This is a genomic window from Hamadaea sp., from assembly GCF_013362815.1.
Classification (GTDB): Bacteria; Actinomycetota; Actinomycetes; order Mycobacteriales; family Micromonosporaceae; genus Hamadaea.
The window spans coordinates 1-56,224 of sequence record NZ_JABFVK010000011.1 but is presented as its reverse complement, the minus strand read 5'-3'; the positions used below and the strand labels follow the sequence as shown (position 1 = coordinate 56,224).

At 70.2% G+C, this 56,224-nt stretch carries 57 protein-coding genes; 36 read left to right on the top strand and 21 right to left on the bottom strand.

The genetic code is table 11. The annotated features are described in order from the left end of the window. The first annotated feature begins 532 nt into the window (after positions 1-532). The 6 genes from ald to HOV77_RS04865 all read left to right on the top strand — a co-directional run bounded on the left by ald (position 533) and on the right by HOV77_RS04865 (position 6,256). Positions 533-1,648, top strand: coding sequence for an alanine dehydrogenase (gene ald, locus HOV77_RS04890; protein ID WP_290858009.1), 1,116 nt, complete (start codon positions 533-535; stop codon positions 1,646-1,648). A gap of 181 nt (positions 1,649-1,829) precedes the next feature. After that, positions 1,830-2,756 carry an AAA family ATPase gene (locus HOV77_RS04885; RefSeq protein ID WP_290858006.1) on the top strand — a complete coding sequence of 309 codons (927 nt, stop codon included), beginning with the start codon at positions 1,830-1,832 and terminating at the stop codon, positions 2,754-2,756. Positions 2,757-2,784: 28 nt separating this feature from the next. Then, entirely contained in the window at positions 2,785-3,771 is a 987-nt protein-coding gene (locus tag HOV77_RS04880) for a segregation/condensation protein A (RefSeq protein WP_290858004.1), read from the top strand. A 220-nt stretch (positions 3,772-3,991) separates the two neighbouring features. Then, the gene (gene scpB / locus HOV77_RS04875; RefSeq protein ID WP_363259665.1) at positions 3,992-4,987 is read left to right on the top strand and encodes an SMC-Scp complex subunit ScpB; all 996 of its coding nucleotides are present in this window, start codon (positions 3,992-3,994) and stop codon (positions 4,985-4,987) included. After that, positions 4,974-5,711 carry a pseudouridine synthase gene (locus HOV77_RS04870; protein WP_290857989.1) on the top strand — a complete coding sequence of 246 codons (738 nt, stop codon included), beginning with the start codon at positions 4,974-4,976 and terminating at the stop codon, positions 5,709-5,711. The genes scpB and HOV77_RS04870 overlap by 14 nt, the downstream gene beginning before the upstream one ends. Then, positions 5,708-6,256, top strand: coding sequence for an NUDIX domain-containing protein (locus tag HOV77_RS04865; RefSeq protein WP_290857983.1), 549 nt, complete (start codon positions 5,708-5,710; stop codon positions 6,254-6,256). Before HOV77_RS04870 ends, HOV77_RS04865 begins: the two co-directional genes overlap by 4 nt. Here the strand turns inward: HOV77_RS04865 and HOV77_RS04860 are convergent. Continuing rightward, positions 6,244-6,882: a pyridoxamine 5'-phosphate oxidase family protein gene (locus HOV77_RS04860; protein WP_290857981.1), complete on the bottom strand. Its 639-nt coding sequence runs from the start codon at positions 6,880-6,882 to the stop codon at positions 6,244-6,246. The two genes, HOV77_RS04865 and HOV77_RS04860, sit on opposite strands and share 13 nt — an antisense overlap. A gap of 72 nt (positions 6,883-6,954) precedes the next feature. On the opposite strand from HOV77_RS04860, the gene HOV77_RS04855 reads away from it, so the two are divergent. The 7 genes from HOV77_RS04855 (at position 6,955) to der (ending at position 14,523) form a co-directional block, all read left to right on the top strand. Then, the gene (locus HOV77_RS04855) at positions 6,955-7,884 is read left to right on the top strand and encodes a GNAT family N-acetyltransferase (protein WP_290857978.1); all 930 of its coding nucleotides are present in this window, start codon (positions 6,955-6,957) and stop codon (positions 7,882-7,884) included. 118 nt (positions 7,885-8,002) lie between these two features. Next, the gene (locus HOV77_RS04850; protein ID WP_290857976.1) at positions 8,003-8,632 is read left to right on the top strand and encodes a GNAT family N-acetyltransferase; all 630 of its coding nucleotides are present in this window, start codon (positions 8,003-8,005) and stop codon (positions 8,630-8,632) included. Then, positions 8,622-9,362 (top strand): GNAT family N-acetyltransferase, encoded by a 741-nt coding sequence (locus HOV77_RS04845; protein ID WP_290857974.1) that lies wholly within the window; start codon positions 8,622-8,624, stop codon positions 9,360-9,362. Before HOV77_RS04850 ends, HOV77_RS04845 begins: the two co-directional genes overlap by 11 nt. A 34-nt stretch (positions 9,363-9,396) precedes the next feature. Further along, positions 9,397-10,905: a hypothetical protein gene (locus HOV77_RS04840; RefSeq protein WP_290857972.1), complete on the top strand. Its 1,509-nt coding sequence runs from the start codon at positions 9,397-9,399 to the stop codon at positions 10,903-10,905. Between the two features lie 55 nt (positions 10,906-10,960). Then, positions 10,961-12,172 (top strand): MFS transporter, encoded by a 1,212-nt coding sequence (locus tag HOV77_RS04835; protein ID WP_290857970.1) that lies wholly within the window; start codon positions 10,961-10,963, stop codon positions 12,170-12,172. Between the two features lie 301 nt (positions 12,173-12,473). Next, positions 12,474-13,127 (top strand): (d)CMP kinase, encoded by a 654-nt coding sequence (gene cmk / locus HOV77_RS04830; protein WP_290857964.1) that lies wholly within the window; start codon positions 12,474-12,476, stop codon positions 13,125-13,127. Positions 13,128-13,140: 13 nt separating this feature from the next. Next, the gene (gene der / locus HOV77_RS04825) at positions 13,141-14,523 is read left to right on the top strand and encodes a ribosome biogenesis GTPase Der (protein WP_290857951.1); all 1,383 of its coding nucleotides are present in this window, start codon (positions 13,141-13,143) and stop codon (positions 14,521-14,523) included. Between the two features lie 136 nt (positions 14,524-14,659). Here the strand turns inward: der and HOV77_RS04820 are convergent, their stop codons facing one another. Beyond that, positions 14,660-15,400: an MBL fold metallo-hydrolase gene (locus HOV77_RS04820; RefSeq protein WP_290857940.1), complete on the bottom strand. Its 741-nt coding sequence runs from the start codon at positions 15,398-15,400 to the stop codon at positions 14,660-14,662. An 87-nt stretch (positions 15,401-15,487) separates the two neighbouring features. Here HOV77_RS04820 and HOV77_RS04815 point away from each other — a divergent pair, with 87 nt between their 5' ends. The 3 genes from HOV77_RS04815 to HOV77_RS04805 are packed head-to-tail and all read left to right on the top strand — an operon-like array spanning position 15,488 to position 18,389. Next, positions 15,488-16,984, top strand: a complete 1,497-nt coding sequence (locus HOV77_RS04815; RefSeq protein WP_290857934.1) for an NAD(P)/FAD-dependent oxidoreductase — start codon at positions 15,488-15,490, stop codon at positions 16,982-16,984. Beyond that, the gene (locus tag HOV77_RS04810; RefSeq protein ID WP_290857931.1) at positions 16,981-17,772 is read left to right on the top strand and encodes a fatty acid desaturase; all 792 of its coding nucleotides are present in this window, start codon (positions 16,981-16,983) and stop codon (positions 17,770-17,772) included. Before HOV77_RS04815 ends, HOV77_RS04810 begins: the two co-directional genes overlap by 4 nt. Continuing rightward, the gene (locus HOV77_RS04805; RefSeq protein WP_290857922.1) at positions 17,769-18,389 is read left to right on the top strand and encodes a TetR/AcrR family transcriptional regulator; all 621 of its coding nucleotides are present in this window, start codon (positions 17,769-17,771) and stop codon (positions 18,387-18,389) included. Before HOV77_RS04810 ends, HOV77_RS04805 begins: the two co-directional genes overlap by 4 nt. 698 nt (positions 18,390-19,087) lie before the next feature. On the opposite strand, the gene HOV77_RS04800 is transcribed toward HOV77_RS04805, so the two are convergent. Further along, positions 19,088-19,582 carry a DUF6232 family protein gene (locus tag HOV77_RS04800; RefSeq protein ID WP_290857921.1) on the bottom strand — a complete coding sequence of 165 codons (495 nt, stop codon included), beginning with the start codon at positions 19,580-19,582 and terminating at the stop codon, positions 19,088-19,090. A 66-nt stretch (positions 19,583-19,648) separates the two neighbouring features. Between HOV77_RS04800 and HOV77_RS04795 the strand changes: the two genes are divergently transcribed. The 4 genes from HOV77_RS04795 (at position 19,649) to HOV77_RS04780 (ending at position 23,639) form a co-directional block, all read left to right on the top strand. Continuing rightward, positions 19,649-20,716, top strand: a complete 1,068-nt coding sequence (locus HOV77_RS04795) for a hypothetical protein (RefSeq protein WP_290857920.1) — start codon at positions 19,649-19,651, stop codon at positions 20,714-20,716. Between the two features lie 98 nt (positions 20,717-20,814). Next, a complete protein-coding gene (locus tag HOV77_RS04790; RefSeq protein WP_290857919.1) occupies positions 20,815-22,227 on the top strand; it encodes a glycoside hydrolase family 6 protein in 1,413 nt (470 codons plus the stop codon). Positions 22,228-22,308: 81 nt separating this feature from the next. Then, on the top strand, positions 22,309-23,220 hold the full coding sequence (locus HOV77_RS04785) for a hypothetical protein (RefSeq protein ID WP_290857918.1): 912 nt from the start codon (positions 22,309-22,311) through the stop codon (positions 23,218-23,220). 56 nt (positions 23,221-23,276) lie between these two features. Further along, entirely contained in the window at positions 23,277-23,639 is a 363-nt protein-coding gene (locus HOV77_RS04780) for a zf-TFIIB domain-containing protein (protein ID WP_290857917.1), read from the top strand. Positions 23,640-23,700: 61 nt separating this feature from the next. Here the strand turns inward: HOV77_RS04780 and HOV77_RS04775 are convergent, their stop codons facing one another. From HOV77_RS04775 to ligD, 4 genes are all read right to left on the bottom strand, one after another. Beyond that, a complete protein-coding gene (locus HOV77_RS04775; RefSeq protein ID WP_290857916.1) occupies positions 23,701-24,702 on the bottom strand; it encodes an alpha/beta hydrolase in 1,002 nt (333 codons plus the stop codon). A gap of 74 nt (positions 24,703-24,776) precedes the next feature. Next, positions 24,777-25,418, bottom strand: coding sequence for a response regulator transcription factor (locus HOV77_RS04770; protein WP_290858056.1), 642 nt, complete (start codon positions 25,416-25,418; stop codon positions 24,777-24,779). An 11-nt stretch (positions 25,419-25,429) separates the two neighbouring features. After that, positions 25,430-26,644 (bottom strand): histidine kinase, encoded by a 1,215-nt coding sequence (locus tag HOV77_RS04765; RefSeq protein ID WP_290857915.1) that lies wholly within the window; start codon positions 26,642-26,644, stop codon positions 25,430-25,432. A 176-nt stretch (positions 26,645-26,820) separates the two neighbouring features. Beyond that, a complete protein-coding gene (gene ligD / locus HOV77_RS04760) occupies positions 26,821-28,044 on the bottom strand; it encodes a non-homologous end-joining DNA ligase (RefSeq protein ID WP_290857914.1) in 1,224 nt (407 codons plus the stop codon). Between the two features lie 44 nt (positions 28,045-28,088). Here ligD and HOV77_RS04755 point away from each other — a divergent pair, with 44 nt between their 5' ends. After that, entirely contained in the window at positions 28,089-29,741 is a 1,653-nt protein-coding gene (locus HOV77_RS04755; RefSeq protein WP_290857913.1) for a heparinase II/III family protein, read from the top strand. Positions 29,742-29,941: 200 nt separating this feature from the next. Here the strand turns inward: HOV77_RS04755 and HOV77_RS04750 are convergent, their stop codons facing one another. The 3 genes from HOV77_RS04750 to HOV77_RS04740 all read right to left on the bottom strand — a co-directional run bounded on the left by HOV77_RS04750 (position 29,942) and on the right by HOV77_RS04740 (position 33,081). Next, a complete protein-coding gene (locus tag HOV77_RS04750; protein WP_290857912.1) occupies positions 29,942-30,889 on the bottom strand; it encodes an RNA polymerase subunit sigma-70 in 948 nt (315 codons plus the stop codon). Between the two features lie 11 nt (positions 30,890-30,900). Further along, positions 30,901-31,314, bottom strand: a complete 414-nt coding sequence (locus HOV77_RS04745) for an SgcJ/EcaC family oxidoreductase (RefSeq protein WP_290857911.1) — start codon at positions 31,312-31,314, stop codon at positions 30,901-30,903. A gap of 114 nt (positions 31,315-31,428) precedes the next feature. Next, positions 31,429-33,081: a DHA2 family efflux MFS transporter permease subunit gene (locus tag HOV77_RS04740; protein WP_290857910.1), complete on the bottom strand. Its 1,653-nt coding sequence runs from the start codon at positions 33,079-33,081 to the stop codon at positions 31,429-31,431. Positions 33,082-33,227: 146 nt separating this feature from the next. Between HOV77_RS04740 and HOV77_RS04735 the strand changes: the two genes are divergently transcribed. The 4 genes from HOV77_RS04735 to HOV77_RS04720 all read left to right on the top strand — a co-directional run bounded on the left by HOV77_RS04735 (position 33,228) and on the right by HOV77_RS04720 (position 36,784). After that, the gene (locus tag HOV77_RS04735) at positions 33,228-33,881 is read left to right on the top strand and encodes a PadR family transcriptional regulator (protein ID WP_290857909.1); all 654 of its coding nucleotides are present in this window, start codon (positions 33,228-33,230) and stop codon (positions 33,879-33,881) included. Positions 33,882-34,024: 143 nt separating this feature from the next. Next, positions 34,025-35,029, top strand: a complete 1,005-nt coding sequence (locus HOV77_RS04730) for an ATP-binding cassette domain-containing protein (protein WP_290857908.1) — start codon at positions 34,025-34,027, stop codon at positions 35,027-35,029. Then, positions 35,026-35,799, top strand: a complete 774-nt coding sequence (locus HOV77_RS04725; RefSeq protein WP_290857907.1) for an ABC transporter permease — start codon at positions 35,026-35,028, stop codon at positions 35,797-35,799. The genes HOV77_RS04730 and HOV77_RS04725 overlap by 4 nt, the downstream gene beginning before the upstream one ends. Positions 35,800-35,842: 43 nt before the next feature. Beyond that, entirely contained in the window at positions 35,843-36,784 is a 942-nt protein-coding gene (locus HOV77_RS04720; RefSeq protein WP_290857906.1) for a siderophore-interacting protein, read from the top strand. Between the two features lies 1 nt (position 36,785). Here HOV77_RS04720 and HOV77_RS04715 read toward each other — a convergent pair whose 3' ends face one another. Together HOV77_RS04715 and HOV77_RS04710 are read right to left on the bottom strand one after the other, a co-directional pair. Next, positions 36,786-37,541 (bottom strand): aminotransferase class IV, encoded by a 756-nt coding sequence (locus tag HOV77_RS04715; protein WP_290857905.1) that lies wholly within the window; start codon positions 37,539-37,541, stop codon positions 36,786-36,788. Between the two features lie 5 nt (positions 37,542-37,546). Continuing rightward, positions 37,547-38,161, bottom strand: a complete 615-nt coding sequence (locus HOV77_RS04710) for a helix-turn-helix domain-containing protein (RefSeq protein ID WP_290857904.1) — start codon at positions 38,159-38,161, stop codon at positions 37,547-37,549. 85 nt (positions 38,162-38,246) lie between these two features. Here HOV77_RS04710 and HOV77_RS04705 point away from each other — a divergent pair, with 85 nt between their 5' ends. Next, positions 38,247-39,134: an SDR family oxidoreductase gene (locus tag HOV77_RS04705; protein ID WP_290857903.1), complete on the top strand. Its 888-nt coding sequence runs from the start codon at positions 38,247-38,249 to the stop codon at positions 39,132-39,134. 112 nt (positions 39,135-39,246) lie between these two features. On the opposite strand, the gene HOV77_RS04700 is transcribed toward HOV77_RS04705, so the two are convergent. Next, positions 39,247-39,726: an anthrone oxygenase family protein gene (locus HOV77_RS04700; protein WP_290857902.1), complete on the bottom strand. Its 480-nt coding sequence runs from the start codon at positions 39,724-39,726 to the stop codon at positions 39,247-39,249. Positions 39,727-39,787: 61 nt separating this feature from the next. Between HOV77_RS04700 and HOV77_RS04695 the strand changes: the two genes are divergently transcribed. From HOV77_RS04695 to HOV77_RS04680, 4 genes are all read left to right on the top strand, one after another. Next, on the top strand, positions 39,788-40,768 hold the full coding sequence (locus HOV77_RS04695) for a LysR family transcriptional regulator (RefSeq protein ID WP_290857901.1): 981 nt from the start codon (positions 39,788-39,790) through the stop codon (positions 40,766-40,768). Positions 40,769-40,965: 197 nt separating this feature from the next. Then, positions 40,966-41,766, top strand: a complete 801-nt coding sequence (locus HOV77_RS04690; protein WP_290857900.1) for an alpha/beta hydrolase — start codon at positions 40,966-40,968, stop codon at positions 41,764-41,766. A 118-nt stretch (positions 41,767-41,884) separates the two neighbouring features. Then, positions 41,885-42,163, top strand: coding sequence for an adhesin (locus HOV77_RS04685; RefSeq protein WP_290857899.1), 279 nt, complete (start codon positions 41,885-41,887; stop codon positions 42,161-42,163). A 128-nt stretch (positions 42,164-42,291) separates the two neighbouring features. Continuing rightward, positions 42,292-42,876, top strand: a complete 585-nt coding sequence (locus HOV77_RS04680; protein WP_290857898.1) for a TIGR03086 family metal-binding protein — start codon at positions 42,292-42,294, stop codon at positions 42,874-42,876. Here HOV77_RS04680 and HOV77_RS04675 read toward each other — a convergent pair. Continuing rightward, the gene (locus HOV77_RS04675) at positions 42,856-43,371 is read right to left on the bottom strand and encodes an AAA family ATPase (protein WP_290857897.1); all 516 of its coding nucleotides are present in this window, start codon (positions 43,369-43,371) and stop codon (positions 42,856-42,858) included. The genes HOV77_RS04680 and HOV77_RS04675 overlap by 21 nt on opposite strands. A 59-nt stretch (positions 43,372-43,430) precedes the next feature. On the opposite strand from HOV77_RS04675, the gene HOV77_RS04670 reads away from it, so the two are divergent. Further along, complete coding sequence (locus tag HOV77_RS04670; protein WP_290857896.1) at positions 43,431-44,258, top strand: alpha/beta hydrolase; 828 nt, start codon at positions 43,431-43,433, stop codon at positions 44,256-44,258. Here HOV77_RS04670 and HOV77_RS04665 read toward each other — a convergent pair. Continuing rightward, on the bottom strand, positions 44,248-44,769 hold the full coding sequence (locus HOV77_RS04665; protein ID WP_290857895.1) for a hypothetical protein: 522 nt from the start codon (positions 44,767-44,769) through the stop codon (positions 44,248-44,250). The two genes, HOV77_RS04670 and HOV77_RS04665, sit on opposite strands and share 11 nt — an antisense overlap. 69 nt (positions 44,770-44,838) lie before the next feature. Here HOV77_RS04665 and HOV77_RS04660 point away from each other — a divergent pair, with 69 nt between their 5' ends. The 3 genes from HOV77_RS04660 (at position 44,839) to HOV77_RS04650 (ending at position 47,689) form a co-directional block, all read left to right on the top strand. Beyond that, positions 44,839-45,555, top strand: a complete 717-nt coding sequence (locus HOV77_RS04660; protein WP_290857894.1) for a MerR family transcriptional regulator — start codon at positions 44,839-44,841, stop codon at positions 45,553-45,555. A 71-nt stretch (positions 45,556-45,626) separates the two neighbouring features. After that, the gene (locus HOV77_RS04655; protein WP_290857893.1) at positions 45,627-46,583 is read left to right on the top strand and encodes a glycosyltransferase; all 957 of its coding nucleotides are present in this window, start codon (positions 45,627-45,629) and stop codon (positions 46,581-46,583) included. After that, a complete protein-coding gene (locus tag HOV77_RS04650; RefSeq protein WP_363259643.1) occupies positions 46,580-47,689 on the top strand; it encodes a glycosyltransferase in 1,110 nt (369 codons plus the stop codon). Before HOV77_RS04655 ends, HOV77_RS04650 begins: the two co-directional genes overlap by 4 nt. 102 nt (positions 47,690-47,791) lie before the next feature. On the opposite strand, the gene HOV77_RS04645 is transcribed toward HOV77_RS04650, so the two are convergent. The 4 genes from HOV77_RS04645 to HOV77_RS04630 all read right to left on the bottom strand — a co-directional run bounded on the left by HOV77_RS04645 (position 47,792) and on the right by HOV77_RS04630 (position 51,253). Then, positions 47,792-49,150, bottom strand: coding sequence for a hypothetical protein (locus HOV77_RS04645; protein ID WP_290857892.1), 1,359 nt, complete (start codon positions 49,148-49,150; stop codon positions 47,792-47,794). Further along, positions 49,147-49,974: a hypothetical protein gene (locus tag HOV77_RS04640; RefSeq protein WP_290858051.1), complete on the bottom strand. Its 828-nt coding sequence runs from the start codon at positions 49,972-49,974 to the stop codon at positions 49,147-49,149. The genes HOV77_RS04645 and HOV77_RS04640 overlap by 4 nt, the downstream gene beginning before the upstream one ends. Before the next feature lie 130 nt (positions 49,975-50,104). Next, positions 50,105-50,605: a hypothetical protein gene (locus tag HOV77_RS04635; protein ID WP_290857891.1), complete on the bottom strand. Its 501-nt coding sequence runs from the start codon at positions 50,603-50,605 to the stop codon at positions 50,105-50,107. An 18-nt stretch (positions 50,606-50,623) separates the two neighbouring features. Further along, positions 50,624-51,253, bottom strand: coding sequence for a carbonic anhydrase (locus HOV77_RS04630; RefSeq protein ID WP_290857890.1), 630 nt, complete (start codon positions 51,251-51,253; stop codon positions 50,624-50,626). A 199-nt stretch (positions 51,254-51,452) separates the two neighbouring features. Between HOV77_RS04630 and HOV77_RS04625 the strand changes: the two genes are divergently transcribed. Continuing rightward, complete coding sequence (locus HOV77_RS04625; protein ID WP_290857889.1) at positions 51,453-51,836, top strand: nuclear transport factor 2 family protein; 384 nt, start codon at positions 51,453-51,455, stop codon at positions 51,834-51,836. Here HOV77_RS04625 and HOV77_RS04620 read toward each other — a convergent pair. Next, complete coding sequence (locus tag HOV77_RS04620) at positions 51,833-52,555, bottom strand: class I SAM-dependent methyltransferase (protein ID WP_290857888.1); 723 nt, start codon at positions 52,553-52,555, stop codon at positions 51,833-51,835. The genes HOV77_RS04625 and HOV77_RS04620 overlap by 4 nt on opposite strands. A 116-nt stretch (positions 52,556-52,671) precedes the next feature. On the opposite strand from HOV77_RS04620, the gene HOV77_RS04615 reads away from it, so the two are divergent. Next, entirely contained in the window at positions 52,672-53,499 is an 828-nt protein-coding gene (locus HOV77_RS04615; protein ID WP_290857887.1) for an alpha/beta hydrolase, read from the top strand. Between the two features lie 12 nt (positions 53,500-53,511). Here the strand turns inward: HOV77_RS04615 and fxsT are convergent. Further along, positions 53,512-56,224, bottom strand: a 2,713-nt coding sequence (fxsT, locus tag HOV77_RS04610) for an FxSxx-COOH system tetratricopeptide repeat protein (RefSeq protein WP_290857886.1), incomplete at its 5' end; no start/stop codon positions are given.

The following is a 56,224-nucleotide window of genomic DNA, read 5'->3' as shown; positions in this document are numbered from 1 at the left end:
AACAGGTCCAGCCCAGTGATCAGGTCGTCGGGCCAGTCATCGTCGTTGGCCAGCGCCCGGATCTCGGCAAAGGTGAGTTTTGATCCGATCGCCTGATTCTTCACGAGTTCGCTCCCGACGCGCCGTCTGACGGAATGCATCAGCGTCGCATCGATGCCGGAACCCGACCGGGCGAGTGTCACCTAGGCGACCGCAAGACGGCCCGGTCGGACGACGCGGGCATCCTTCGGCCCGGCGGCACCAACGGATCAGGGTTCCGTGTCGAATCTTGCGCCAAGATTCGACACGGAACCCTGATCCGGCGCGAAGGGAGCTAACCGCAGGGAAAGAGCTGGCGGTTACGCAGAGTGAGATTGCGGACCGCGATTCACGGGTACCTGTGAAGCGTGACGCTACAGCCTGTAAACCCGGCCGCCCTGAGCATGACAGCGCGTCGGGTCTGTCCGCAGGTGAGCGGCCATACACTGGCGGCGAGAGCTGCTGCCAGCCAGTGTTGCGCACAGTGTCGTGCGCCCCGCAGAGAGGTATCACGGTGAAGGTCGGTATCCCCCGCGAAGTCAAGAACCACGAGTACCGGGTGGCGATCACCCCGGCCGGTGTCGTCGAGTTCGTCCGGAACGGCCACGAAGTGGTCATCGAGACCCAGGCGGGCGTCGGATCCTCGATCACCGACGAGGAGTACCGCACGGCCGGGGCGGAGATCTTGTCCACCGCCGACGAGGTGTGGGCCGCCGCGGACATGATCCTCAAGGTCAAAGAGCCGATCGAGTCCGAGTACCACCGCATGCGCGCGGGTCAGGTGCTCTTCACTTACTTGCACCTCGCCGCGTCGAAGGAGTGCACCGACGCGCTCGTCACGCAGAAGGTCACGGGGATCGCGTACGAGACGGTCGAGCTGCCCGGCGGTCAGCTGCCGCTGCTCGCGCCGATGAGCGAGGTGGCCGGTCGCCTGGCCCCGCAGGTGGGCTCGCACTACCTGCTGCGGGCGCAGGGCGGGCGCGGCGTGCTGCCCGGCGGCGTCCCGGGCGTACGCCCCGCCAAGGCGGTCGTCATCGGCGCCGGGGTGTCCGGCATGAACGCCGCCACCATCGCCGACGGGCTCGGCTTCGAGGTGACTCTCCTCGACAAGAACATCAACCGGCTGCGTACGGCGGATCAGCAGTTCCACGGGCGCGTCCGGACGGTCATGTCCAACGCGTACGAGCTGGAGCAGGCCGTGCTCGCCGCCGACCTGGTGGTCGGGGCGGTGCTGGTGCCGGGCGCGAAGGCCCCGACGCTGATCTCCAACGAGCTGGTCAGCCGGATGAAGCCGGGCAGCGTGCTGGTCGACATCTCGATCGACCAGGGCGGCTGCTTCGAGGACTCCCGCCCGACGACGCACGCCGACCCGGTCTACCGGGTGCACGAGTCGATCTTCTACTGCGTGGCGAACATGCCGGGCGCGGTGCCGCACACCAGCACCCACGCGCTGACCAACGTGACCCTCCCGTACGCCATCGAGCTGGCCAACCACGGCTGGCAGGAGGCGCTGCGCCGGGACAAGGCGCTGGCGCTGGGCCTGAACACCTACGACGGCCAGGTCGTCTACGGCCCGGTCGCCGAGGCGCACGGCCTGGCGGTCCTGCCGCTGGCGGACGTCCTCAACTAAGCGCCATCCGCAGTGGAGGCCGCACGATCCGCATCATTCGTTCGGTTCGGGTGGCCTCCACTTGCGTGTCGTTTCAACACGCCGTGGATGTGACCCGCTGCGGCGGCCCGCGGTGGCGTACAGTCAAGCGACGGCGCGTGACTTCTGACGGCGGCAGGCGTCGTAAGGGGAAGGGCGGGATATGGCTGGCGGCGAGCGTTCGGAGGCGTGGTCCTCGACGTTGCGGGGCGAGCAGTCCGCTTTGGACCTCAGCGCTGATCTGGGTCCGGCGGACCCTTCGGCGTACACGGCTCGCAAGGACATCCCCGAGCCGATGCCGACGGATCGGCACGGCCCGGCGCGGATCATCTCCATGGCGAACCAGAAGGGCGGCGTCGGTAAGACGACGACGACCATCAACCTGGGTGCGGCCCTGGCGGAGTACGGGCGCAAGGTGCTGTTGGTCGACTTCGACCCGCAGGGCGCGCTGTCGGTCGGTCTCGGGGTCAACCCGCACAACCTCGACCTGTCGATCTACAACCTGCTCATGCAGGACGACGTGGCGACCGAGGACGTGCTGATCAAGACCGATGTGGCCAACCTGCACCTGCTGCCGGCCAACATCGACCTGTCGGCGGCGGAGATCCAGCTCGTCAGCGAGGTCGCGCGCGAGATGGCGCTGGCCCGGGTGCTGCGCAACGTCCGCAAGGAATACGACTTCATCCTGATCGACTGCCAGCCGTCGCTGGGTCTGCTCGCGATCAACGCGCTGACCGTCAGCCACGGCGTACTGGTCCCGCTGGAGTGCGAGTTCTTCAGCCTGCGCGGGGTCGCGCTGCTGCTGGACACGATCGACAAGGTCCGCGAGCGGCTCAACTTCGATCTCGAGCTCGAAGGCATCCTCGCCACCATGTACGACTCCCGCACGACCCACTGCCGCCAGGTGCTTCAGCGGGTCGTCGAGGCGTTCGGCGACAAGGTGTACCAGACGGTGATCACGAAGACCGTGAAGTTCCCCGAGTCGACGGTGGCGGGAGCGCCGATCACCTCGCTCGACCCGGCCTCTTCCGGGGCTCGCAACTACCGGCAGCTGGCGCGCGAAGTGATCGCGCAGCAGGCCGCGCGCTGATCCGACCACACGCTGCTATTTTTCCAGTATGAACGCGCCCGAGTCAGCAACCGACGCCGCCGTGTCCGCGGCCGAGGCTGAGCCGACGGCGCCCGCCGTGGCGGAGAGCCCGGCCGAGGCCGGGAGCGGACGCTTCAGCGTCAAGCTGGTCAACTTCGAGGGCCCGTTCGACCTGCTGCTCCAGCTGATCGGCAAGCACAAGCTGGACGTCACCGAGGTCGCGCTGCACCAGGTCACGGACGACTTCATCGCACACATCCGGGCGATGGGCGACGCCTGGGACCTCGACGAGGCCAGCGAGTTCCTGGTGATCGCGGCCACTCTCCTGGACCTCAAGGCGGCGCGGTTGCTGCCGGCCGCCGCGGTCGAGGACGAGGAGGACCTGGCCCTGCTGGAGGCGCGGGACCTGCTCTTCGCGCGGTTGCTTCAATACCGGGCGTTCAAGCAGGCCGCGGCTCATCTCTCGGAACTGGCCGAGCTGGGCCAGCGCCGGTGGCCGCGCGCGGTCGCGCTGGAGGAACGCTACGCCGAGGCGCTGCCGGATCTCGTTCTCGGCGTCGGCCTCGACCGCTTCGCCAAACTCGCGGCCAAGGCGTTCAGCCCCAAACCCGCGCCGCCCACCGTCTCCATCGCCCACGTCCACGACGTCAAGGTCAGTGTGCGCGAACACGCGGAGATCCTCCGGGATCGCCTCGAGGCCGCGGGCATCGCCACCTTCCGCGTCCTGGTGAGCGACTGCCAGAGCACGCTCGAGGTCGTCGCGCGCTTCCTCGCGCTCCTCGAGCTCTACCGCGAGAACCTGGTCGGCTTCGAGCAGATCCAGCCGCTCGGGGAACTCACGGTCCGCTGGATCGCCGCCGACGGCGCGCGGGTCGACCTTGATTTCGACGAGTACGCCGGAAGCCCGGCCCCGCCGGAGTCGGTTGCGGACGCACCCGCCGGGGACTCCGAGGCCGATCCGGAGGCCGATTCCGAGGCCGACCCTGACGGGGACTCCGGCGAGCCCACGGCCTGAGCGATCAAGCGCTCGAAGAGCCCACGATAACGACTGATAGGCTGCAAAAGTGACACAAGACGGTTCTTTTTCCCAAGATTCGCTCGCCGATCAGGCCGCGAGCTGGGTGCCGCCGTGGCAACGGCCGGGCGACCGTCTTGACGTGCCCGCCGACGCTGTTGAGCATGACGCCGTCGAGCATACGGACGAACCCGTCGACGACCTCGGGCCCGAGGAGCCCGTGATCGACGTCGACCCCGAACTCGAGCCTGATGTCGAGCCGGATGCCGACTCTGCCGTCGAAGCGGCCGAGCCGGAGGTGGAGCTCCCGATCGAGCACACCGAGCCGGTCGAGCTGCCCGACATCGCGGTCGAACCGGAAGCGCCGGACGAGGAGCCGGGCGACTACACCGCGCCGTCCGGTGCGCTGACCGAGCCGGCGGCAGTTGAAACGACGGCCGACGAGGAAGCCGACCCGGCGGACGCGTACGCCGCTGTGGCAGGCCGGCTCGCCGCCCTGGTGGAGATGCCGAAGTACGACGCCGACCCGATCGCCGAACCGCGGCACACGCTGCCGTCGCCGCAGCTCGGTTCACCGGTCGTGCCGGCGCAGGCGAGTCCGGCGTACGAGGCGGTCGAGGAGACTGGGGAGACTGAGGCAGCCGCCGACGAGACTCAGCTCGCCGCGCTCGACCCGGGTGAGCTGCGCTCGGCGTTGGAGGCCATCCTCATGGTCGTCGACGAGCCGGTGGGCGAGATCATGCTCGCCCAGGTGCTCGAACAGCCGACCGAGGTGGTCGCCGACGCGCTCCTGACGCTCGCGGCGGCGTACACCGCCGAGAATCGGGGCTTCGAACTACGGCGCGCTGCCGGAGGCTGGCGCTTCTACACCCGCGACGCGTACGCCTCCTATGTGGAGCGTTTCGTGCTGGACGGGCAGTCGGTCCGGCTGACCCAGGCCGCGCTGGAGACGCTGGCGGTCGTCGCGTACAAGCAACCCGTGACGCGGTCGCGCATCTCGGCGATCCGGGGTGTCAACTGCGACGGCGTGGTGCGTACGCTCGTCAGCCGGGGACTGATCGAGGAGTGCGGCGCCGAGCCCGACTCGGGCGCGCACCTCTACCGCACGACCTCGCTGTTCCTGGAGAAGCTGGGCCTCGACGGGCTGGACCAGCTGCCTCCGCTCGCCCCCTTCCTGCCCGACAACATCGAGGAGATCGCCGATGCCGAGCGATGACGGACGAGAGCGCCTGCAGAAGGTGCTGGCTTCGGCCGGAGTGGGCTCGCGACGCGCCTCCGAGGAGCTCATCGACCGGGGCCGGGTCGTCGTGGACGGCAAGGTGGCCCGGCTGGGCGACAAGGTCGACCCGGTCACCGCTGAGATCTATGTGGACGGTCAGCGGATCGTCGTCGACAGCCGCCTGGTCTACCTCGCCATGAACAAGCCGCGCGGGGTCGTCTCCACGATGTCCGACGAGGAAGGCCGTGAGGCGATCGCGGACTACATCGGCGACCTGGGCGTACGCGTCTATCACGTGGGGCGGCTGGACTCCGATTCCGAGGGTCTCCTGCTGCTGACCAACGACGGGGCGCTCGCGCACAAGCTGATGCACCCGTCGTACGAGGTCCCCAAGACCTATCTCGCCGAGGTCGCCGGGCCGCTGCCCCGCAGCGTCGGGCGCTCGTTGCGAGCCGGCGTCGAGCTGGAGGACGGGGTGGCCCGGGTGGACTCGTTCCGTCTCGTCGACGCGATCGGCAACACCGCGCTGTGCGAGGTCGTCCTGCACGAGGGGCGCAACCGGATCGTCCGGCGCATGTTCGACGCGCTCGGCTTCCCGGTCTCCCGGCTGGTACGCACGGCGATCGGGCCGATCCGGCTCGGCGACCTGCGGGCGGGGCGGCACCGTCGGCTCAACGCGGGCGAGATCGCGGCGCTGTTCAAGCTGGTCGACGGCAAGTGAGCCTGTACGAGAGCGCGCTCGCGGCGCTCACCGCGATGCGACCGGCCGACGACGGCCAGGCCGATTGGCGTACCACTCTGGAATTGGTCAGACGCGGACCGGAAGCGTTGTGGCGAGAGCGACCCGGCGCGCACGTCACCGCGAGCGCGCTCGTCTACTCGCGTGAGCGGGACGCGTTCCTGCTGAGCCTGCACCGCAAGTTCGGGATCTGGGTGCAGCTCGGCGGGCATCTCGACGACACGGACGAGACGCTGGCCGGCGCCGCGCTGCGCGAGGCGACCGAGGAGGGCGGCATCGCGGACCTGGCGGTGGACCCGGTGCCGGTCGACGTGGACGTGCACGAGGTCCCGAACTGTGCCGGTCGCCGGCTGCTGCACCACGACGTGATGTTTCTGATGTACGCCCCGGCGGGCGCAGTCGAGCAGGTCAGCGACGAATCGCTGGCGCTGGGCTGGTTCTCCGTGGCCGACCTGCCGTCGCCGCGTGGGACCGATGTCGACCGCGTCCTCCGCAACGTCCTGGAGCGGATCGCTCAGGACGCGTAGAGCTGCTTGTTGTAGTTCTCGGGCTTGTAGTACTCCTCCAGCTCGGCCAGGCTCTCCTGGGTCGGCTGGACCTCCTTGACGAGGCAGGCGTGCGAGGGCAGCGCGTCGGGGTTCCACGTCTCGGTCTTCCACAACTGCGAGCGCAGGAACGCCTTGGCGCAGTGGAAGAAGATCGTGTCGATGTCGACGACCACCGCAAGCTGCGGGCGGTGCCCCTTGACGATCAGCTCGTCGAAGAACGGCGCGTCGCTGACGAGCCGGGCGCGCCCGTTGATCCGCAGCGTCTCGGTCCGCCCGGGGATCAGGTAGATCAGCCCGACGTGCGGGTTGGCCAGGATGTTGTGGAAGCCGTCGGCTCGGCGGTTGCCCTTGCGCTCCGGGATCGCGATCGTGTGGTCGTCGATGACGTAGGTGAAGCCGGCCGGGTCGCCCTTGGGGGAGACGTCGCAGTTGCCCTCGGCGTCGGAGGTGGCGACGAGGACGAACGGGGAGTTGGCGAGCCAATCGCGGTCGCGGGGGTGCAGCGCGGCCCGCTCCTTGGCCACGGCCCGGGGCATCGGCGACCCGAGCAGTTCGCGCAGTTCCTCGGGGGACGTGATCTCGATCAGTTCCGCGCTCTGCGTCATGATCACACCCTACTCCGGAGCGCCTGAGCCGATTCCTCGGCCGATCGCACCGGACTTTGGTACACAAAGGGGGTGAGTGATCTCCAACCTCGGCCGTACGCCGATGACGACCTCCCGGTTCTGCAGGACATCGTCGCGGGCTGGATCGCGGTGGCCGGGCGCTGCGCGTACGACCACATCGGCGAGCTGCCCCATCGGATCTATGAGAACCTGCGGGGCCGCCGCCCGATCGGCGAACTGGTTCAGGTGTGGGAGGAACGCGGCGCCGTCATGGGGATCACGATCAACCTCAGGTTCGGCGCCGCCTTCGACGCCTTCGTCGCACCCGCGTTGCGCGGGACGGCCGCGGAGGCGGCGATGCTGCGGCATGCGGCGTACGTGACCGACCACGCGGCCGCCGACGACGAGGAGTTCGTGCTCACCGACTGCTTCGACTGCGACACCGTACGGGCTGGGCTGCTGTCCGAACTCGGCTTCGAGCGGTTCCGGACCTGGGACACCGTCAACTCGCTCTCGCTCTCCTCCGCTGAGGCTGCTCCGGCCGAGGTCGAGGGGTTCGAGATCCGGCCGGCCGTCTACGCAGACGCCAAGGCGCTGGCGGTCGCCCACAACGGAGCGTTCGGCGACGACTGGACCGGCGAGAGCTACCGGGCCGAGGTGATGGACAAGCCCGGCTACGACCCCGCCCACGAGATCGTGGCGGTCACGCCGGACGGGAAGATCGCCGCGTTCTGCGTCTACTGGAACGATCCGCTGAACAAGCTCGGCCACTTCGAACCGGTCGGCACCCATCCGGACTACCAGCGGCGCGGGCTGGGCAAGGCGGTGATGGCGTACGCGTTGCGGGAGATGGCAGCCGACGGCATGTCCAACGTGACCGTCAACCACAACGCCGAGAACTCCGCCGCTGCCGCTTTGTACGCTTCGCTCGGGTTCGCTCCCGTCGGCTCCACTTCCGGCTATCGGCGGCCGCGGGGCGCGTCACGCGAGATCCCGGGATAACGCGGTTATCCGCGCGGTCAAGGCCGCGTCATCCCGGATAACGCGCGAGCGAGACGGCCTCGCGCCAGCGAAGCGCCCGGATAACGCGCCAAACCCGGGGCCCGGCTACCGTGAGCGGATGGATCTCGCTGACGCCATCGCGCAGGTCGAGGCCGGGGACTGGATTCCCGCCGACCGCTGGTACCTGACCGCGCCCCAGCCCGGTCCCCGCGCGGCGGCGGTGGTCGCCTTCCCGGGTGTGTCGATCGTCGCGGCCGACGTCGATCCGTCGTGGGTTGCGGCCGAGCTGCCCGAGGAGGACCTGTCCGCGCCGCTCAACCCGCCTTTCCTGCGCGCGCTGGAGGAGAAGCTCGCCCGCCGCGTCAACAACATCGACATCGTGATGATGTCCGCGCGGCTTCCAGGCCCGCCGCCGCTCACGCTGCGCGAGGTTTCCGATTCAGATCACCCACGGGTACGCCGGGCGCACCGCTACCGTGATGAGGTACGCGTCTGGGAGACCGAGTCGGGGCGGGGTGTCCTGATCGTCGGCCGTGGTCTGGCCGGGCGCTGGGAGGTGGCGGTGGAGGTCGATCCGCAGGCACGCGACCGGGGTCTGGGCCGGACGCTGGCGTTGTCCGCCCGGCATCTGGTGCCCGGGGACCGGCCGGTGTGGGCGCAGATCGCGCCGGGCAACGCCGCCTCGGTCCGGGCGTTCCTGGCCGCCGGGTACGAGCCCGTCGGAGCGGAGGCCCTCCTTGTTCCCTGAGTACGCCGACTCCGCGCTCGCCGAGAACCACTTCGCCTTCATGGGGGCGCAGCGGGGAGTCCTGCACCGGAAGGGCTCCGCGATCGAGCTGGCCGGCCGGGTGGACTTCCTGTCCTGGTGGTCGCCGCTGATCCCGGACGCCGAGGTGCCGGCGGGGATCGCCACGGTTCGGCTGTTCCCCTGGAGTCCCGAATCGTGGCCGCCGCGGCTGGCCGATCTCGGCTTCCGCCCTGCGAGCGAGCTGTCCTACATGGACACTCGAGTGCGGCCCGGCCCGGCGGAGCCGCTGCCGGAAGACGTCACCGTCGAGGTCGTCGAGACCGAGGCCGACGCCGAGGCGTTCGCCGCGACCCAGACGGCCGGTTTCGGCGAGCCGGCGGACACCGAGGAAGACACCGCCTGGTGGCTCGCCTTCCTGACCGAGGAGATCCGCCGCAACTACGCCGATCCCGCGCAGAACTTCTACCTGCTCCGCTCGGGTGGTACGCCGGCCGCGGTCAGCCTCTCGGTCACCACCGACGGAGTCTGCGGGGTCTACGGCGTGGCCACCGCGCCCGAGTTCCGCCGCCGGGGGTACGCGACTCGCCTGCTCGACCGCATCCGGGCGGACGCCGCCAGCCGGGGCGACGAGCGGCTGGCGCTCCAGGTCGAGCCGTACTCGGTCGCCGAGCGGATCTACCTGGCGGCTGGGTTCGAGCCCCGGTTCCGATCGACCCTGTACTCGCGCTGATCAGGGCACCGGCTACCACGCTGAGCTGGGATGTGTGACCATCTGGCGCATGCCGGACTGGACCTACCACCCCCTGCGCCCCCTCGCGGCTGCCGCGCTGGGCGTACGACGATCTCAGCGTGCCGCGCTGCACGGGCTCGCGACGATCGTCAAGCGACCGCGGGGGGCCAAGACCGTCGCGGCGGTCCTCGACCATCCGCCGGTCCCGGCCGATCTGCTCGGGCGGTTCGGCGCGAGCGTACCGGTGGGCGTGGCCAAGGAGGCGATCCGCGCGCTGCCCGTGCTGTGCGCGTCGGTCGTCGAGATCGGTCCGGTCGAGGTCGCCGATCTTCCACTGGTACGCACAGCGCTGACCGGCCGTAGGTGCCGCGTGATCGGGCGGGCGGCCGACGCCGAGGCGGCCGAGCTGCTCGCTCCATTGGTGGATCGTGTCGTCGTCGGCGATCCCCCCGACCTCGTACGCCTCACCGATCCGTCCATCGCCGCAGCGTCGACCGCGCTGGACGACGAGTCGGCGACCGTGCTGGCGACCCCGGCCGTGCTGCTGGCCGCCGGGCCTGGCTGGTTCCTGCGGGTGATCGAGGCCCGGCAGCCCTCCTCGCCCGAACCCGGTCTCCGGGAGGCCGGACTGAATCCACGCCGCTGGCCGGCCTGGGTGTGGGGGCTGATCGTCGGCGTCGCGATGACCGTCGCCGGGCTCGCGGCGGCCGCGATCACGCTCGGGCCCGTGCTGCTCTGGTACGACCGGGACTTCCTCGGCATGGATCTGACCGGCGTCGACGAGGTCAACGCCCGGCTCGGCCACTTCCTGCAACACGACCGGATCACGATGGCCGGTGGGATGGTCGCGATCGGCATCCTCTACACCGGGCTCGCCTGGGGTGGCATCCGGCGTGGCTGGCCGTGGGCGCGGCGGGCGTACCTGATCTCGGGGATCATCGGTTTCCCGACGCTGCTCTACTTCCTCGCCACCGGTTTCGTCGAGCCGCTGCACACCGCGCTCGCGATCGTCCTCTTCCCGATGTTCCTGCTTGCCACTTGGCGTCGCCCGGCGGTCGCCCGCTGGACGATCGCGCCCGAGGGCCCGGAACTGCAGCGACGCCGGGCCCTCGTCGGTCAGCTGCTCATGATCGTCACCGGCCTCGGCCTGTTCGCGGGCGGCGCGACGGTCTCGATCGTCGGGCTGACCGGCGTCTTCGTCGACACCGACCTCGTCTTCCTCGACACCGACCCGGCCGTCCTGGACGCCGCCAATCCGCACCTCGCCCCGTTCATCGCGCACGACCGGGCCGGGTTCGGCGGGCTGCTGATGGCGACGGCGGCGGCGATCGTGCTGCTCAGCCTGTGGGGCTGGCGACGCGGCGAGGCGTGGGTGTGGTGGACCCTCGCCGGAGCCGCCACGGCCGGGTTCGCCCCGGCGCTGATCATCCACAAGGGAATCGGCTACACGACCTTCGAGCACCTCTTCCCGGTCTACCTGGGCGTCGTCTTCAGCGTCCTCGCGCTCGCCTTGTCGAACGCGTATCTGCGGGCGGAACGGTAGGCCGCCGTCTGGTAAGTTCCCCTTGGGAACTCACTGATGGCCTGGGGAGGCTGCCGTGCGCGACGTCGTCCACACCATCCGCCGCCTGCCGGGCTGGCTGCGCGTACTGATGATCGGCCAGTTCGTCAGTGCGGCCGGGGCGCTGGCCTGGCTCTACATGACGCTCTACCTCGTCGTGGACCGTGGCGTGAGCGCGCCGGCCGCCGGGCTCATCACGGCGGCGTACGGGGTCGGGGTGATCGCCGGAAATCTGGGTGGCGGCTGGCTCGGCGACCATTTCGGACTGCGGCGCACGATGCTGTTCGCGGTCGGCGGCTGGGTCGTCTGCTGTGCGCTCGTCCCGATCACTCCGGTCGCCGTGCTGCCGGTGCTCATCGCGGTCGCGGGCGCCATCGGCGGGCTCAACCGCCCGGTCGGCAGTGCCCTCGTCGCCACCGCCATCCCGGCCGACCTGCGCCGGGTCGGCATCGCTCTGTCCCGATCGGTCTCCAATGCGGGCACCATAGTGGGCCCGCCGCTCGGCGCGCTGTTCGCGGCGTACAACTTCGGGCTGCTCTTCGTCTTCGACGCGGCGACCAGCGCGATCCTCTGGGTCGTCATCTTCGCCCGGGTGCCGCGTCCGGCCGCCGCCGTCGCGTCCGCCCGGTCACGTGGCAGCCTGGTCGCGGCGCTACGGGCCCGGCCCGCGATCCTGGCGTTGCTCGCGGCGATCGTCGCCATCGACACCGTCTACCGCCTGCAGTACACCGTGCTGCCCCTATGGCTACGTGACCATCATCAGCCCACCGCCGCCTACGGCCTGCTGATCTCGCTCAACTGCGTGATCATCGTGCTCGCCGAAGCCGCCTTGGCGGCACGCCTCCGCCGCCACCGTGCGGTAGCCGTCATCGGGGTGGGCTTCCTGCTGGTCGGGGCGGGATATCTGCTGCTCGGCACGGGGCTGGGCCTGATCGCCGCAGTCGCCATGATGGTCGTCGTGACGGCGGGGGAGATGCTCTACAAGCCGACTGCGACCGCGTACGCCGCCGACGCGGCCCCCGACGGAATGGCCGGGCGGTACCAGAGCCTCTACGCGGCGGCGTCCATCGCCGGGATGACCTTGAGCCCAGCGCTCGGCACCGCCCTGTACGCCCACTCGCCGGCGCTCGTCTGGCCCCTCGGCGGACTGCTCGCCCTCCTCGTCGGCGCAGGTACGCTCACCGCCGCCCGGCCACGCCCGACGCCCGGCCCGAAGCCGCGCCCGCTCCCCGAAACCGACCTCGCCTGACCCGCGCCGCTATCCGCGCACCCCTCCTGACACCGCCTTCGCATTGATCATGAACCTATGGTTCCCTTCGCCAGCGTTTCGCGCCCCCCAACCTCATGATCAACGGCGATGGCGGCGCGCGGCGAACTCGGGAGGTGGGACGCGGCGAAGCGGCGACGAGCGCTGCTTTCGGCGTATCAGAAATGGGACATGAGGAGATGTCCGGCACGTTCCGGCGGCCTGACGCGGACCTCGCGGCCGGGACCGGGCAGAATGGGACGGTGGAGCGGCAGTGGGCCGCGCGCGGGAGCGGGAGGCAGGCGTGACGCAGACGCTGGTCGTGGCGGTCGACGGACCGTCCGGGTCGGGCAAGTCGACGGTTTCGCGCCGGCTCGCGGCCAAGCTGGACGCCCGCTACCTGGACACCGGGGCGATGTACCGGGCCGCCACCTGGGCCGTGTTGCAGGCGGACGCGCAGCTGAGCGACCCCGACGGCATCTACAAGATCGTGAGCGCCGCGAACCTGGAGATCGTCACCGACCCCGCAGCGCCGTCGATCAGCGTCGACGGGGTGAACGTCGACGGGCCCATCCGCGGTAAAGAGGTCACCCAGGCCGTCTCCGCCGTGGCCGCCGTGCCGGCCGTGCGTCAGCTGCTGGTCGAGCAGCAACGGCGGATCATCGCCGAGGCGGGCCGGATCGTGGTCGAAGGCCGTGACATCGGCACCGTCGTCGCCCCCGAAGCAGATCTCAAGGTCTACCTGACCGCGTCCGAGCACGCCCGGGCCGCCCGGCGGAGCGCCGAGCACGCCGCCGACCACGCCGCGACCGCCGCCGACCTGCGCCGACGCGACCACCTCGATTCGACCCGCAAGACCGACCCGCTGAAGCAGGCTTCCGGCGCGGTCGTCCTGGACAGCACCGAGCTGGGCATCGACGAGGTCGTCGCCGAGCTACTCCGGCTACTCGACAAGTAAACGAGAAATAGAAGTGTCTGAAACTTTTGAGTGGGTCGAGGACGTCGACTCCCCGGAGGACGGCGCGTCCGTCGTCAACCCGGTCGTCGCCGTCGTCGGCCGGCCCAACGTCGGCAAGTCGACGCTGGTCAACCGGTTCATCGGGCGCCGGCAGGCGGTCGTCGAGGACAAGCCCGGGGTCACCCGCGACCGGGTGGCGTACGACGCGCAGTGGAACGGCCGTCAGTTCACCGTGGTGGACACCGGCGGCTGGGAGCCCGACGCGAAGGACCGGGCGGCCGCGATCGCCCGGCAGGCCGAGATCGCCGTGGACACCGCCGACGTCGTCGTGTTCGTCGTCGACGCGACGGTCGGCGCGACCGATGTCGACGAAGCCGCCGTACGCATGCTCCGAGCCAGCCGCAAGCCGGTGATCCTCGTCGCGAACAAGGCCGACAACAGCGCGGTCGAGCTCGAGGCGACCAGTCTGTGGTCGCTGGGACTCGGTGAGCCGCAGCCGGTGTCGGCCCTGCACGGCCGGGGCTCCGGCGATCTGCTGGACGCGATCCTGGCCGCGATGCCGGAGGCACCCGCGATCGTGGAGAACCGTCCCCGCGGTCCCCGGCGGGTGGCGCTCGTCGGCCGGCCCAACGTCGGCAAGTCGAGCCTGCTCAACAAGCTCTCCGGCGAAGAGCGCTCGGTCGTCGACTCGGTTGCGGGGACCACTGTGGACCCCGTCGACTCGCTGGTCACCGTGGGTGGCGAGGTGTGGCAGTTCGTCGACACCGCCGGGCTGCGCAAGCGAGCCGGGCAGGCGAGCGGCACCGAGTACTTCGCCTCACTGCGTACGCAGGCCGCCATCGAGGCCGCCGAGGTCGCCATCGTCCTGCTCGACTCCAGCGAGGTAATCAGCGAGCAGGATCAGCGACTGCTCACGATGGTCGTCGAAGCCGGGCGAGCCCTGGTCATCGCGTTCAACAAGTGGGACCTCGTCGACGCCGACCGTCGCTGGTATCTCGACAAGGAGATCGAACGGGAGCTCAAGCGCATCCCGTGGGCGGCTCGGATCAACGTCTCGGCGCGTACGGGACGGGCGGTCGAGAAGCTCGCCCCCGCGCTGCGCAACGCCCTGGCCAGCTGGGAGCAGCGCATCCCGACCGGGCAGCTCAACCAATGGCTGACCGCGTTGGTGCAGGCGACGCCGCACCCGGTCCGGGGTGGCAAGGCGCCGCGGGTGCTCTTCGCGACGCAAGCGGGCGTGGCTCCGCCCCGGTTCGTCGTCTTCTCGACCGGTCCGCTGGATGCCGGATATGTTCGGTTCATCGAACGGAAGCTTCGCGAGGAGTTCGGCTTCGAGGGCAGCCCCATCGACATCTCTGTGCGTACGCGTCGCGAGGAGCGCGCCAAGAAGCGCTGATCCGCCTATTTGCTGCGCGGGTTCGGGCGCTCGCACGCGCGTTATCCGGGATAACGTCCCCTCGCACACTGTGCTAGACCGCGTTATCCCGCATAACGCGCGAGGGCCCGCCCGCATAACGCGTGACGAACCCGGGTCAGAGCTCGATCGCCAGCCCGGACCCGGCGACCCCGATGGGCCCGGAGAAGTTCTGCCGGGCGGCAGCCCGGGCGGCATACGGGTCGGTCCCGGGTTCGAGGTGCGTGAGCAGCATGCCGCGTACGCCCGCCTCGGTCGCCTGAGCGGCCGCTTCGGCGGCACTGGTGAGCATGCCCTTCGCGTCGTCCGGCACCGTCTCGGCGTACGTCGCTTCGGCGATGAAGAGGTGAGCCTCCCGGGCCAGGTCGACGACTGCTTGCCCGGGACCACCGTCGCCCGTGTACACGAGGGTGCGGTCGTCTGCGGTCAGGCGTACGCCGGCGTTGGGCACCCAGTGCGGCAGCAGCGCGGTGACGGCCTGGAACGGGCCGAGCTCGAAGGTGTCGCCCGCCTGGAACTCCCGGATGTCGGCGTACTCCTGCAGCCAGCCCGGCCGGTCCAGCGCCATGACGGCGTCGATCGCCCCGGGCAGCGTGTAGATCGGCAACGGGGCGGACGCGGGGTAGCCGATCGCGCGCGCCCGCAGCAACGGGTTCAGGTCCGAGCAGTGGTCGGGGTGGCCGTGCGTGATGTAGACGGCGTCGACCTGATCGGCCGCGATGTGCGTCAGCAATTGCGGCACCGTCGCATATCCGAGGTCGAGCAACAGCCGGAAGCCGTCGTGCTCCACGAGGAATCCGCTGCAGGCGGAGGCCGGTTCGGGCCAGGCGCCGCAGCCTCCGAGAACGGTCAGCCGCATGCCCCGACCATAGCCTCCCGACCGCCTCGGGGCCTCGTCGGAGGGCTGATATTGACAAACGCGCAGCCGTGAGTTCACTCTGAACACATGTTCAGAACAGACGTTCAGAACACCGGCGTGGCCATTGTGGGCGGTGGACTGGCCGGGATGGCGACGGCGCTACGGTTGCAGGCGAGCGGGCTGTCCACGGTGGTCTTCGAGGCCCACGGCCACCTCGGCGGATGTGCCGGTTACTGGCGGCACAAGGGCTTCTCGTTCGACGTCGGCGCGACGACGCTGGTCGACTTCGAACCGGGTGGAGTCGGCGCGGAGCTGCTCGACAGCGTGGGCGCACCGGCGATCGTGGGGGAACAGCTGCCGGGCTACGAGGCGTGGCTGCCCGACCGGACGGTGACGCTGCACCGCGACCACGACCAGTGGCACGCCGAACGCCTCGCGAAGTTCGGCGACGACGCGTACCACCGAGCCTTCTGGGCCGAGCTGGACCGGATCGCCGACGTCTTCTGGCAGGCGAGCCGAGCGGGCATCAAGCTACCCATGCGCCGGCCCGCCGATGTGCTGCGCAACGTGACCGCGGTCGGGCTGCGCCACCTCCCCGCGGCGCGCCACCTGCGCGAGACGCTGGTCCAGGCGATGCGCCGGCACCGGGTGGATCACGACCAAGCGCTGAAGACCCTGCTCGGGATGCTCGTCGAGGACACAGTGCACAGCTCCGTCGAGCGCGCACCCCTGATCAACGCCGCGCTCGGCATCACCATCCGCGGGGCAGGCCTGACCAGGCATTACGGCGGCATGCACGGCTTTTGGCGTACCCTCGTGGGCCACTATCGCAAGCTCGGCGGCCTGGTGCGGACCGGCACGCGGGTCCACCGGGTGCGGGCGGGGTTCGAGATCACGACGAGCCGGGGGGTGACCCGCGCGGACCAGGTGGTGCTCGCGGTCCCGGCGGCGACCGCGCGGGCGCTGTGCGGCGACCTGCCGGTGGCCCGGCGGCTGTCTCGCTACCTGGAGCGGGACCGGGGGGAGATGGGTGGGGCGGTGATCGTCTTCCTCGGCGTCCCCGAGGCGGAGATCGGGGGTCACGGCCTCACCCATCACCAGTTCTGCCACGACTACACGCAACCCTTCGGCGACGGCAACAACATGTTCGTCTCGGTGTCCGCGCCCGGCGACACGCTCAGCGCGCCACCCGGGCATCGCGCCGTCATGATCTCCACGCACACGTCGCTGTCCGCCTGGTCCACTCTCGACACCGAGGGGTACGCACACCGCAAGAAGGAGATCGGTGAGCGGTTGATCAACCTGGCCCGGCGGGCGTACCCGGCGCTGGGGGATCGGGCGGTGGTGGCCGAGGTGGGCACGCCCCGCGCCTTCGAGCGGTACGCGTTCCGCCCGGACGGCGCGGTCGGCGGCCCGCATCAGACCCTGCGCAACAGCAACCAGTACGCCGTCCCGCACGACCTCGGCGGCCGCGGCCTGTGGCTGGCCGGCGACTCGACATGGCCCGGCCTCGGCACCGTCGCATGTGTCCTCGGCAGCCGGATCGTCGCCGACGGCATCCGGCGCGAAAGGCGGTTGAGATGAAGTTGCCCACGATGCGTGAATTGGGCGAAGATCTGCTGGTGACGACGCCCGCCCAACGAAGGATCGCGCTGGCCCGGCCCTATCTCGGGGTCGCCGCCTTCGCCGTGGCGGTCTGGCTCGGACTGTGGTGGCTGACTCCGCTGATCGTCTTCGGCATCTTCGTCGCCGTCGTCACGGTCACCCACGACGTGGTTCACCGGACGCTTGGGCTGACCGAGACCGAGACCGATCGGTGGCTGTTCGCGCTCGGCCTGGTGCTGCTGGAGTCCGGGCACGCGTACCGGATCACCCATCGGCAGCATCACCGGCTCTTCCCGAGCCCGGACGACCCCGAGGGCTACCCGGCCAACCTGTCGTTCACCGGTGCCGTCCTCTATGGACCGGTGTTCCTGGTCCGGTTGTGGGTCTGGGCGTACGCTCGATCGGGCTGGCGGGACCGGCTCTGGCTCCTGCTGGAGGCCTTCGTGCCGGTGACGGCGATCGTCGGGGGCGCGCTGCTCTGGCCGGTGACCCCGGGCGTACTGGTCTATGCGGTGCTGGCGATCGCCGGGAGCTGGGTGTATCCGCTGCTCACGGTGTACCTGCCGCACCACGATTACGGCGACGAGCCGCTGAAGCAGACGCGTACGCTGCGCGGCCGGATCATTCCCGCGATCTTCCTCGAACTGACCTACCACCTCGAACACCATCTCTATCCGCAGGTCCCGAGCCATCACCTGCCGGAACTCGCGCGGCGGCTCGATCCGTACTTCGCCCAGGTGGGCGTCCATCCAGTGGCGGTACCATGACTCAGCGGTCCTCCGCTCGCGAGCGCATCCTGCGGGCCGCGATCCTCGCCCTTTCCAGCCACGGGTACGCCGGCACGACCGCCCGGTCGATCGCCGCCCTCGGCGGGTTCGCCCCCGGCGTCATCTACTACCACTTCGCCGACCTGGACGAGGTGTTCACGGCGACTGCGGCGTACACCAGTGAGCTGCGCGAGGAGCGTTATCGCGCGGCGTTGGCGGGCGTGACCAAGGCGGTGCCGCTCATCCGAGCCCTGCGCACCCTGTACGCCGAAGACCTCGAATCCGGCCACATCGAGGCGGTCCAGGAACTCGTCGCCGCCGCCCGGCCGGGCTCACCGCTGGCGGCCGCGATGGCGGCGCAGACGCGACAGTGGGAGCTGCTCGCCGAGGAGATCCTCGCCCGGCTGCTGCGCGGCAAACCGTTGGGGCGCTTGGTGAACGTGCCGACCGCCGCCCGAGCCGCCGTCGCCTACTACCTGGGGATGCAGACGCTGACCCACATCGACGGCGACGCCAGCCGCCCGGAGGCCGCGTTCGCCCAGGCCGCCCGGCTGGCCGCCGCCTTCGACAAGCTGCCGGCCCTGCGCCGCCGACCCCGTCCTTCTCGCCGATCATGAACCTTCGGTCGTGATCGGCCGGCGTGTCGTGTCCGCAACTTCATGATCGTTCTCTTTCGATCTTGCCGCCGGAATTGAGCGCGGGTGACGACGACGGTGATCTCAGCCCACTGTGGTCGCGGACCGGTTGGCCTCAAGAGCGCAGCTTGGCCTCAAGCGTGCAGCGCGCCCGGGCGGCGGCAAGATCACGTGCCCGTGGTCTGCGATTTCGGGGCGCATTTCATGATCATGTACCGCTGGTATGCGAGAAGCGGCCTCTGAGTGCAGATGACGGGAACATGATCAACGAATTCGAGCCGAGGACGCAGACCACGGGCACATGATCTTGCTCGGCTGCTCGGCTGCTCGGCTGCTCGGCTGCTCGGTTCCGCCGGTCCGTTGCGCGGCCGCGAAGATCGTCGGCTGCCGACATTCTTGGCGGTCCCGCCAGTCATGGTCGTCGGATGCCGACGATCAATGCACGATTCGGCCCACGAATGTCGGAAGCCGACGATCATGGGGGACGTCAGCGCCAAGAATGTCGGCTTCCGACGATCACGACCGGCGAGACGGCCGAGAACGGAGGCGGGTGACGGTAATGCAGCGCCGCGACAGTCCCAACGACCGCAGCCGATCATGTGCCCGCGATCGGTGAAAGCTCGCGGCTAGGGTCCTAGGACGGCGTACGCGGTGTGACGGCTGCGTCGCGGGCAAGAGGATCACCGCTGTTGGTACTCGACGGCCCGTTCGATCGCGCGGTAGATCTTGGCGTACCGCGTGTAGTCCTCAAGGCGCAGAAGCAGCAGCTCGGTGCCGGACGCGGCGGCCCAGATCTCGTACACCGCGTCGCCTTTGTCGTAGCTGTCGTCGACGCGGTGCAGCATCCATTCCCAGATCGCCCAGCCGAAGCCGCCCGCCATCAGCACCAGGGCGAGCAACAGGAGAGTGTTCCGCGGGACGTGTACGCCGCCGATGTTCGCCTCCGTGTACGCCGCGGCGACGAAGGCGACGAGGATGACGAGCCCGATGAGCCCGGCGAGCGTCATGATCGTGTTGAGCACGCCGCGGCCGGCGGTGCGGCTGCGTACTCGCCACGTCGCGGGGCTCTCCTGATGCCACACGTACTCCAGCTCGGACAGACGCCAGCGCCGGTCCTCGATCTGCAGGTACGTGGAGGTCACCACGACCGTCGGGTCCCGATAGAAGGTGATCATGGCGGCCTCCGCGGGGATCGTCCCCACGGTACGGGTCGTCCGCAACCGAGCTGCGACACTGGTCGGGTGCGGATCACGGCGGCGCTCCTGACCTTCTTGCTGGCAACTCTGATCCCGGCGGCGGCGTACGCCGATCCGGGGGAGATGTCGGTGGCGTGCATCGTGAACGACAAGCGGGTCAGTGAGCTGTCGGGGCTGGTGGTGACCTCGTCGGGTTACATCGCGATCAACGACTCGAACTGGGACGCCTCCGCCATCCGGATCTTCTACCTCGACAAGAAGTGCAAGCTCACGAAGTCGGTCGGCTATCCGACGGCGGCCCGTGATCCCGAGGACGTCGCGCTGGCGAAGGACGGCACGCTGTGGGTCGCCGACATCGGGGACAACTACAACGCGCCCGTACGCCGGAAGACCATCGCGGTCTGGAAACTGTCGCCTGGGGCGAAGAGCCCGGTGATCTACCGGCTGGCGTACCCGGATGGGCCGCATGACGCGGAGACGTTGCTGCTGGCGGCGGACGGTACGCCGATCATCGTGACCAAGGAGCTGACCGGCCGGTCGGAGATCTTCGTCCCCACCGGCCCGTTGGTGGCGAAGTCGGCCGACGGTGTGCTGTTGAAGCGGGTCGGGTCGGTGCGGCTGCCGGATTCGCAGACGCCGAACTTCCTGGACAGCATCGGCCGCCGGTTGGTGACCGGGGGAGCGGTGTCGCCGGACGGGCGGCACGTCGTGTTGCGCACGTACGCCGACGCGTTCGAGTGGGACATCGTGGACGGCGACATCGTCAAGACGCTGACGGACGAGGAGCCGAGGGTGACTCCGTTGCCGGACGAGCAGCAGGGTGAGGCGATCGCGTACGCGCCCGACGGGTCGGCCTTCGTGACGGCGTGCGACGAACCGACCGGTCCGACGACGTTGCGCCGTTACGTGCCGGCGGCTCGGCCCTCGCCGTCCCCGTCGCCGGACGCGGCGGACCCGGCGGACCCGGCGGCATCCGAGCAGGAGTTGGCCGGTGACGCGGGCGAGCCGGGGAATCGGCTGATGTTCGCCGTGGGGATCACCGGTCTTGTGCTGGTGGCGCTCGGGATCGCCGGGCTGGCGCTGCGCCGGCTGAAGGGCCAGCCCAGAGCATGATTGAGGGAGTTGACTCTTTCCCAATCTCGATGTTGCCTCTAGATTGATGCGGGAGCGCTCCCACGCCCATGGGAGAGCCCGTCCATGAAGGAGAATCCGTGCACTCGTCCTCCCACACGAGGCTCGCGGCGGTGCTCGCCGCCGCGACGGCCGCCCTCGCGGCCACCGTCGTCGGCCTGCTGGCCGGCGGTGAGCCGTCCTACGCCGGAACGCTCTCCGGCACCTTCTACAAGGACCCGAACAGCAAGGTCCTCCAGTGGCTGGCGGCCAATCCCAACGACTCGCGTGCGTCCCTGATCCGGGACCGCATCGGCGCTCAGCCGCAGGGCCGATGGTTCGCCAGCTGGAACCCGAGCACCATCCAGTCCGAGGTCTCGGCGTACGTGTCCGGGGCCAACTCCGCCAACCAGATTCCCCTGGCGATCGTCTACGAGATCCCCAACCGCGACTGCGGTGGCGCGAGCGCCGGTGGCGCGCCGGACTACAACCAGTACCGTTCGTGGGTCGACTCGTTCGCCCGTGGGCTCGGTACGCGTACCGCGGTGGTGTTGCTGGAACCGGACTCGCTCGCGCTGCAGACCTGCCTCAGCAGCACCGAGCTGGCCAACCGCAACTCGGCGCTGGCGTACGCGATCAACGCGATCAAGTCCAACAACCCGAGTGCGAAGGTCTACCTCGACGCCGGGCACTCGGCCTGGAACAGCGCGGGCGACCAGGCGCAACGGCTCGTCAACGCCGGCGTACGCAGTGCGGACGGCTTCTACAGCAACGTGTCCAACTTCCGCTGGACCGCCGACGAGGTCGCGTACGGCCGGAATGTGCTGAACGCGATCGGGGCGTCGAACCTGCACCAGGTGATCGACGTCAGCCGCAACGGCAAGGGCCCGAACGGCAGCGAGTGGTGCGACCCGTCCGGCCGGGGTGTGGGCGTGCCGCCGACCACCGCCACCGGTGAGTCGACCGTGGACGCGTTCGTGTGGGCCAAGCCGCCGGGCGAGGCCGACGGATGCGCCGCGTCCGCTGGGACGTTCGTCGCCGATCTGGCGTACCAGTTGGCTTTGAACGGCGTGGTGCCGACGGCGACCGCGACCGCGACGAGCAGCCCGAGCAAGAGCGTCAGCCCGAGCGCGAGTCCGAGCGCGAGCACCAGCCCCAGCGCGAGCACGAGCCCGAGCGCCAGCAGCAGCCCGACCGGCAACGCCTCGTGTTCGGTGGCGTACCGGGTGGACAGTCAGTGGAACAACGGGTTCACCGCCGCGGTGACGATCACCAACCGGGGCCCAGCGATCAACGGCTGGACGCTGACCTTCTCGTTCACCGGCAATCAGGTCATCACCAACCCGTGGAACACCGGAGTGACCCAGTCGGGCACCGCGGTCACCGCCAAGGATGTCGGTTACAACAGTTCGATCTCCACCGGCGGCACCGTGAGCTTCGGCTTCCAGGCGACCTACAGCGGGACCAACGGCGCGCCGACGGGTTTCAAGCTCAACGGCGTGGCCTGCTCCTGAACCTTCCGTCCTCTCCGGAAGAATGCGGCGTGACCTGCGAGATCCGCGGGTCACGCCGCAATCGCGTCCACGGGGGGACTCATGCGCATCCGCGCCATAACGCTGGCCGTCGCCAGCCTCATCGTCATCACTCCGGCCCAGGCTCACGCCGCGTCGCCGCCGGACCCGATCGCCTTCGTCCGCGGCGGGGACGTCTGGGTGCGTACGGCCGCGAAGACCTTCCCGGTCAGTCACGGCGGGCACGCCGTCTGGCCGCGCTTGTCGCCCGATAAAAGCCAGATAGCGTACGCGGAAAGCGGAAACGTCGTCATCGCGTACATCGGGGGCGGGCCGGAGAACGTCTACTCCACCGAGCTGACCCACGGTAAGGACGCGGGCGGTCCCGCCTGGTCGCCGGACGGCCGCTTCCTGGCGTACCGGGCCGGGGAAGTCCACAGCGGACTGCTGACGATCCTGCGGCTGGGATCGGCCGAAAGCGGTCGCGTCACGGTCGCCGGGCGCGAGGAGCACGCCGCTCCCCGAGTCGGCTTCGACCAGCTCCGGACGGCGAACACGCTGGACTGGTCGCCCGACGGCAAGTCGATCGCCTTCCCGGGCGGGGACTGCTGGGGCATCTACGACGACTGCCTGACGGTGCTGGATCTGGCGTCGAACACGGAGAAGACGATCGCCGCGTGGGGCGGCGGTGGCCAGGAGCTGTCCGGGTTCGCCACGACTCCTCGGTTCAGCGGCGACTCGCGCAAGCTGTTCTGGACCCAGCAGGAGGACGTCATCGACCAGTCCGACCCGAGCCCGCTGCGGGCGTACGGCTTCAATCTCGCGACGGAGCAGCGCTGGCAGGTCGGCGTCGACGGTGACACCGTTCCGGTCCACCTCGGCAACGGGCACTTCATCGTCACCGCGCGGCACGCCGGGACGAACTGGGTGGCGTACCTGAGTGGGACGGCGCACACCTGGCTGGTTCCGGGTGGACAGGCCGACGCCCGTCGCTGAGGGGAGAGGTCCGGCTTCTCAGCCGACTCCCAGGCCGGGCCGCTAGGGTGATGTGGATGCAGCAGATGACCTGCCCGAAGTGCCAAGGCGCGATGCGCCAGTACGAGCGCAGCGGGGTGGTGGTGGATCAGTGCTCCGAGTGCCGGGGGATCTTCCTCGACCGTGGTGAGCTGGAGAAGCTCGTCGACGCGGAGAACTCGTTCTACGGCCAGTCCTCGCAGGCCCCACCGCCCGCGCAGCCCCAACCGCCGCAGCCGCCGCAGTATCAGCAGCCACCTCAGCATCAGCAGCAGTACGCGCAGCAGCACCACCAGCAGCCGCGCTACGAGGAGCGCCGGTACGACAGCGACGGCTACGGTCGCGATTACCACTATAAGAAGAAGAAAAAGCACAGCTTCTTCGAAGAGCTCTTCGACTGAGCAGACCTCCTGAGCCCCGGGGCCTATCACCCGGGGCTCAGGCGTCTCCGGCGTCGGAGTCTCACGCGTCCCGTACGACCTCGGCCAGCGCCACCAGCGTCAACGAGTCCGGCGTGAGATAGCCGTCGTGGCCGTTCACGTTGCCGGTCGGCAGCAGCCGCGCGCCGTACGCGTCGCCGGTCGGATCGGCGCCGTGCCCCAGCCCCGCCACGCGTACGCCGGGGACCCAGCCGATCCAGTCGCTGTCGGCGCGGGCCGCCCACAGCCGGGCGGTCGTGTGGAAGCCGTCGCCGAGGCCGGGGGAGGCGAGTACCACGATGTCGGTGACCGTGGGGCCGAGGTGGGCGGCGGCCAGTCCGATCACGACGGTGCCGTAGCTGTGCCCGACGAGGACCACCTTCGCGGCCGGATTCGTCACGGCCAGCCCCTCGACGAACTTCGTCAGCGCCGCCGCTCCCGCTTCGGCCCGGTCTTCGCGTACGGCGGCTTTGCCGAAGCCTTCCGGCGGGTCGTAGCCGAGCCAGGCGATCACCGCGGTCTGCGGATCGTCGACCGCGGCGGCGACCGTCCGGGCCTGCGTCGCCGGGGCGCGCCGGGCGACGCCGCCCAGCCCCCGGTCGAAGTCGGCCAATGTGGTGTCGCTGCCGGGCACGATCACCACGATCTTGCGAGCGTTGGCGAGGTCGCCGACCACCTCGACGGCCCGGCCGTCACCGGTCGGGTCCCAGGCGAGGAAGGTGCGCTGGTCGGCCGCCCGGCGCAGCACCGACGTCGCGGCGTACCGGAGGGCGACGGGTGCGCCGTCGAGGGCGGCGACCACTTCGGGATGGCGTACGGCGAGAGCGGCGCGCTGAGCCGGGCCGAGCGCGGCGAAGAAGCCGGCGACCTGCCGGGGCGTGGCGGTCGCGGGATCGAGCCCGAGCGTCGCCGCGTCGGCGCGCCAGGCGCTCGTATCGGGCTCCGGCAGGGCGGCGTCGTCAGCCGACAGCAGGGGAGCGCCGAGGGCGGACAACACCGGTACGCCGAGAGCGGTGAGGGCGAGGGCGGTCTTGGCGAATGGCATGCGGGCCACGATCGCCGTCGACCCGGGCCGGACGCGTCACACCACGGAGCCAAGTCCGGGCTCATTCCACAGTGCTACGCCGATCCCGGAGTGACCAGACCCGACTCGTACGCGACGACGACCGCCTGGGCCCGGTCGCGCAGGTCCAGCTTGGCCAGGATTCGGCCGACGTGCGTCTTCACCGTCTGCTCGGCGACCACCAGACGAGCGGCGATCTCCTGATTGGACAGTCCTTGGGCAATGAGGGCGAGCACCTCGGTCTCCCGGGCGGTCAGGCCGCCGAGCGACGGGGGAGCGGTGCGGTGCTGGTCGGGCCGCCGGGCGAACTCCTCGATCAGCTTTCGGGTGACCGACGGGGCGAGCAGCGCTTCTCCGGCGGCGACGACCCGTACGGCGTGGACGAGTTCGGCCGCCGGCGCGTCCTTCAGCAGGAAGCCGCTCGCTCCGGCGCGGAGCGCGGCGTACACGTATTCGTCGAGGTCGAACGTCGTCAGCATGAGCACGCGGGTGCCCTCCGCGACGACCAGCGGAGTCGCGGCGAGCCCGTCCATGCGGGGCATCCGGATGTCCATCAGCACCAGGTCGGGGCGTCGTTGCCGGACGAGCGCCACCGCCTCCACCCCGTCAGCGGCCTGCCCGACGACCTCGATGTCCGGCTGCGCGCCCAGCAGCGCGGCAAACCCCTCGCGCACCATCTGCTGGTCGTCGACCACCATCACGCGTACGCTCACTCCGCCTCCCCGACCGGCAGCGTCGCCGCCACCTCGAAACCGCCGTCGGCGGTCGGCTCTGCCCGCAGCGTCCCACCCAATACCAGGGCCCGTTCGCGCATGCCCAGCAGGCCGTGGCCGCTGCCGCCGGACGTCGCGGGCTCCGGGCCCGGCTCATTGCGTACCAGTAGATCTAGAAGACCACTGTGGACCTGGACCGTCACGTGGACCTGAGTGCCCGCGGCGTGGCGAGCCGCGTTGGACAGCGCCTCCTGGACGATCCGGTAGGCCGCGAGGCCGGCCGCGGGCGACACCTCGCCGTCGAGCGTGAGATCGGCGTCGATGCGCAGACCCGCGTGCCGCGCGGTGCCGATGAGTTCGGGCAGGTCGGCGAGGGCCGGCTGCGGAGCGCGTTCGGGCTCACCCGGACCGGTACGCAGCGCGCCCAGCATCCGCCGCAACTCGACGAGGGTCTGCCGGGCCGACGCCGCGACCTCGAGGAACTCCGCGCGGGCCGAGTCGGGCAGGTCAGGCAGCCGATACGGGGCGGTTTCGGCTCGCACCGCCAGCAGCGACATCGAATGCGCCACCACATCGTGCAGCTCGCGGGCGATGCGGGCGCGCTCCTCCAGCAGTGCCCGGCGCGCCTCGGCGAGCTCGCTGCGCTCCTCCTGGACGTGCAGTTCGGCCTGCGCCCGGCGGCGGACCTGGATCTGCTGGCCGAGGATGACGACGACGACGATGAGCAGGGTGGCGCTCGCGCCGTTGGCGTTGGGCATCAGCGACCACAGGAGAACGCAGGTGATCACGGCGGACCAGAGGGTGACGCCGGACGGCGCTCGCAGCGCGACGTAGAACAGCACCACCAGCGCGACCAGGACTTGGGTGGCCACCCAGGGCCAAGCCTCGTTGCCGGCCCGGCCGTACGCGCCGAGCACGAGACCGACGGCGGCCAGCCGCCACGTCCACACCGGTTTGATCCGGACGAACAGCACCGGGGCCATGACGAGGACGGCCATCGCCGCCGCCACCAGCCCTTCGAAATGACGATTGTCCTGGTAGAACTGCTGCGTGGCGATGGTCAGCCCGATCCAGGCCAGTACGCCGACCGGCGCGAGCAGCGGCGTGAACCAGCGACTCTTCGCGGGCCGCCGGACGGCGGGCGCGGACGGGTCCGGGCCCCACACCGTCCGCAGCAGATCACGGACCACCCGGGCGAGGAAACTGCTCATCACCCGCAGGTTAACCGCCATACCGGGGCGTACGCGTCACACCCCGGAGCCAGGCGCTCGTAGCTCTCAGGTATGAGAGCCGGCCGGCGCTTTCGCGCTGGATCACGGATCTGGGTCGTATTCCGCCCAAGATTCGACCCACATCCCTGATCCAGCGCCAATAGCGAGGGCGGGGATCACGGCCGCCGCGGGTCGACCAGGCCCGCCCACGGGTTGTAGTCGACTTCGAGCGGCTCCTGGTCGGGGCGTTGCGCCTCGGGCACGTGCTGCAGGTTGACCCGGATGCGGTACCAGACCGAGCTGCGCCCGCGCATCCCGTCGACCAGCACGTCGGCCGGTTCGAGCCGGGCGGCGACGTCGCCGTGGCGCTCCTTCCAGCGCTCGAACCCGGCCAGCGCCTCGTCCTTGGTCTTCGCCCGGGCGATCTCGATCAGTGGCATCGTCGACTGGCGGCGGCCGTCCTTCGACGCGCCCTTCGGCGGCTTCTCCGCCGGGCCGAGCTTCTTCGCCAGGTCGAGCAGGCCGTCGAGGCCCCCGGCGGTGGCCTCCATGCCGGCCCAGGGATCGCCGCGTTCGGCGTACCGGGGTGGGACGGTGACGACGGTGAAGTCCGACGGGCGGCAGCCGGGGACTTCGTCCCAGGTCAGCGGGGTGGACACGCGGGCGTCCGGCAGCGGGCGCACCGAGTACGCCGAAGCCACCGTCCGATCCTTGGCGTTCTGGTTGAAGTCCACGAAGACGCCTTCGCGGTCTTCCTTCCACCACTTGCTGGTGGCCAGGTCGGGCACCCGGTTCTCCACCTCCCGGGCCACCGTCTCGGCGGCCAGCCGCACCTTCGGGTACGCCCAGTCCGGCCGGATGCGGGCGTACACGTGGAAGCCGCGCGAGCCGGAGGTCTTCGGCCAGGCGGTCAGCCCGAAGTCTTCGAGCACCTCCTTGGCGGCCAGCGCCACGTCGACGATCTGCCCCCATTCGACGCCCGGCACCGGGTCGAGGTCGATGCGCAGCTCGTCGGGGTGATCGAGGTCTTCGGCCAGCACCGGATGCGGGTTCAGGTCGACGCAGCCGAGGTTGATCACCCAGGCCAGCCCGGCCGCGTCGCGTACGACGACTTCTTCGGCGGAGGTGCCGGAGGCGTACTTGAGCTCGGCGACCTCGATCCAGTCCGGGCGGGTGGACGGCGCTCGCTTCTGGAAGAACGCCTCCTGGTCGAGGCCCTTGACGAAGCGTTTGAGGATCATCGGCCGCCCGCGTACGCCGAGCAGCGCGCCGTCGGCGACCGCCAGGTAATAGCGCACGAGGTCGAGCTTGCTGAGGCCGGGCTCCGGGAAGACCACCTTGTCGGGATGGGTGATCGTCACCGCTCGCCCAGCTACTTCCACGGTCTGCGAGGCCGCCATGTGCCCACCATACGCATCACGATCGAGGTGTAGAGTCCGTCCGCATGGCGGAAAGCGTTTTCCATCCGGTCCCGGGCCAGCTCACGTCCCTGTTGCGCGACATCGAGGCGGTCGCGGCCGACGATTCGCCGCTGCCGGCGCTCGGCTTCGCGGCGTACCACGACTTCTTCGTGACCGGCAATCGCATGCGCTACGAGAAGCTGTACTTCCAGCGGCGCGCGCGGCTCAACGCCCTGGCCGCGCAGGCGTTGCTCGACCCGGCCGCCGACGTGACCCGGCTCGCAGACGTCCTGTGGGCCGTCTGCGACGAGCACACGTGGGCGCTGCCCGCGCACATACATTACGGCCGCGCTTTCGGTCCCGACCAGACCCTCGATCTTTTCGCGGCCGAGACCGCGCACACCCTCGCGGAGATCGTCACCGGTCTCGGTCCGCGGCTGGATCCGCTTGTCTCCCAACGGGTACGCACAGAGGTGGAGCGTCGTGTGCTGGTCCCGTTGGCCGATCCGAGACCGCTGGCGTGGGAGGGCTTCGGGAACAATTGGGAGTCGGTCTGCGCCGGGGCGGCCGGAATGGCGGCGCTGCTGCTCGAGCCGCCGTCGGATCGACTTTCGGCGATGCTGGAACGCTGCGGCAAGGCGATGGACCGGTTCCTCGCCGGATATGGCGACGACGGCGGCTGTCCGGAGGGCGTCGACTACTGGGTCTACGGCTTCGGCTACTTCGTCTACTACGCGGAGATGCTGCGTGAACACACCGGCGTGGACCTGCTGGACGACCCGAAGGTCGCGCAGATCGCCGCGTTCCCGCATCGCGCCGCGCTCGGCGGCGGGGCGTACGCACCCTTCTCGGACGCGTCCGAGCGCCCGTGGCTGCCGGCCGGGCTGCTCACGCTGCTCGCCGAGCGATTCGGTACGCCGCCGCCCGCGGTGATCCCGTCGTTCCACGACGACCACTGCTACCGATGGGCGCACCTGGCCCGGACCTTGGCCTGGTACCAGCCCGTCTCCGCCGTCTCGGCGCTCGCCGCCTCGGATTTCCTGCCCGACCTGGCCTGGGTGGTCGACCGGGGCCCCGACGCCGTCTTCGCCGCCAAGGGCGGGCACAACGACGAGCCGCACAACCACATCGATCTCGGCGCGTTCCTGCTCCACGTACGTGGCCGCACGATCCTCGCCGACCTCGGCGCGGGCGAATACACCCGGTCGTACTTCAGCGAAACCCGCTACGACCACCTGCACCCGTCGGCGCGGGCGCACTCGATCCCCGTCGTCGACGGACAGCTGCAACTGCCCGGCCGGGCCCGGCTCGCGTCCGTCGTCCGGCACGAGGTGCTGCCCGACGGCGTCTCCGTCGACCTCGACCTGACCGCGGCGTACGAGGTCGACGGGCTGCGCCGGCTGGTCCGGCGGTTCCGCTGGTGGCGTACCGGACGGTTGGAGCTGACCGACGAGGTCACCGCCGACCGGCCGCTGCCGCTGACGGAGGTGTTCGTCAGCCGGTACGCCCCCGTCGTCGGCGACGGGACCGTGACCTGGAACGAAACCGTCACGCTGGACAGGACTGGCCCCGTGGAGGTGGACGTCGTCGAGGCGAGCGATCACCGCGCGCGGCTCGATGTGGCGTACCGGGTGCTGGTGCCGCTGACCGCGCCGGTCGGGGAGTCGGCGCACACCTTCGCCTTCACGGTCTGCTGAGCTTCTGCGCCATGCGTCGATGACCGGCGGGCAAGGCAAGATCAAGTGCCCGCGGTCTGCCTTCTGGGCTCGATTTCGTTGATCAAGTACCGGCCGTCTGCGCTCAGACGGCATTTTGCGCAGACCAGCGGCACATGACCTTGGAAAGCGGCCGAAAATCGCAGACCACGGGCACACAAAGGGCGGCGGCGCGGGCGGTCTCAGACGGTGAGGACGGGCGGCAGCGCGAACGCCGCGAACACCTCCGGATGCTGGAAGACGTAGGTGTGCGCGATCCGGCCGTCGCGAACGGTGAAGACCTGCAGGGTGTGCAGCCGCAGAACGCCCTCCTCGTCGGCGCAGTACGCGGCGATCCCCGGTTGGGTGTTCGCGCCAACCGGCGCAGTACGCCAGACGCGCCCGCGCATGTCGTAGACGCGCGCCATGAACCGCCCGTAGTCGGTGGCTCCGCGGAACCAGAGCGGCACCGGCGGCATCTCCAGCACGACGTCGGCGCTGAGCAGCTCGATCAGCCGATCGACGTCGGCCGCCTCGAACGCCTCGACATAGCGGTCCACGGTTCGGCGTACGCCGTCGGCCGGCTCGTCCATCTCGTCGGCGATCGGCCCGGCGGCCGCCACCCCCGCGCGGGCGCGCTGCAACGCGCTGTTGACCGCCGCCGGTGAGGTGTCGAGTAGCCGGGCGGTCTCGTCGGCGCTGAACTCGAGCACGTCCCGCAGCACCAGCACAGCCCGCTGGCGCGCCGGGAGCAGCTGCAACGCGGCCACCAACGCCAGCCGCAGCGTCCCCCGACGGACGACGTGGCCAGCCGGATCGTCGAGCCGGGTGTCCGGGAACGGCTGCAGCCACGGCACGTCGAACGCGGGCACGAGCGGCGCCCGCGGATCGTCGCCCGGCGTACCGAGCCCGGCCGGCAGCGGACGCCGGGCTCGGCCCTCCAAGGAGGTCAGGCAGGTGTTCGTCGCGATCTTGTAGAGCCACGTACGCACGGACGCGGTGCGCTCGTCATAGCGACCCCAGGCCTTCCAGGCCCGCAGGAACGCCTCCTGCACCGCGTCCTCGGCCTCCGGCATCGAGCCGAGCATCCGGTAGCAGTGCACCAGCAGCTCCCGGCGATGCGGTTCGGCTCGTGTCTCGAAGTCCGGCACGTGGTCACTCCTTACAGATGAACCGGGGCGTTGGCGTACGCCGCGATCTTCCAGTCGCCGCCCGAGCGAACGAACACCCAGGTGGCGTGCCGCTCCCGCTCGGCAGCCAAGGTCATCTCACCCGGCATCAAGGTACCCGCGTGGCTGACGACGATCGCGGCGTCGCCGGTGATCCGGATGCTCTGCGGGACGTCGACGCCCTGCGTGCCGGCCAGCCGACCGGCGAACGCGGCGGCCATGAACTCGCGGATGGCCTCGCGGCCGTTGTGGAACAGGCCCGGCATGACCACGGTGGCATCCTCGGTGTACAGATCGGCGAACGCGTCGGCGTCGTACGCCCGCCACGCGTCGTAGATCCCGCCGAGGACAGAGCGGATCGCGGCCTCGTCGGCGCTGATGGTGGTGGTGACAGTTGCGCTGGTCATCGTGGTGATCCTTCCGGTGCGTCAGAGCGGCCCGGCGAGCGGGCCGGTGAAGTGGACGCCCGGATATACCGGCGGGGCGGCGAGAATTCATCGCCCCGCCGGAAAGAACTTTTCTCAGGAGTCGACGCGGGTGGTCTCGGGCGAGACCGTGCCGGTCGCCGCCGGGGCGGGCGGAGTCACCGCCTTGCCGTTGTTGCGGACGAACAGCACGGTCAGCGCCGCCAAGCCGAGCACGATCAGCGGCAGCACCATGGTGCTCTTCATGGCCGCGGTGAAGCCCTCGTGGAACGTCTTGAGGGCCAGCTCGACGATCGCGTGCGGGGTGTTCGGCGGCATCGACGCGCCGCTCTGGCCCGCGCCGACTTCGAGGCTGCCGGAGCTGGCGTTCTTGAACGCGTCGACGAACCGGGCCTGCTGTTCGGCCGGCAGCGCCTTGGCGTTGGTCTCGGCGCTGTCGGTCAGCTTGGTGACGAGCTGGTTCTGCAGCAACGCGCCGACGGCGGCCGAGCCGATGACGCCGCCCAGCTGGCGGGTGGTGTTGATCATTCCGGAGGCCGCTCCGGCCACCTGCGGCTGGATGTTGCGCATCGCGATCGTCTGCAGCGGGGCGAACGTGCAGCCGAGACCCAGCCCGGCGACGAGCAGGCCGGGGATCAGGTCGCCGCGGTTGGAGTTCACCTGCGCCGTGAAGACGACGATGCTCAGCCCGACGGCCCACAGGGTCAGGCCGAAGAAGAGCACCCATTTGCCGCCGGTCTTGTCCGACAGCCGTCCGGCGATCGGGGCCACGACCATGGAGACCAGCGACATCGGCGCGACGGCGAGACCGGCCTGGAGCGCGGTCAGGCCCAGCACCGACTGCAAGTAGATGATCAGCGGCAGGAACAGACCCAGCATGCCGAACGCGATGGCCGCCACGACCCAGTTCATCAGGGAGAAGTTGCGGTCGGCGAAGATCCGGAACGGCACCAGCGGCTCCTGGTCGCGCTGGGCGTACTGCTGCCAGAGGAAGATCGCCAAGACCACGACGCCCGCGCCGATGATCTCCGGGATGGTGATCGGGCCCCACGCCTTGCCCCAGTCGTAGCTCTGCCCCTGGATCAGGCCGTAGCAGATGAGGAACAGCGACAGCGTGATCAGGGCGGTGCCCAGCCAGTCGAGCCGATGCTTGCGGTTCAACCGCAGGTCGGGCATGACGATGACGGCCATGATCAGGGCGACGATGCCCACCGGCAGGTTGACGTAGAAGATCCAGCGCCAGTCCCAGTTCGTGACGAGCCAGCCGCCCAGCGTCGGGCCGGCGATGGTGGCCACGCCGGCGACCGCGCCCCAGATGCCGAAGGCGGCGCCACGCCGCTCGGGCGGGAAGATCACCGTCAGGACCGACAACGTCTGCGGGGTCAGCAGTGCGCCGCCGACGCCCTGGATCACCCGGAACGCGATCAGCTGGCCGGGGTTCTGAGCGAGGCCACAGGCCGCCGAGGCCAGCGTGAAAATGATCAGGCCGAGGATGAACAGCCGCTTGGCGCCGTAGAGGTCGCCGAGCCGGCCTGCGGTGATGAGCAACACCGCATAAACCAGGATGTATGCGTTGAGGATCCAGAGGATCTGATCGAGTGAGGCGCCGAGCTGGTCGATCATGTTCGGGATCGCGATGTTCACGATCGTGGTGTCCAGCAGGATCATGAAGAACCCGAGGCAGAGTACGGCCAGTACGAGCCACGGGCTGTGCTTGGTCACCGGCGGCGAGCCGGGTCCTGAGGTCATGGTCGCGGTCTCCAGTCGAAGTGTGATCTCACCCGTAGCCTCGCCCCGTCGGGGCCAAACGTCCAGAGATTCGCCAATGTTGTGCAGACCTACTCGCCGACGTATACTCGCCTACGAGTAATGTGGCGCAGGGGAGAAGGTGGGACGTGGCGAAGCGGCGCAAGGTCGGCAACATGCTGGCGCTGGCGATCCTGGCCAACCTGCTCGCCAAGCCCATGCACCCGTACGAGATGGCGGCCACCCTGCGCGAGCGCGGCAAGGACCAGGACATGCCGATCAAGTGGGGTTCGCTCTACACCGTCGTCGGCAACCTGGAGAAGCACGGCTTCATCCGGGCCGTGCAGAGCGAGCGGCAGGGGCTGCGCCCGGAGCGGACGATCTACGAGATCACCGAGGCCGGGCGGGCCGAGCTGACCGACTGGCTGCGCGAGATCGTCGGGGTCGCCGAGCGGGAGATCCCGCGGTTCGAGGCGGGCCTGTCGCTGCTCGGCGTACTGCCGCCGGACGAGGTGGTCGCGTTGCTGGAGCAGCGGCTCGCCGATCTCACGGAGCAGCTCGCGACGGCCGAGGCGGCGCTGCGATCGGCGCCCGTTCCCCGGATCTTCCTGCTCGAAGGCGAATACGACCTCGCCGTACGCCGAGCGGAGGCCGATTGGATCGAAGGGCTGCTCGGCGAACTGCGTGACGGCACGCTGCCGGGCGCGAAGCAGTGGCGGGAGTGGCACGAGAACGGAGCCGACCCGAGCCAGCTGCTCAGCCTGATGGGAGAACTGACGGCCGAAGGGGGACCGGAGGCCTGAGAAGAAGACCCCGGCGCGGTGCTGCAACACCTCGCCGGGGCCACACCAGAGCGAACCGAACCGCGAGACGGCCCGATTGCCCGGTCGCACCAGCAAGGATAACCGTCTCGCCGGTCCGGTACGCGTACGCACCGGAGGAGAAGATGCGTGACAACCCCGGGCCGGCCGTGATGGCCGAGGCCCTCGTGAAGACCTATCCCGGCGACGTCCGGGCGCTGGACGGGCTGTCGCTGGCCGTCCAGCCGGGCGAGGTGTTCGGGCTGCTCGGCCCGAACGGCGCCGGCAAGTCCACCACGATCAAGATCCTGACGACGCTGGCCCGCCCCGACAGCGGGACGGCGACCGTCGCCGGGCACGACGTGCTGCGCGCCCCCGACCGCGTACGCCGGGTGATCGGAGTGGTGGCGCAGCGATCGGGGGCAGACCCGACGGCTTCCGGCCGGGACAATCTGACCCTGCAAGGCCGCCTCTACGGCATGTCCGGCAGTGCTCTGCGGAAGCGGGTGGCCGACCTGCTGGACCGCTTCGGCCTCACCGAGGCGGCCGGGCGGGCGGTCAAGACCTACTCGGGCGGGATGCAGCGCCGCCTCGACATCGCGCTGGGTCTCGTGCACCGGCCGCAGGTGCTTTTCCTCGACGAGCCCACGACCGGGCTCGACCCCGAGGCGCGGGCGGCGATGTGGGCCGAGATCGCCCGGCTCGCCGCCGACGACGCGCTCGCCGTCGTCCTCACCACGCACTACTTGGACGAGGCGGATCGGCTGGCCGCCCGGCTGGCGATCGTCGACAGTGGACGAATCGTCGCCGAGGGCGAGCCCGAGGTGCTCAAGGGCGAACTCCGGGGCGACGCAGTGCACCTCACGCTGCGGCAGGCCGCCGGAACCGGGGTGCTGGCGTTGCTCGGCGATCTGCCCGGCGTACGCGAGACCACAGTGGACGGCGTGACGGTCAGCGCCCGGGCCGACGACGGAGCGGCGGCCGTGCCCGGCATCCTCGCCGCGCTCGATCGGGCCGGCGTACCGGTGGCGGCGGTGACCGTCGCCCGTCCGTCGCTGGACGACGTCTACCTGCGCTACACCGGCCGCCGGTTCGACGCGGAGAAGACCGGCGCGAAGACGGGCGAGCAGACGGTGGAGGTGGCGGCGTGAACATCGTGACGCAGACCTGGTGGATGACGCACCGCCGGCTCAAGGCGCTGTTCCGGCAGCCCGCGGTGCTCGTGATCACGCTCGTGCAGCCCGCCGTCTGGCTGTTCCTGTTCGGCGCACTGTTCAAGCGGGTCGTCGAGCTGCCGGGCTTCGGCTCATCGTCCTATCTGGACTACCTGATCCCGGGCGTGGTCGTGATGAACGCGGTCTCGGCCAACATGTGGTCCGGCATGGGCGCGATCGACGAGATCGAACGCGGCACGCTCAACCGGTTCCTGGTCGCGCCGATCCGGCGCAGCGCCATCGTCAACGCGGGCGTGATCGAGGCGGCGGTCAGCACGATCGTCCAGTCGCTGATCATCGTGCTGCTCGGGTGGCTCGCCGGGGCGGAGTTCCCGGGCGGCGTCGGCGGCGTCGCGGCGCTGCTGGCGGCGTGCGTACTGCTCGGGACGGTGTTCAACGGGCTCTCGACCGCGATGGGGCTCGCGGTCCGGCAACGGGAGACCATCATCGGCTTGAGCATCTTCCTGCTGCTGCCGCTGACCTTCCTGTCCACCGCGTTCATGGCCAAGGGGCTCATGCCCGGCTGGATTCAGCACGCCGCCGCGGCGAACCCGGTGAACTGGGCGGTCGAGATCGGCCGCACGGCCCTCAGTGCCGATCCGGACTGGGCCGCCATGGGCCGGCTCGGCGGCGGGCTGCTCGTGCTCGCACTGGCGCTGGTCGCGCTGTCGATCCGCAGCTTCCGCGGGTATCAGAAGTCGATCTGAGATCGCTTGACAGGGTGAGGGTAGGCTAACCTATCCTCACCCTGTGCCGTTCCGCATCTTCCCGGTCCGCGTCGTCCGGGTCACGCCGCTCAGTCCGTCCTTCGTCCGGGTCACGCTCGGTGGCGAATCGCTGCGCGACTTCGCCGACAACGGCTTCGACCAGCGGTTCAAGCTCATCCTTCCGCTTCCGGGCCGTGGCGTCGCCGATCTTCCGACCACAGCCGACTGGTACGCACAATGGCGTGCCCTGCCAACGGAACGTCAGAACCCCATCCGCACGTACACGGTGCGCGCTGTGCGAACACCGTCGGCCGGAACGCTCGAGCCGGGAGTGAGGACGGACGGCCGACCTCATCAGGCCCAGCCTGCGGAGGTGGACTTCGACGTCGCGCTCCACGGCGTGACCGGTCCGGCGTCGAAGTGGGCCGGCGAGGTTCAGCCGGGCGACGAACTGGCCGTCTACGGTCCCGACGCGTTGTACGGGGGAGTCCACGGGGGGATCGACTTCCATCCGCCCGCCGTGCTGGGGAGCGTACTGCTGGCCGGGGACGAGACGGCCGTCCCGGCGATCGCCGGCATCCTCGAACGGCTGCCCGCCGATGCGCAGGGGGTGGCGCTGCTGGAGGTGCCCGTCTCCGGCGACCGGTTCCCGATAGCGGCCCCGGCCGGGATGCAGGTCACGTGGTTGCCCCGAGACGGCGCGGCGCACGGCGTACGGCTGATCGAGGCGGTCCGCGCCGCGGCGGAACGGATGCTCCCGGTGCCCGTCGGCGCGGGCGCGTCCACGTTGGAGGATGTCGACGTCGACCAGCAGCTGCTCTGGGAGGTTCCCGAGGCGGTCCCCGACGGCCGGTACGCCTGGCTCGCCGGGGAGGCGGGGGTCATCAAGACTCTGCGCCGGGCGCTGGTCACCGAATACGGGCTCGACCGCCGCTCGGTGGCGTTCATGGGCTACTGGCGGCAGGGCAAAGCAGAGGGCGCCTGACTCAGATCGGCTCCGCCGACGCCGACCCGTACGCCCGGTGCAGTTCCCGCATCAAGTCGTCGTTCACGGCGTACTCGTGATCGCCGATGCGTGTGACGGCCGAGATGCCCCGCGAGTTGGTGACGAACGCACCGGTGAACTCGGCGAGCTGCGTCAGGCGTACCAGTTGATGATGCTGGGGCAGCGCGAGCCGCGGCTGAACCACCTGGAGCGTGATCCCGCGCAGCATTGGGGCCTCCGGCCAGACGATGCGCGCGCCGTCCCAGAAGCCGACGTTGGCGATCCCGGCCTCGGCCACCGCGCCGCCGGGAGTGACGAGCAGCGCGTCGCCGAAACCCGCGCCAGCCGCGTGCCGACCCCAGTACGCCTGCCCGAAGTCGTTGGTGCGCTTGAGATGCGGCACGGTACGCGAGTAGTCGACGGGCAGCAGGCTGGTCGTCTCGGGGGAGAAGAACGGCGGGCGGACGGTGACCACCGTGGTGATCGGCTCTTCTCCGAAGACCAGTACGCGCACCGACGCGTCAGTGAGCTCGCCGAGCGCGTGCCGGATGAGCTCGCGAACCCGCTCGCCGTCGAGGTCGGCCCCGAACATCTCCGCATTGGCCTGCGCGAGCCGGGCCAGATGCAGATCGAGGCCGCGGACGCGACCGTCGCGGACCTGCATCGCGGTGAAATGCCCGAACGGGGCGAACGCCAGCTGCTCCAGCTGGGCCGGAGTCGGCGCGGCTCCGTCGATCTCGACGGTGATCAGATCCACCCGCGTCAGCCTAGCGGTCTTGGTGTCGCGGTCAGCGCCCTGATTTCGTCGAGGGCCTCGCCGATGTGGTCGGCGAGTGTCCGGGCGGGTGATTCGGGCTCTTGCACCGCTTCGTCCTGCGCGGGCGGCTCGCCGACCCAGTGTTCGAAGCCGACCTTGAACGCGGTCACGCCGGTCTCGGCCGCCAGGCTGGCCCGAGGCTCGCGTACGCCCCGGGCACGAAGCGCCGCTCCGGCCGCGGTCGCCAGGGCGGCCAGTTTCAGCAGCTCTCGCTCGAGAAGGCTCGGATTCGCCGCGATCACGGCCGCCCGCCGCCGGGACCAGTCGCGGCGCTCTTCCAGCATCGCCACGGCGGTCTGCAGTGCGCCGACCACGGTCTCGACCGGCGTTCGGTCCGCCGGGGCGGCCGCGATGGCGGCGACCATGGTCTCCTGCAGGGTGAGGGACGGGTCGAACAACACTTCCCGCTTGTCGGTGAAGTGCCGGAAGAAGGTCCGCTCGGTCACGCCGGCGCGCTGGGCGATGTCGGCCACCGTCGTCTGCTCGTAGCCGCGCTCGGCGTACAGGTCCAACGCCGCGCGGGCGAGTCGTCCCCGTGCGTCCGGCTCCCAGCGTCCCATGCCGCCAGTGTAGTGATGACAGCCTCTGACATCACGTGCTACGGTTGATGTCAGAAGATGACATCGAACTGAGGATGTGTGGATCATGCGTGTATTCGTCACCGGAGCGTCCGGTTGGATCGGTTCGGCCGTGGTTCCCGAGCTGCTCGCCGCGGGTCACGAGGTCGTCGGGCTCGCCCGGTCCGAGGAGTCGGCCCGGGCGCTGGCCGAGGCGGGGGCACAAGCTCGGCGGGGGAGCCTCGACGACCCGGACAGTCTGCGTGCCGGGGCCGAGGATGCCGGCGCCGTCATCCACCTCGCGTTCAAGCACGACTTCAGCGACTACGCCGGGGCCGGGCGGACCGAGCGTGCCGCGGTGGAGACCATCGGCAAGGCGCTCGACGGGTCGGACCGGCCGTTCCTGTTCGCCTCCGGCGTGGCCCGGCTGGCAGCCGGCCGGATCGCCACCGAACTCGACGCCAGCCCGTTCAGCGGACCGGACACCCCGCGCGGCGGCGGTGAGAACCTCGCCTTGTCGTACGCCGAACGCGGCGTGCGACCCATCGCGCTGCGATTCCCGGCGACCGTCCATGGCGACGGCGACCACGGCTTCATCGCGACGCTCGTGAACGTCGCCCGGCAGCGCGGCGCGTCAGGTTACGTCGGCGACGGATCCAATCGGTGGCCGGCGGTGCACCGGCTCGACGCGGCCAAGGCGGTCCGTCTGGCACTCGACTCCGCCGACGCCGGGAGCGTCGTTCACGCCGTCGCGGAAGAGGGGATCGCAACCCGGGACATCGCTGAGGCCATCGGGCGTGGACTGGACCTACCGGTCGTCTCGATCGCTCCGGAGGACGCCGCCGAGCACTTCGGCTGGATCGGCCAGTTCTTCGGGCTCGACGCGCCGACGTCGAGCGCCCTGACGCGGAAGCGACTCGGCTGGACGCCCGTCGGACCCGGGCTGCTGGCCGATCTGCCGCACTACTTCCGCTGACGCGCGGCAGCGGACGCCACGGGATCTTCGTGCGCGCCAGATCAGGGTTCACGGCCGAATCTTGGGGCGAGATTCGACCCGGATCCCTGATCCGGCGCGGAAGCAGCAGCCGCTACAGCTGGGTCGCTCCGATGAGGACCAGCACGATCGCGACGACGCCGAGCACCGTACGCACGGTGTGGCGAGCGATCCAGGGCTGCTCGAACCAGCCGCGGGCGGCGGCGAGCTCGGCGTCGGAGGCGGTACGCACGTCGACCGCGTCGAGCCGCTTGTTGAGCGGGATGTTCTGGCTGACCGTCACGCCGAACGGCCCCACGACGTACGCGATCGACGCCGCGAGCAGCCACCCGAACGCTCCCGTCCCGGCGGCCAGGATCGTCGCCAAGGGCAGCAGCACCACCGGGCCGAGGAAGGCGGGCAGGAAGACGGGGTTCACGATCCGCAGGTTCGTCTTCTGCACGACGTTCACATAGGTGCGGTCGTCCACGAGTTTCAGTGCGAGATTGTTGGCGACGGCGAAGCAGAACATGAGCCCGCCGGTCAGCGCGGTCAGGGTTCCGGCGAGGATGACTACCAGCGTCGTTGCGTCCACCTCCCCACGATAGTGTCCGGCGACCTGGCCCCGGCCATGCCCTCAGTCGTAGCATCATCGAATGCGGGTGGAACTCCGCCACCTCCGGGCGGTGTGCGCGATCGCCGACGCGGGCAGCGTCACCAAGGCTGCCGCCCGGTTGGGCTTGGCCACGCCCGCGCTGACCACGCAGCTGCAACGGATCGAGCGTATCTTCGGCGGCCGGTTGTTCGACCGCGACCACACCGGCGTACGCCCGACGGAGCTCGGTGAACTGGTGCTGGCCCGGGCCCGGGTGCTGCTGCCCGCCGCCCAAGGGCTGGAGGAGGAGGCCACTCGGCTCGCCGAGAGCCTCGCCCAGCCCGCCGAGCCGGCCGCGTACCGGATCGGGGCGGTGAACGGGCCGCTCATCGGGGGGCTCGTCGCCCGGCTCAACGCGGCGCAGCCGGCCGCGCGGATCACCTCGCACCCGTCATGGTCCACAGTAGAGCTGCAAGAGATGCTGCTCGGCGACAAACTGGACTTCGTCCTGGTCGGCGTGTGCGGCGGCGCGCTCGGCGAAACCGCGTCCGAGCTGACCACCCGGCTGTCCTGGGAGCTGATCGCCGACGTCCCGGTGTTCATCCTGCTCTCGGCGGACCACCCGCTGGCGGCCAACCCCGAGGTCGACCTCGCCCAGCTCGCCGACGCCTTCTGGGCGGCCACGCCGGGCGACGGCTGTTTCGCCGACTGCTTCGCGGCCGCGTGCGCCCGGGCGGGATTCGCGCCGCGGCCGATCTTCGAAACCGACGTCGGCGGCTGCATCGACTTGGTGCGTACGGGGGACGCGGTCGCGTTGTGCCAGCCGACGTTCCGCGGTTCGCCGGGCGTCGCCGTGGTGCCGCTGCGCGCCGACGGGCTGCGCTGGCGGCACCTCATCGGCTGGCGGCCCGGCTCGCCGTCGTCGGGCGCGTCCGACCAGGTCGTCGCGCACGCGCGCGCGGCATACGCCGACGCCGTGGCCCGGAGCACGGCGTACACCGGCTGGTTGCAGCGGCATCCGGAGCCTTACGCGGCGCGATAAGACCTCGCTGACAACTCTCGGTGACCGGTCTACGCCAGTAGCGTCCTGCGCATGACAACTCGCGATTTCTACACCCTCTGAGGCTCCGGCCTCGGCTCCTACGGCGGCCGTGCCCCGCCGGGGCGAGCGTGCCGGATCGGTGCGTCCGGCACGCTCGCCACACCTACCAGGAGCCGGGCCCGGCGTAGGTTGGGGGCATGGATCTTCTGCCTGCCATGCCCCGGCCTACGGTCACGTATCCGGGAATCGTGGTCGCCGACCCGCCCGGGTTCCGCCCGCTTCAGCTGGACCTGCACATCCCGGCGGGCGAGGGGCCCTTCCCGGTCGTGTTCTGGGTGCATGGGGGCGGGTGGACGTCCGGCAGCCGGGTCTGGCTGCCGGACTCCATCGAGCCGTTCGGGTTCCACCAGCGGCTGATCGACCGGGGGTACGCCGTCGCCGACGTCGACTACCGGCTCGCCCGCGAGATCTCCTTCCCGGCGCAGCTGGACGACGTCCAGGCGGCGATCCGCTGGGTGCGTACGCACGCCGCCCAGCTGCGGCTGGACCCCGCTCGGTTCGCCACGCTGGGGGAGTCCGCCGGTGGTCAGCTCGCCGCCCTCGCCGGGCTCCTGGGCAGCGACGACACCGCGGTGCACGCGGTCGTCGACTGGTACGGCGTGTCCGACTTCCTCGCCTTGAAGGGGCGCGACGACCCCGAGGACAACGTCGCGCGCTACCTCGGCGGCCCGCTGCCGGCGGTGACCGAGACCGCTCGCGCCGCCAGCCCGACCCACCGCGTCCACGCGGGCGCGCCGCCGTTCCTGGCCGTGCACGGGACCGACGACCGGGTCGTCCCGTTCGCGCAGTCCGTCGAGCTCGCCGAGGCACTCCGGGCGGTCGGCGTACGCTGCGACGTCCTGGCCGCCGAGGGCGGCGATCACTGCTTCGTCGGGTACGCCGACATCGGCGGGCTCATCGACGCCGGCATCGACTTCCTGGATGACGTCCTGGGGTGAGCGGGCGCGCGGCGTACCCCGATGTCAGATGGATAAACCCGCCGAAACGCTTGAATAGGCCGTCGGATACGGGCACGTTGGAGCTTTGCCTAGAGTCGTCACAAGAAGGGCTCTCCACATGCTTGCTGTAACTGAGCGCGCTGCGGACGCCATCCGCGCGCTGACCGACGCACCGCAGATTCCCGACGGGTCCGGGCTGCGTATCTCGTCCGGCGGGGGCGAGGGAAATCTGCAGCTCAGCCTGGTCGCATCACCCGCCGACGGAGACCAGATCCTGTCCAGCGGGGACGCCCTGCTGTTCCTGGACTCCGACGCCACCCTGCTGCTCGACGAGAAGATGATCGACGCCACCATGACCGACGGGGGCGAGATCCAATTCATGCTCGCCGACCAGTAACTGGGGGGTCCTGCCATGATCAGCGGAGTTTTCGCGGTGCTATGACCCCACGAAAACTCCGCTGATCATGGCGACCGAAAGCGATCATGGCGCGCGCGGCGATCAAAGTGCCCGGTAGCATCCGGCGCATGGAGCAGCTGCAGGAACTGCATACCCGGGCGATGAGCGCGTGTGCCGCTGCGGTCGCTCAGGCGACGCCGGCCGATCTGAGCCGGCCGACGCCGTGCGCGGGCTGGACGTTGGCGGATCTGCTCGCCCACATGACGGCGCAGGATCGCGGGTTCGCCGGGGCCGCGCGTGGTGCCGTCACGACTGCCGACGACTGGAAGCCGCAGTACCACGGCGACGATGCGATCACCGAGTACGCCGAAGCCGCCGCCGACGTGCAGCGCGCGATAGCGGAGGACGGCGTACTGGAACGCGGCTTCGTGATCCCGGAGTTCGCGACGGACCGGCTGATCAAGGGCCCGAACGCTGTCCGCGCCCATCTCATCGACGCGGTCGTCCACGGGTGGGACGTCGCGCGTACCTTGGGCGCCGGCTATGTGCTGGACGACGAGGTGCTCGCCGAGTCGCTGGCCATCGCGGAGTCCATTCCGGACGCCGACGACCGCGGCGGCTTCTTCAGCCGGGCGGTCGCGGCCGATCCCGTGGCTGCGCCGCTCGACCGGATCGTCGCGCACCTCGGCCGGTCACCGTCCCGGCCGGACTGACTCCATCTCCGCACGAAGGCGCGCGAAGTCCACTTCGGACGTTGTGTCGACGCGCAGCACCGGCCCCAGCGCCAACGGTTCGGCGCGCCGAGCCCAGTCCGGCCACGATTCGGCCAGGTGCCGGTCGTCCTCATAGTGCGCCGGTCGCTTGCGGCTCGCGTACCGCTGCCTGGCGATCTCGACCGGGACATCACACCAGAGCTCGACCACCGGGGTGCCGCGCAGCCCGGCCCGCGCGAACTCGAGGTCGCGCGGCCGGAACCACCACGATTCGAGCACGACCGTTCCCTCGATGCCCGCGCACAGCCAGTAGGCCGCCTCCATCGCGGCCGCGCCGAACGCTCGCGCCGGAACAGCCGGGAAGAGCGCCTGCAGACCGTCCTTCACGACGTCTTTCGAGATCACTTGTACGCCCAGCGCAGTGCCCAGTCCGGTCGCCAGCGTCGTCTTCCCCGAGCCGGGAAGGCCATTGACCATCAGCAGAAGATCAGCCACCGGACAAGGATCTCACAAATCCGCTACATGGCCTCTGACCTGCGAATACGCTCGACCGAATGAGTACCGGAACGGTCACCACCCAAGACGGCACGAAGATCTTCTACAAGGATTGGGGGACGGGGCAGCCGGTGGTGTTCAGCCACGGCTGGCCGCTGACGGCGGACGCCTGGGACGATCAGATGTGGTACGTCGTCTCCAACGGATTCCGCGCGGTCGCCCACGACCGGCGGGGGCACGGGCGATCCAGCCAGCCCTGGGAAGGCAACGACCTCGACACGTACGCCGACGACCTGGCCGCGGTCATCGAAGAACTCGACCTGCGAGACGTCGTCCTCGTCGGGCACTCGACCGGCGGCGGCGAGATCACCCGCTACATGGGCCGCCATGGCACCGAACGCGTCGCGAAGGCGGTCCTCGTCGGGGCGATTCCGCCGCTGATGCTCCAGACCGACGCCAATCCCGAAGGGCTGCCCCGCAGCGTCTTCGACGACATCCGAGCCGGCGTGGAGCGGGACCGGTCGCAGTACTGGCACGATCTGAGCCTGCCGTTCTACGGTGCGAACCGGGAGGGTTCCCAGATCAGCCAGGGATTGCGCGACCACTTCTGGCTCCAGGGGATGACCGTCGGCTTCAAGGGGGCGTACGACTGCATCAAGGCGTTCTCCGAAACCGATCTCACCCAGGACTGCAAGAAGATCGACGTGCCGACGCTCATCATCCACGGCGACGATGACCAGATCGTGCCGATCGTCGCTTCGGCGTACAAGTCGTCGAAGCTCATCAAGGGCAGTGAGCTCAAGGTCTATCCGGGCGCGCCGCACGGGCTGACCGCGACCCACCAGGACGAGTTCAACGCCGATCTGCTGGCCTTCCTCAAGGCTTGATCACTATCCACCGGCGCAAGCCGTCGAGGCCACGCGCCTCGACGGCGGCGGTCATCTCGGTGACCAGCCGGGCTGCGGTGTCCTCGTCCCGCAGACGGACCACGTGGGACCGCTGTTTCAGACCGGCGGCGTAGATCCGCAGCACGAACCGGTCCGGCGCGATCAGCTGCCACAGGCTGATCGGAACATCGAGGCGGAGGCCTTTGTAATCGTCGGGCGCGCCGCCGTGCCAGGCGGACTTCGATCGCGGTGGATCGCGGAACCGAGCCTGACCGGCCGTCCGCACCTCCAGTTGCACAGGCTCGTGATCGGGCCCGGTGACGGTCTTGGGGCCGAAGCGTGTGCGGTGGGCTGCTTCGGCCGCCGCGTACGCCTGCTCCTGCAAGAAGTGCTCGTGTTCCCGAGCCAAGATGGGCTCGATCCGTTGACGTTCCTTCGCCATTTTGCGTTCGGCCTTCTCACGTTCCCGTTCGAGCCGCCGCCGCTGGTCGTCGTTCAGCCCCCAAGGCATACGTTCAGAATCGCTCGCCCCGTCAAGCGAGGTTGCCCCTCACGCGGCGTGAGGGCTTACCGTCGGCTCATGGAGCAGCGACGGTGGCGGGTAGGGGAACTGGCCGCCGCCACGGGCCTGACCGTGCGGGCCCTGCATCATTTCGACGAGATCGGCCTGTTGCGGGCGGCCGAGCGATCGTCGGCCGGGCATCGGCTTTACACTCCCGCCGACCTACGCCGGCTGTACCGGATCGTGGCGTTGCGGCAGCTCGGCATACCGCTGGGCGACATCGGGCACTCGCTGGACGGCGAGCCCGACGATCTCGCGTATGCGGTGAGCCGCCAGCTGGAGCACGCGGAGGCCGAACTGACCCGCTGGGAGGCCGTCCGGCGGCGGTTGACCAAGCTGAGCGCGGCGCTTCGGCAGTCCGATCTGCCGGTGCGCGAGCTGCTGGACACCATGGAGGTCATCGTGCGGGAGCGGTATTTCAGCGACGAGCAGCTGGCGCGGATGAAGGAGCGGCACTCGGCCGGGTTCGGTGAGTGGATGGCGTCGATCACGGCGCTCGACCAGCGGGCGGCCGAGCTCGTGGCGACGGAGGTCGATCCGAGCGCGGACGAGGCCCGGGAACTCGTCCGGCGATGGAACGCGGTGATGGCGGAGATGAGCGGCGGCGATCGGTCCATCGTCGCGCGGATGTACGCCAAGCTGGACGGCCGCGGTGCGCCCGAGGCGTCGAAGGGCCTGCTGTCCCAGGTCTCGTGGGATTACTTGCGCAGCGCGTTAATGCTCGCCACGCTCTAGCAGTTCCGCGTACGCCCCGGAGCAGCCTGTCGTTCACCTTCGCGTCGTGCTCGGCCCCTAGCGTCGGCCGCATGCAGGTCAGCCCCCGGGTGAGCGTGGTCATCCCGACGTTCGGCCGCCCCGAACTGGTGGTGCGCGCGCTACGCAGTGTGCTCGCGCAAACCATGGCGGACCTCGAAGTCATCGTGGTCGTCGACGGTCCCGATCCGGCGACCGGGCAGGCGTTGGCCGCAGTGGACGATGCCCGGCTGCGAGTGATCGAGCTGCCCGAGAAGGGCGGCGCGCAGAACGCCCGGAACACCGGCGTACGCGCGGCGGCGGCGCCCTGGACGGCAATGCTGGACGACGACGACGAGTGGCTGCCGGAGAAGCTGGCCAAGCAGCTCGCCGCCGCTGAGGCGGCCGGAGCGCAGCGGCCGATCGTGGCGAGCCGGTTGCTGAACCGCACCCCCCGAGCCGAGTACGCGATGCCGCGCCGGTTGCGGCAACCCGGCGAACCGTGGAGCGAATACTTCACCGTACGCCGGGGGCTGTTCCACGGTGAGGGCTTCATCCAGACCTCCACGATCATGGCCCCGACCGAGGTGCTGCGACAGGTTCCGTTCGCCCCCAAGGTCCCCCGGATGCAGGAACTCGACTGGACGTTGCGAGCGCTCGCCGTCGGGGGCACCGAACTCGTCTACGTAGCCGAACCGCTTGTCATCTGGTATCAGGACGAGAACCGGCCGCGGATCAGCTTCGAGGCCAAGTGGCAGCAGTCGCTGGATTGGCTGCGGCGCAACGAGTCGCTGGTGACGCCGAAGGCGTACGCGGCGATCGTGATGAGCGTCGTCAGCTCGATGGCGGCGCAGACGCACAGCCCCAAGGTGTTCTGGCTGCTGCTGCGGGAGGCCCGGCGCAAAGGCCGCCCCGGGTTCATCGACTACGTGACGTTCCTCCAGATCTGGCTGATCCCGCCCGGCCTTCGGCGTACGCTGCGCGACAAGGCGTTGTCGAGAGCGCCCCGGCCTCAGGCAGAGTTGGTGTGAGCGGATCGGTCCTCATCTGGCGCAGCAGTATGCTCCCGGCGTCGGAGACCTTCGTCCGCGCCCAAGGGCTCGCCTTGACGTCCTGGCAGCCGACCTTCTGCGGCGCGGTCAAAGTCGACTCGCCCGTCGCGGCGGACTCGGACGTGATCGCGTTCCCGGAGACGGCGGTCGGCCGCCGCGCCCTGGTGGCGCTCAAGCTCACCGGTCGCTCAGCCCTGCTCCGGGCCACCCTGCGCCGGTTGCGTCCCGACCTCGTGCACGCGCACTTCGCCGGGGACGGTTGGCTCATCAGTGGAGCCGCGGCCGAGGCGGGGATCCCGCTGATCGTCACGATCCACGGGTACGACGTGACCCGCCTGCCCCGTGAATCCGGGCCGCGCGGCGTCCGCTACCGCCGCCATCTGCGTACGGTGTTCGCCCGGGCGTCGCTGATCATCGCCGTGTCCGGCTTCATCCGCGACAAGGCGGTCGAGCTCGGGGCCGATCCCGCGAAGGTACGCGTACACCACACCGGCGTCGCGCTCGCCGCTGTCGAATCCGCCGTCAAGCAGTGGGACCTGCTGTTCGTCGGCCGGCTGGTCGAGAAGAAGGGCGTGGACGACCTGCTCACGGCGATGTCGTCGCTGGACGGCAAGCCCCGGCTGCTCGTGCTCGGCGGTGGCCCGCTGGAGGATGCGCTGCGCCGACGCGCCGCGGAACTGCGCCTCGACGCGACGTTCCTCGGCCCGCAGCCACCCGCCGTCGTCCGGCGGAGTCTCGCCGAGTCGCGCATCTTCGTCGCGCCGTCCAAGACCGCGGCCGACGGTGACAGCGAAGGCCTGCCCACGACCATCCTGGAGGCCGCCTCGTCGGGCCTGCCGACAGTGTCCACTTGGCACAGTGGCATCCCCGAAGCGGTACGCCACAACGAAACCGGCCTGCTCAGCCCGGAAGGTGCTCCCGTCGCACTGGCGGCCAACCTGCGTCGGCTGCTCGCCGATCCCGAACTCTGCGCCTCCCTCGGCGCGAGTGCTCGCTCCTTCGTAGCCGAGCACTTCGACCTGCGTCGGCAGACCGCCGAGCTCGAGAAGATCTACGACTCCGTGGCCCGCCCCGCGCCTTGTTGACCACCCGCTCGCGGAGTCGATCACCCGCACACGAGATCGGCGAGCTGGGAAAACACTGTCGATCACCCCGAGTAGTTCATGATCGCGCGGAAAGGGTGGGGGTTAGCGGAGGCGGAAGCGGCGGGCGGTGCGGCGCGCGACGCGTACGCCGCCGACGAAGGCGCGGCCCATCCGAGCCGGTCCGGAGGTGCTCAGCAGCTCGACCAGGTGCAGCGTCTCGCGGAGTTTCTGCTCGCGCTCGTCGGCCAGCTGCTGGTAGGCGGCCCGCTGCGCCTGCGCCTCGGCCAGCAGGCGGGCCAGTTCGTCCCGCTCGGCGACGAGATCGTGCCAGGTCGGGGCGGCTGCGTCGGGCACGTCGGCGGGGTTCAGCTCGATCCCGGCCATCGCCGCAAGCGCGACCGTCAGGTCGGCCACGCCTTCGTGCGGCCAGGCGTACGCGTGTCCATTGTGGATCAGCACGGCGGCGAGGCGTCGCAACGCTTCGGCCGGCTCGATGCTCGCGCTGAGCGCGGTCAGCCCGGCCGGCTCGACGATCACCTGGTCCGCGGGCACGCCTGCGGGTCCCTGCTGCCAGGCTTGGAGCAGCTCGCGTACCGCGGGCAAGTCGCGTTTCGCGGCAGCCAAGCTAATCGATTCCTCGAGGGTACGCCCAGTGGAGCCGGCTGATTCCGGCACAGCGGACGGCAGATCCGCGGCGGCAGCCGAACCCGCGACGACGAACCAGGCGGCGGCCAGCGCCATCGCCGAGCCACTGCGCAGGGCCCGGGCGGCCACCCGGCTCGGATCGGCGAGTGCGCCCTCGACGGCTGTGTTCCGCAGCAATGCGGCTTGCAGGACACCGCTGTCGGGCGTATCTGCTCCGATGAGGACAGTCGGCGCGACCGGTGACGGGAATCCGGCGTACGCCCGGACGACGGGACGTCTCAGTTCCCGCAGGACCTCGTCGAGCCCGGGTCCGCCGACGTCGTCCACCCAGTCCTGGTCGGCGGCCGGGGCCGGTGGCGCGGTCAGCCGATGTACACCGACGGGGTTGCCGATTCCGAGCAGCAGAGTCCCGTCCGGACGCAGCCGCGCGGTCAGCCGCCGGAGTACCTCGGTCCACTCCGGACGGTCCGCCTCCGGCCCGGTGAGCCGGTCGAGTCCGGCCAGCGCCACGACGGTGTCGTACGCGGCGTCGGGGTCGAGCGCGGCTTCCAGCGCGAACAGATCGCCGGTGTAGACGGCGGCGGCCGGGTAGCGGGCGGCGAGCGTATCGGCGTCGGAGCGCGCGCGGACGAGCAGGGTCAGCCGGTCGGCGCTGATCGCGTCGATGAGGCCGGGGTCGTGCGGGCCGGCGACGAGCACCCGCCCCCGGGCCGTACGCGCGAGCGCAGCGAGCGCTTCGCCGCGCGCGGGACCGACGCCGTGCGCGCCGTCGAGATCGGAGTAGGCGAGCAGCTCGCCGCCGAGCGGGTGGTTCATCCCATCGCCTTCTCTGTGGGCCAACGCAACAGCCAGCGCATCTCCGCCGGGTCCAGCAGCCGGTCGGCGCCGAGCTCGGCCACCGCCACCTCCCGGGCGACCGCGAGGTCGAGCTGCTCCCCGTGCATCTCCGGCCATTCGCGTCGGACCCGGGCCTGACCGCCGTAGACCGGGTTCTCCCGCTGGAGGTGCATCGGATCGCCGTACACGGCCGGTTCGCACCCCGCGAGAGTTCCATAGAACACCGCCGTCGACAGCCGGTTCGACGCGACTCGCACATGCCGGCGCTGCTCGCGGAGCTGCCGATGGAGGAACTCGGGGTCCTGATGGCCCCAGCGATCGCCGCGGTAGCCGTGGCAGATCACCCGGAACCCGGCCTGCTCGTAGCGCCTGCGCAGCCGTCGGGACTGGTACTCCTGCCAGTACAGGCAGATCGTCACCGGGCCGGGCTCGGTCAGCTGGATCTGCGCGATCAGGCGGCTGTGGTCGCCGAGGACGTCCTGACCCTCCCAGCCGTGAAACGGGTACCAGATCGTGCCGCGTCGCTGCTCACGGAGTTCGCCGGGCTCCATCCGCAGCAGGTACGCCCACGGCGAGCCGAGCGCGTACGCCGTGTGGCGGCCCAGCGACCAGGCCCGGCGACGGGTGCGTTCCGACCACACGAGCAGCGGTACGCCCGGGACGAAGTCGTGATCCGGGGCCATGCCGTCGCCGATGTTCCAGCCGTGCTGAAGATAGCCGTGGATGCGCGGGAAGTCGCCGTCCAGTCCGCAGTAGCGGGCCAGGATGCGCGAGTGCCCGTAGTAGTGATTGGCGTGATGCACGGAACTCATTCGGTCGCGGTGGGTCTCGACGCCACGCCCCGAAGGCGAGCCGCCAGGAGCAGGGTATCCGGCTCGGGCTGAACAACGCACGTACGCCAGGTGACTTTCTTGCCGTGGCTAGGGCCTGCTTCTAGGCGCACCACACCTCGGCGTCGGCCAGGTACGCGTGGACGTCACCGGTGACGGGAACGCCCGCGACGGTCAGCGTGCCGACGGCGCACGGCATGTACACCGTGGACAGCAGATGCGACGAGCCGCCCAGGTCGAACGCCTCGTCCCGGACGAGCCGGCGGTCCTTCGGCCCGGTGATCTCGACGGTGACGTCGGCGGCGGACGCCCGCAGGCCCACGCCGAGATCCTGTTCCCACGCCACCGGGGCCTCGACCACCAGGGGATCCGGCCACTGCTGTCCGCGTACCTCCGGAAAATGGCGGGTGAACTCCTCGGCCAGCCAGCCGCCCAGCGCGGGCGACGCACTGACCACCTGGGTCGTGCCCGCGTGCCAGAGGACGAGCGCGAGCCCGGCGCCGCGCTCGGACCAGTCGACGCGCCAGACGGAGGCGAAGGCGAGCAGCTGATCGCCTTCGCGGACCGTCATGCCGGGATTGGCACCCACGAGACGGACCGACATGGCCGCCACGCTACGCGATCAGACGCCGTGCCGCGTGACCAGACTGGCCTTACCCTCGGCGAGCCGGTAGGACATGCCGACGACCGCGCAGCGACCTTCCTCGACCCGCTCGGCGATCAGCGCGGAGCGTTCGATGATCGTGTCGGCGGTGTACCGGATGTGCTCGGTGACCGCGAGATCGGGATCGCGGACGGCCAGCTCACGGACCGGGACGACGCTGATCATGACCCGTTCTACGATGTCCCGGATGAACCCGGGCGGGCTGGTGCCCTCGGCGATCGAGTCCAGGGTTGCGCCGATGGCCCCGCAGGAGTCGTGGCCCAGCACGGCGATGAGCGGCACGTCGAGCATCGCCACGGCGTACTCGATGCTGCCCAGCACCTCCGCCCCGACGACGTGCCCGGCGGTGCGGATGACGAACAGGTCACCGAGCCCCCGGTCGAAGATGATCTCGGCGGCGAGCCGGGAGTCGGAGCAGCCGAACAGCACGGCGAACGGACGCTGTCCGGTCGCGTTGGCAGTACGCCGGTCGGCGTCCTGGTTCGGGTGCTGGCGTTCGCCGGCGACGAACCGATCGTTGCCGTCGAGCAGCAACTTCAGCGCGTCGGCCGGGGACACCGGCAGGTCGGGGTGTACGGGCTCGCTCATCTCGGCCTTCCGGTCGACGGATCATGAGTCCTCGTTCGCAATTCTGCCGTACGAAGATTGCGGCCGTCGGGGGGTTCCCAGGTCTTGGGGCGCGTAACCCGGGATAACGCGGCTTTGCGCGCGTTTTTAAGCGCGTTATGCGGATGATGCGCCGGGGCACCCCCACTGTAGTGGACCGCGGTCCACTACAGTGGGGCGCATGATCACGAACGAGCGTGCGACCGAGTTCAGCCGCCACTGGGTGGACGCCTGGAACAGCCACGACCTGGAAGCGATCCTCAGCCACTTCCACGACGACGTGGTCTTCACCTCGCCGGTCGCCGCCCAGCTCCTCCCCGAAACCGGTGGCGTCCTGCGCGGCAAGGAGGCGCTGCGGGCGTACTGGGGCAAGGGGTTGCAGGCGATCCCGGATCTGCGCTTCACGGTCGAGGCCGTCTTCGCGGGCGTCAGCACGATCGTCATCAGCTATCGCAACCAGCGCGGCAACCTCGTCAACGAGGTGCTGATCTTCGACGGTGAGCTCGTCGCGCAGGGCCACGGCACCTATCTCGGCCAGGACAATCCGGCCGGCGTCACCGGCTAGCGGCGGCGGGCGATCGTGATGATCTCGCGGCTGTCCGGGCCGATCGGCGTACCGTCCCAGCCGCCGAACTGATCGTCGATCGCGAATCCGGCCTCGTCGATGAACGCGTTCAGCGTTGCCACGTCGAGGAATCGCAGCGCGGTCTGCTCGGTGCGCAGCACCGCTCCGGACGTGTCTGAGACGAGGCTGGTGAAGGTCACCACGTCACCGTCCACTGTGTCGACGCGATGCCAGCTCCTAAGTGGAGGGTCGGCGATCTCGGTGACGTTGCCCGGATTCCAGTCCTCCCACGCGCGCGCCTGCGGATGGCGCGTCTCGAAGGCGAACCGGCCGCCGTCGCGCAAGGCCGCGCGGATCGCGGTCAGCGAGGCGCGTAGCTCGTCGTCGCTGATCAGGCACTGGAACGCGTGGCTGGTCATGGTGGCCAGGCCGAACTCGCGGCTCCAGGCCGCGTCGGCGGCGGCTCCCGAAACCCATTCCACATCGGTATGCATAGACGCGCGAGCGAGCATCGCCGGGTCGGGTTCGAGTCCGACGAGGCGGCCCCGGTGCCCTTGCGAACGGGCGTAATGCAGCATCGACCCGGTTCCGCAGCCGACGTCGAGGACGGCGTCCGAGGCCATGACGAGCCGGTGATAGAAGGCGTCCGAGGCGTACCGCTCGACGTCCCACGGGTTCAGGACGTCGTAGAGCGCCGCGAACTCGGCGTCGGAGATCATCCTGGCATCGTGCCAGACTCCGGGCTGCCGTAGGCTCAGACACGGGAGGTCACGTGTCCAATACGCGCCGTGCACAACCGCGCCTGGTGCCGTCGCCACGCGGCGGGGTGTTGTCGGTGGAGGTGAGCGGCGCCCCCGACGGTCGGCCGGTCTTCCTCATGCACGGTACGCCGGGCAGCCGCAGCGGTCCCCGTCCCCGGAGCAGCGTGCTCTACCGCATGGGCGTACGCCTGATCTCGTATGACCGCCCCGGTTACGGCGGCTCGACCCGGAGGCCGGGCCGGCTGGTGCGCGACGCGGCCGACGACGTGGCTGCGATCGCCGACGATCTCGAGCTGCCGACGTTCGCCGTGATCGGCCGATCCGGCGGCGGACCGCACGCGCTCGCCTGCGCCGCGCTGCTGCCGGGCCGGGTGACCCGGTCGGCCGCGCTGGTCAGCATCGCCCCGCCGGACGCGCCCGGGCTCGCTTGGTTCGACGGGATGGCGAAGGGGAACACGAGCGACTACGAGGTGGCCGATCGCGACGTCGCGCTGTTCACCGAACGGCTGCTGGCCCGGGCCGACCATGTCCGCCGCGATCCGCGGATTCTCATGGACGCGCTACGGGGCGAACTGCGTGAGTCCGATCTCCGGGTGATCGACGACGCCGTGATCCGCCGCCAGATCGCCGACACGTACGCCGAGGCGATGCGCTTCGGCGGGCACGGCTGGGTGGACGACGCCCTGGCCTTCCGGCGCGACTGGGGATTCCAGCTGTCCGACGTGGACACCGAGGTGCTGCTGTGGCACGGCGCCGACGATTCGTTCTCGCCGGTGGGGCATACGGAGTGGCTGGCTTCCCAGCTCAAACGGGCCGAGGTCCAGATTCAGGCCGACACGGCGCACTTCGGCGCGATGGAGATCCTTCCGCAGGCGCTGGCCTGGGTGATCGCGGAATCCTGAGGGCGCGCCGGATCATCCCTCCGGGAACGACGCCACCTGGAACTTCAGGTACGCCAGCTGGCGGCGTAACTCGGCGGCGTCGGGCTCGGCCAGAAAGGCCAGGCGCTCGGTCCAGCTCTGTTCGAGCCGGTCGCCGAGCCGGCGGCCTTCTGCGTACTGGCCGCGGCGGCGCAAGTGACGCAACCGATGCAGCAGCAGCTGACGGACGGCCGCGTCGGTGCACTCCGCCGCGCCGGAGGCGTCGAGATGCGGCCACAGTTCGGCGTACGCCCCCCAGCCGCGCGGATCGTCCACTTCGGCCGGTGGCCGGATCGAGGCCAGCACGACATGCGCGTGATGCCGGATGACGGCCAGCTCCGGCTCGCTCATCCGGGATCGGATCACCTGCTGGAGCACGGGGTGGATGACGACGCGCGCGCCGCCCGCCTCCGGCCCGCGTACGTCGAGCTGGATCAACGCGAGGCGAGTCAGCGTCTGCACGAGTTTGCCGCGCCGCCACCGATCGACGACCGCCGGGTCGACCTCGGCGAGCGCGGCGGCGAGGGCATCGCTGTACACGATGGACAGTCCGATCTCCGGGCCCAGCACGGAGCACACTTCCAGCAGCCGGTACGCCGCCGCTGCCTCGGCGCGTACCCGGTCGAGGGAGGTGTTCCACCAGCGCAGCCGGGAGCCGATGCGTTCGGGCTCGACGAGCAACTCGGCGGGCGGACGGCCGGTGTCGGCCAGCCAGCGGCCAGCGGCGGCCACGGCGACCGGCAGGTCCGCCACCGACGCGGCGACCTGGACCGCCTCGGAGTCGCGGATGGTCGGCAGTCGATGGCGCAGGTGCGCGATGCTTTCGGCCCGGTCGAACAGGCCGACTTCGAGCGGTTCGGCGTGCTCGGCCCAGGCCGGATCACGCGAGGTGACGAGCGTGTGGCCGAAACCGCGGGGGAGCAGCCCGGCGACGGCGTCGAAGTCGTCCGCCCCGTCGAAGATCACCAGCCAGTCCGCGTACATCCGGCCGCGTTCGAGGGCGGCGAGGGCGGCCCGAGCGGCGGCTGCCGGAGACGGGCGCTTGACCGCCAGGTGCGGGGCGAGCGCGGCCAGTTGCTCGGTCACGTCACCCGTGGCGTCGATCCACCACACCAAGTCATAAGCGGCGGCATAGCGGTGTGCGTACTCGATGGCGATCTGGCTCTTGCCGATGCCGCCCATGCCGAGGACCGCGACGCGCGACCCACCGGGGAGCAGCGCCGTGCCCTCCTGATCGCGCAGCCGGTCGCGCAGCTCGCGCATCTCCTGGCCGCGGCCGGTGAATCGGGGGTCGCGCGACGGGGCCTGGAAGACGGCGGGCGGGCGGCCGGGAAACCGGGTCGGCGGGTGCGGTCCATCCAGGACGGTCGAGGCGTGGCCGAGCAGAGTGAGCAGATTGGTCGTCGCCGCGACCACGTCACCGGAGTGCAGCTGGGCGCTGTGCGCGGCGTCGAAGGAGCTCACCGGCGTGACGTCGGCGATGTACGCGGCCAGCGGCGGGCCACCCGGCTGGGCGCGTTCGTCGTGGGTCAGCCGGGCGAGCGCTGCGGCATTGGCCGACGAGACCAGCGTGAGCCGCGCGGCACCGGGCGGTGGATCGAAGCCGTCGAGCCACGGATCGGCGACCACGAGCCCCGCGCCCCGGCAGATCGAGGCGACCCACTCGCCCCAGACCGCGTCGACGGGCGTGTATTGAAGGGTGACGTCGCTGACGATGGGATCGGGCGTCCGGACGAACCGGGCGGCGGTACGCCGTCGCACCCCCTCGTCGAGGATCGGCGGCCCGGTGACCTCCCCGTTCGTGATGTGCCGGACCAGTTCGAGGTACGCCGAAAGCATCGTCCCCGGCACGCCCGGTGGATCGGCGACGGCGGCGAGGATCTCCTCGAACGCGTACGCGGGCTGGTAGGGCACCTCGACGGCGGCCCAGTAGCGGCGGCGTTGGGCGTCGGTGAGCCCGGCCGGCAGCCCGGCCAGGCGGCGCATCGCCACCGTGCGCCCGGCCTGCGCCTGCGCCGCCTGGCTGCGATCGATGTGCATCGGCGCGGGCAGTACGCGGATCGCCCGGTTGCGATGGCGGCTGGCGATCTCCCGGGCCAGCGTCGCCGCGCCCGAGATCGCCTGCTCGGCGAAGGTGAAGCAGGTGACCAGGGTGTCCGGTAGGTGCGCCGTGCAGATGTCGGCGAGTTCGCTGAGCCCGGTCCGACTGTCGATCAGCACGTAGTCGTAGCGTCGCCGAAGATCCTCCCGCAGGGCGTCGAAGAACCGGCCGCCGTGGCGGCGCTCGTAGAAGTCGTCCCAGTCGAGGTCGCTCAAGTGGGTGGCGTAATCCCGGTTCTGCCGACCGGCCGTCAGGACGTCGAGCCGCCCCCGGCCGAACGACCACGTCAGGGGCAACGCGTACCGGTCCACTTCGGCGTAATGGGCGTACCAGGCCGGGTCTTGCGGCTCGCCGGCCCCGGTGGCGTGCTCGAACTCGCGGATCAGGTCGATCACTCCGCCCGCTGTGGACAGCCGTGCGGCGTCCAGGAACGGATGGAGGAACCGGTGCAGTCCCGGCGATTCGAGGTCCCAGTCGGCGGCGAGCACGCGTTTGCCGGCGGAGGCCAGGATCCAGGCCACATTGGCCACCGCCATGGTGCGCCCGGTGCCGCCCTTGAAGGAGTAGAACGTGACTATCTCACCGCGTCGACGATCGGTGCCGCTG

Excerpts from the sequence above, each read along its gene's own strand:
- HOV77_RS04765 (WP_290857915.1), bottom strand. The coding sequence starts at position 26,644 with ATGAGCAGTTTCCTCGCCCGGGTGGTCCGTGATCTGCTGCGGACGGTG.
- HOV77_RS04820 (WP_290857940.1), bottom strand. The coding sequence starts at position 15,400 with ATGCGGCTGACCGTTCTCGGAGGCTGCGGCGCCTGGCCCGAACCGGCC.
- HOV77_RS04620 (WP_290857888.1), bottom strand. The coding sequence starts at position 52,555 with ATGATCTCCGACGCCGAGTTCGCGGCGCTCTACGACGTCCTGAACCCG.
- HOV77_RS04625 (WP_290857889.1), top strand. The coding sequence starts at position 51,453 with ATGATCACGAACGAGCGTGCGACCGAGTTCAGCCGCCACTGGGTGGAC.
- HOV77_RS04780 (WP_290857917.1), top strand. The coding sequence starts at position 23,277 with ATGCAGCAGATGACCTGCCCGAAGTGCCAAGGCGCGATGCGCCAGTAC.
- HOV77_RS04870 (WP_290857989.1), top strand. The coding sequence starts at position 4,974 with ATGCCGAGCGATGACGGACGAGAGCGCCTGCAGAAGGTGCTGGCTTCG.
- HOV77_RS04800 (WP_290857921.1), bottom strand. The coding sequence starts at position 19,582 with ATGATCACCTTCTATCGGGACCCGACGGTCGTGGTGACCTCCACGTAC.
- HOV77_RS04850 (WP_290857976.1), top strand. The coding sequence starts at position 8,003 with ATGGATCTCGCTGACGCCATCGCGCAGGTCGAGGCCGGGGACTGGATT.
- HOV77_RS04690 (WP_290857900.1), top strand. The coding sequence starts at position 40,966 with ATGGATCTTCTGCCTGCCATGCCCCGGCCTACGGTCACGTATCCGGGA.
- HOV77_RS04710 (WP_290857904.1), bottom strand. The coding sequence starts at position 38,161 with ATGGGACGCTGGGAGCCGGACGCACGGGGACGACTCGCCCGCGCGGCG.
- HOV77_RS04660 (WP_290857894.1), top strand. The coding sequence starts at position 44,839 with ATGGAGCAGCGACGGTGGCGGGTAGGGGAACTGGCCGCCGCCACGGGC.
- HOV77_RS04630 (WP_290857890.1), bottom strand. The coding sequence starts at position 51,253 with ATGAGCGAGCCCGTACACCCCGACCTGCCGGTGTCCCCGGCCGACGCG.
- HOV77_RS04635 (WP_290857891.1), bottom strand. The coding sequence starts at position 50,605 with ATGTCGGTCCGTCTCGTGGGTGCCAATCCCGGCATGACGGTCCGCGAA.
- HOV77_RS04770 (WP_290858056.1), bottom strand. The coding sequence starts at position 25,418 with ATGGTGGTCGACGACCAGCAGATGGTGCGCGAGGGGTTTGCCGCGCTG.
- HOV77_RS04755 (WP_290857913.1), top strand. The coding sequence starts at position 28,089 with ATGGCGGAAAGCGTTTTCCATCCGGTCCCGGGCCAGCTCACGTCCCTG.
- HOV77_RS04815 (WP_290857934.1), top strand. The coding sequence starts at position 15,488 with ATGTTCAGAACAGACGTTCAGAACACCGGCGTGGCCATTGTGGGCGGT.
- HOV77_RS04805 (WP_290857922.1), top strand. The coding sequence starts at position 17,769 with ATGACTCAGCGGTCCTCCGCTCGCGAGCGCATCCTGCGGGCCGCGATC.
- HOV77_RS04880 (WP_290858004.1), top strand. The coding sequence starts at position 2,785 with ATGAACGCGCCCGAGTCAGCAACCGACGCCGCCGTGTCCGCGGCCGAG.
- HOV77_RS04775 (WP_290857916.1), bottom strand. The coding sequence starts at position 24,702 with ATGCCATTCGCCAAGACCGCCCTCGCCCTCACCGCTCTCGGCGTACCG.
- HOV77_RS04885 (WP_290858006.1), top strand. The coding sequence starts at position 1,830 with ATGGCTGGCGGCGAGCGTTCGGAGGCGTGGTCCTCGACGTTGCGGGGC.
- HOV77_RS04680 (WP_290857898.1), top strand. The coding sequence starts at position 42,292 with ATGGAGCAGCTGCAGGAACTGCATACCCGGGCGATGAGCGCGTGTGCC.
- HOV77_RS04860 (WP_290857981.1), bottom strand. The coding sequence starts at position 6,882 with ATGACGCAGAGCGCGGAACTGATCGAGATCACGTCCCCCGAGGAACTG.
- HOV77_RS04705 (WP_290857903.1), top strand. The coding sequence starts at position 38,247 with ATGCGTGTATTCGTCACCGGAGCGTCCGGTTGGATCGGTTCGGCCGTG.
- HOV77_RS04665 (WP_290857895.1), bottom strand. The coding sequence starts at position 44,769 with ATGCCTTGGGGGCTGAACGACGACCAGCGGCGGCGGCTCGAACGGGAA.
- HOV77_RS04785 (WP_290857918.1), top strand. The coding sequence starts at position 22,309 with ATGCGCATCCGCGCCATAACGCTGGCCGTCGCCAGCCTCATCGTCATC.
- HOV77_RS04740 (WP_290857910.1), bottom strand. The coding sequence starts at position 33,081 with ATGACCTCAGGACCCGGCTCGCCGCCGGTGACCAAGCACAGCCCGTGG.
- HOV77_RS04745 (WP_290857911.1), bottom strand. The coding sequence starts at position 31,314 with ATGACCAGCGCAACTGTCACCACCACCATCAGCGCCGACGAGGCCGCG.
- HOV77_RS04645 (WP_290857892.1), bottom strand. The coding sequence starts at position 49,150 with ATGAACCACCCGCTCGGCGGCGAGCTGCTCGCCTACTCCGATCTCGAC.
- HOV77_RS04655 (WP_290857893.1), top strand. The coding sequence starts at position 45,627 with ATGCAGGTCAGCCCCCGGGTGAGCGTGGTCATCCCGACGTTCGGCCGC.
- HOV77_RS04685 (WP_290857899.1), top strand. The coding sequence starts at position 41,885 with ATGCTTGCTGTAACTGAGCGCGCTGCGGACGCCATCCGCGCGCTGACC.
- ligD (WP_290857914.1), bottom strand. The coding sequence starts at position 28,044 with ATGGCGGCCTCGCAGACCGTGGAAGTAGCTGGGCGAGCGGTGACGATC.
- HOV77_RS04810 (WP_290857931.1), top strand. The coding sequence starts at position 16,981 with ATGAAGTTGCCCACGATGCGTGAATTGGGCGAAGATCTGCTGGTGACG.
- HOV77_RS04695 (WP_290857901.1), top strand. The coding sequence starts at position 39,788 with ATGCGGGTGGAACTCCGCCACCTCCGGGCGGTGTGCGCGATCGCCGAC.
- HOV77_RS04670 (WP_290857896.1), top strand. The coding sequence starts at position 43,431 with ATGAGTACCGGAACGGTCACCACCCAAGACGGCACGAAGATCTTCTAC.
- HOV77_RS04730 (WP_290857908.1), top strand. The coding sequence starts at position 34,025 with ATGCGTGACAACCCCGGGCCGGCCGTGATGGCCGAGGCCCTCGTGAAG.